The sequence below is a fragment of the Vibrio sp. Vb1337 genome (assembly GCF_033338715.1).
Lineage (GTDB): Bacteria > Pseudomonadota > Gammaproteobacteria > Enterobacterales > Vibrionaceae > Vibrio > Vibrio alginolyticus.
Map to the genome: position 1 here is coordinate 115,344 of NZ_JAWOTD010000009.1, position 57,348 is coordinate 172,691.

Below are 57,348 nucleotides of genomic sequence, written 5' to 3' on the forward strand. Positions count from 1 at the left end.
GTATTGAAGTCGAATTTTTAGATATCGACCGAACAGAGCAAGCGGGCATGATCGATGTAAACCGCCTTCAGTTTAAGCGAGGTTAAGGTGAAGCGAGCAGTACTTTACGTTGTTATCTTTATCGTCTTTTTTTCAGTCAGTCTTTTAATGGGATTACCAGTCTCTTGGGTGTTACAACAAGCACCAACAGTGAGAGGCCTGGACATTCAAGGAGCCAACGGTTCGGTATGGCAAGGTCAAGCTTCTAGTATTCGTTGGCAGCGCCAGAACCTTGGAGAAGTTAATTGGGATTTCCAATGGTCGAGTCTACTGACAGGTAAAGCGGAGTTTGCTGTGCGCTTTGGTCGTGGTAGTGAAATGGACGTTCGTGGGCGCGGTTTTGTCGGCTATAACTTAAGTGATGGCCCTTATGCCAAAAACTTAGTTGCCTCGATTCCGGCGGTAAAAGTTGTTGAGCAAGCGCGCCTCCCTGTGCCTGTTGGTGTTGATGGGCAGCTTGAGCTGAATATTCGTCATGCGACTTATGCTGCGCCTTGGTGTAAGAACGGTGAAGGCACTTTAGTATGGAATGCCAGTGGTATTCAAAGCCCCGTTGGCAGCTTAGATCTCGGCCCTGTGATTGCCGATATAAACTGTCAGGATAGTGTATTGACGGCAACTGGTGAGCAGAGCAGCAAACAAGTCTCTGCGGCGTTCTCAGCAGAGCTGATGCCTAATCAACGGTACTCAACCAAAGCGTGGTTCAAACCTGGTGCAGAGTTCCCATCCAGCATGGGGGAGCAACTGAAATGGTTGGGTAAGCCGAATGCTCAAGGTCAATATGAGTTTAATTACCAAGGGCGCTTCTAACCTATCGTGACAAAATCCAATATCTTAAAAGAGCTGCTATTGTGCAGCTCTTTTTGCTTTTGGATCATCGTAAGCTAAAACCTCTATTCGCTGTACATTCGATCTTGATTGGGAATGAGTGAAAGTTTAAAGCCATGATTTTTAATTGATTTGTTTCTTTTGTTCAGCTTTGCAAGTAATTGGAACATAGTAGGCTAAATACTCCAAGTGCTGTACAGAAGGTCAAAAAGAAAAGGCCACGAAGATATTCGTGGCCTTTCTATTGCTAGAATTTTGTGCTCTAAATTTTACCGATAGGGCGCTTAATCTTTGCGTTGTAAAATCTCATTCCAAGGTAAATCCGCATCACCAAGAACAATAAAATTCGGGTTTTCTAGTGTTTCCCGCTCGTTATATGACAGCGGTTCTAATTGCGTGCTGAGAATACGTCCGCCAGCTTCTTCAACAATGCATTGTGTCGCAGCGGTGTCCCACTCACCTGTTGGACCTAGTCGGAGATAGCAATCTACCGCCCCTTCCGCGACGAGGCATGCTTTCAATGCCGCAGAACCGAGCGGTATTAAGTCGTAATTCCAGGCGCTGCTCATACGGTTAGTAATACGATTGATGTCTTGGCGACGACTAATAGCAATTGCGATGCTTTGCTCTGGCTGTTCGTGTTTGTGTGTATGGATTTTGACGCTGTCCGACATGTCGGGAATTTTCCAGGCGCCTTTGCCATTATAAGCGTAGTAAGTCACGCCAGATACAGGACCGTAAACGACGCCCATGGTTGGTCGATTGTTGTCGACCAACGCGATAATAGTGGCAAAGTCACCACTGCGAGCGATGAATTCTTGAGTACCATCAAGAGGGTCGACTAACCAATAACGTTCCCACTGAGCGCGTTGCTCTAAGCTTATGTCTGCGTCTTCTTCTGACAACACGGGAATGTCAGGCGTCAGATCACTCAAGCGTTCTGTGATGAACTTGTGAGCTGCAATATCTGCACTTGTTACGGGAGTTTCGTCACTTTTGGTGTAGGCCTCGTATTGCTTCTTTTCATATATCTCGAGGATCATTTGCCCAGCACTGCGGGCAATCTCGATGACTTGAGGAAGTAGGTGAGATAGATCTTTTGTCATTGGCATAAGTGATAGTCCTTACTCACAGTGTTATTCGGTTCTAATGACCGTTATTGGTTATGCTTGTGAGTGGTGTTTGGTAAGTGTTTCAGTGCCAACATTAGCGCTGTGATGCTTCGTGCTTCACAGAAATCCATGTGAGTTAATAACTCTTCGGCTTGCGCAAGTGGCCAACGCACAATTTCCAGTGGTTCAGGCTCATCGCCTTCTTGCTTCTCTGGATAAAGCGCCTGTCCTAAAAATAGAGTCATTTTGCTCGAAAAGTAAGATGGCGCGAGGATAACTTGTTTCAACGGGGTTAACTGATTACAGCCAAAGCCGATTTCTTCTTTTAACTCACGATCCGCAGCTTGGTGTGGTGTTTCTCCTGGGTCAATCAGCCCTTTTGGGAAACCTAGCTCGTAACGTTCAGTTCCAGCGGCGTATTCACGCACCAGTAATAAATCGCCTTGTTCTGTTACAGGGACTACCATTACAGCATCTCGTCCACTTGGCTTCATACGCTCATAAGTACGGTGCTCACCATTGGAAAAACGAAGGTCGAGCGCTTCCACAGCAAACAGTTTGGATTTTGCAACCGTCTGGCATGAGAGTATCTCTGGTGGGGTTCGTTTCGGCATGACGCTGGCTCCTTGGTGTCGTTGGCGTTTACGAGATGCGTAAGATTCTTAATATATGAGAACTCCGCCTGAGTTTCTAGCGGATTTTACGAGTCGAGCTAAGCATCTCAGCATCACCTCAGTATCGATACAAAAATGGGAGACCGAAGCCTCCCATTTTCTGACAGTGTTTACTCTTAGTAGTAAGAGTGATCACCACGGTCATGTTCTGTAGCATCACGAACTGCGGTTAGTTCACCAATGAACTGGTTTAGCAGCTCTTTCTCGATGCCTTCTTTTAGTGTTACGTCAACCATAGAACAGCCATTACAACCGCCACCAAATGCAACAATCGCAACACCGTCTTCAGTGATCTCAACCAAGTTTACGTGACCACCGTGGCCAGCAAGTTGTGGGTTCACTTGAGTTTGGATAACGTACTCAACGCGCTCAACCAGTGGTGCGTCGTCCGCAACTTTACGCATTTTAGCGTTAGGTGCTTTTAGCGTTAGCTGAGAGCCCATTTTATCGGTAACAAAATCGATTTCAGCGTCTTCAAGGAATGGCAGGCTCAGCTCATCCACGTAAGCTGAAAAACCGCTGTAAGAGAGTTCAGTGTCGGTCGATTCTACTGCTTCTGGTGGGCAGTAAGACACGCCACACTCAGCGTTTTGTGTACCTGGGTTCACAACGAAAATACGAATGTTAGTACCTTCAGGTTGTTGACCTAAAAGGTTAGCGAAATGCGTTTGCGCAGTTTCTGTAATAGTAATATTTGACACGACGAATACCCGAGTAAATTTGTAGGTTACTGCTGCTATTCTACTCTTGTTGACGTATGGGTCTAGTCTTTTTGATGCTAAGGCATGGCGAAGCGATCTAGAGAGAACGAGGAGCAGGTGTTCTGCAGATGCAGTAAATATCGATGCTTTCTACGCCAACTTCAAGTAGTAAATGACATAATTGTCGGACGGTACTGCCTGTGGTGACTACATCATCGACGATGGCAACATGGGAAGAGTGAGGGCGCTTATTGAGAATAAACGCGCCTTTTAAGTTTTGTTCACGGCTTGTTTTGGTATTCCCACGCTGTGATTGGGCGAGCTTTACTCGACGAAAGACCTTCGCATCAAAATTAATCTGCAATTGCTTGGCGAGGTGTCGGGCTAAAACATCACTTTGATTAAAACCCCGGCGCAGGTAACGCTGCCAGTGCAATGGCACACTGGTCATGATTGGAGCTGGCGTGGTGATGCGCTGTGCCAGTTGCTCGGTTAATGCTTTTACATGCCAAGACTCTCCGTGATCTTTAAAGCGTTGTACTTCCCGTGAAAGGGGAAAGTCGTAATCGCCTAACGTGTATAGCCTTTGCCATGGCGGTGGCTTTGAAAGACATTCACCACAAATACTATCCGTACTCATTTCTTCTTTCTGTAATGATAAACCGCAGCGTTGACATCGTTTTACCGGAGTTAGGTATTTTAAACAGTGCTCGCACCAGCGCAGAGTATTTGTGTGGCTTGGTGTTTGAATAGGGAACCGACACAGGCCGCATTGACTGCTCAATACGCGATGCATGATGTTTTGCCAGTGATGAGATAACATAGCGTTTATTCATGGTGATATTTTACTCAGCCTAACGCTTGGCTGGAGCCGTAGGGAATAAAATAAGTGGGAGAGATTGAGAGCATGAGCACGAAATTACACTGGCAGTCATTTGGTCAGGGACCAGATTTGGTGTTACTTCATGGTTGGGGCATGAATGGTGCGGTATGGCAGCAGACAGTCGAGTCTCTTCAACCTTATTTCCGAGTTCATGTGGTTGACCTTCCGGGGTACGGACATAGCGCCGAATCTCATGCTGAAGATTTAGACCATATTGCTAACTTGGTGGTGCAAGGTGCGCCAGAGAAAGCGATTTGGCTTGGTTGGTCCCTCGGAGGTTTAGTGGCGACGCATGTGGCATTAAATATGCCCGAGCGCGTGGCTAAGTTGATTACGGTTGCCAGCTCACCTAAATTTGCCGCAGAAAAACCTTGGCGTGGCATTCAACCGAATGTACTGAGTGCGTTCACCTCTCAGTTGCTAGAAGATTTCTCACTGACCATTGAGCGCTTTATGGCGTTGCAAGCGATGGGCAGCCCATCAGCGCGTAAAGACGTTAAACAGCTCAAGCAAGCGGTACTATCGCGCCCTCAACCAAACCCTGAATCGCTGTTGGTTGGGCTAAACATCCTTGCTGATGTGGATCTGCGCGATGCGTTGACGTCTCTTTCTGTTCCAATGTTGCGTCTTTATGGCCGTTTAGATGGGTTGGTGCCAATTAAAGTAGCTAACGATTTAAGTGAACAGTTGCCTCATACCCAGCAGTTTGTTTTTAATCAGTCCTCTCATGCGCCTTTTATCACCGAACATGACGAATTTTGTGTTCAAATCCGAGAGTTTGCTCACGATTGAGCAAGTACGAGCGGAAATACCTCAAGTTGTTTAAAAAGTGGTCGATATAAAGGCTGGTGAGGTTTTATTAGCCAATAAAGCTAAGCCATATTGACGAGTTGGGCGACTCTGAGGAGGGTTCGCAATGATTGTGTCACCGACCAACGTAAGTGTGCCACTGATCGCCCCATCCGTGAATGTGCAGACGGAACAAGCAGCTCGCGACAATAAAGTCCGAGAGCCTGTAACGCCAACGGTCGCATTGGCCAAAACCAATGCAGAGCGAAAAGTAAAAGGTGACGACAAGCGCCGACGTCAGTCTTCTTGGGATCCTTCAGAGCATCCTGATTATGATATGGAAACGGAAGTCGACACGCGTTATCAAGAAGAGCCGGAAGATACACTAGAACGGCTTTTTAGTTTGCTTGCGCTCAAATCGTATAGTGAAGACCAGGGGAAAGGCTACGCGATCCGCTTTCGCTTACCAAAGCGCATTTTGGATGCTGCGATCAATGAAGGATTAATGGAAAAGCGCAGGAAGGTGATCAAGTTTCATTATGGTCATGCAGTCGCTCCCCATACCCCGTCAGAAGTGATAGCAGTATTATGACGACTCAATATCCTACTCAAACAAAAACGCTCCAAGCAGGTTGACTGATTGGAGCGTTTTCTTTTTAGTTATGAAAGCTCGTTAGCGGTGAAGCCTAGGTAAGGTTACTTTTTCGCTTTAGCAAACGCTGCAGCAAACGCACCGCCCATCGCGCTGTTCGATGACGAATCATCACGGCGAGGCTGACGACGCTGCGGTTGGTCATTACGACGCGGCGCTGCTGATGAGCGTTGGCTGCGGTTGTCTTGACCCGGTTCGTCGTTCATACGCATCGATAGACCAATACGCTTACGCTGCACGTCAACTTCCATCACTTTCACTTTGACGATGTCGCCAGCTTTCACCACTTCACGTGGGTCAGACACATAACGATCTGTCAGTGCAGAAATATGCACAAGACCATCTTGGTGAACGCCGATATCAACGAAGGCACCGAAGTTGGCTACGTTAGACACCACGCCTTCTAGAATCATGCCCGGTTCCAAGTCAGATACCGAGTTTACACCTTCTGCAAAGGTCGCCGTTTTGAATTCTGGACGTGGGTCACGACCCGGCTTATCCAGCTCTTTGATGATGTCTGTAATGGTTGGAACGCCGAAGTTATCGTCGGTGTAATCGACCGCATGCAGACCTTTTAGGAAGCTAGAATCACCAATTAGCGCTTTGATATCTTTGTTGTTCTTTTCAGAAATCGCTTTGACCACTGGGTACGCTTCTGGGTGAACCGCAGACGCATCAAGTGGGTTCTTACCATCCATAATACGCAGGAAGCCCGCACACTGCTCGAACGCCTTAGGACCTAAACGAGGTACTTTCTTCAAGGTTGTACGTGCTTCGAAGCGACCGTTTTCATCGCGGAAGTCGACAATGTTCTGCGCGATGGTGCTTGATAAGCCTGCTACGCGCGTCAGTAGCGCCGCAGAAGCAGTGTTCACATCAACACCAACCGCGTTTACACAGTCTTCCACAATCGCATCTAGGCGTTTTGCCAACATAGATTGGCTTACATCGTGCTGATATTGACCCACACCAATAGATTTCGGATCAATTTTCACGAGTTCAGCCAATGGATCTTGCAAACGACGTGCAATCGACACTGCACCACGCAGTGATACGTCCATATTCGGGAACTCTTTTGCTGCAAGCTCAGACGCTGAGTAAACCGAAGCCCCCGCTTCACTTACGATGATCTTCTGAACTTTCAGGTTGCCACGTTTGATGACGTCTGCGACAAAGCTGTCGGTTTCACGTGAAGCCGTACCGTTACCAATCGCAATCAAATCCACGTTGTACTTACGCACCAACTGATCAACGATTTGTGCTGACTTGTCGTATTGTTTTTGTGGTGGGTGAGGGTAGATGGTTTCAGTTGCAAGCACTTTACCTGTTGAGTCGACAACCGCGATTTTTGAACCTGTACGCAGACCCGGATCGAGGCCAAGTGTTGCACGAGGGCCAGCCGGTGCTGCCATCAACAAGTCTTTTAGGTTAGTGGCGAATACTTCAATCGCTTCGATTTCAGCGCGCTCTTTCATTGCGCCCATTAGCTCGGTTTCCATGTGCATCGATACTTTGATGCGCCATGCCCAGCTGATCACTTGCTTACGCCAGGTATCCGCAGGTGCGCTGCTAAGTGTCACGCCATAATGGTCGGCGATAATCGTTTCGCAGTAAGACTGACGAGCGCCTTCTTCCTGTTCTGGATCAGCATTCATTGCCAATGTCAGGAAGCCTTCGTTACGGCCACGCAACATCGCCAGTGCTCGGTGCGATGGCACTTTGCTTAGGGGCTCGTTGTGGTTGAAGTAATCTTTAAACTTCTCGCCTTCTTGCTCTTTACCTTCAACGACTCGTGAGACCAGTTCCGCATTGCGATTTAAGTGGTTGCGAATTTTTTCCAGTAAGTTTGCGTCTTCTGCGATGCGCTCCATGATGATCGCGCGAGCGCCATCTAATGCAGCTTTGGTGTCTGCGATGCCTTTGTCTGCATCAAGGTATTTGCTTGCTTCGCTTTCTGGCTCGGTTTGTGGATTATTCCAAAGCTGATCTGCGAGCGGCTCAAGACCAGCCTCAATCGCGATCTGACCTTTCGTACGACGCTTGGGTTTGTAAGGTAGGTATAAGTCTTCAAGACGAGTTTTGCTGTCTGCCTGCGCGATCTCTTGTTCTAGCTCTGGCGTCAGTTTGCCTTGCTCTTGGATTGATTTGAGGATGGTTTGACGGCGATCATCCATTTCACGAAGGTAAGACAGACGGCTGTCCAAAGTACGCAGCTGGGTATCATCAAGGCCCCCCGTCACCTCTTTGCGGTAACGTGCAATAAAAGGGACAGTGTTGCCATCATCAATTAGGGTGACAGCGGCGTTGACTTGCTCTGGGCGAACATTCAGTTCTTGAGCAATCATGCGACAGATAGCTTGGCTCATCCGTGTTTTCTCTTTTAATTCGGTTTTGGTTGTATAGAACATTGGGGTCATTCGAAGAATTTGCAATGTTTTAAATTAACGAGGCAAAAATTTACCGGGCGCTGGTGGACATCAGTCAGATTTATGTCAAAACTGTAATTAAATTGAGAACTTATATCCGCAGTTATCGACTAACCTAATTCCACGGTTGTTGATATCACTAAATGTACCTCGGCTTATACGGATAATCATGATGAAAAAAATGTCTTTGGCGTTAGCGCTTACGAGTGCCTTACTTGCCGCCCCGCTTAGTTGGGCGCAGTCTATCTCAGGAACCACACAAGCTCCCGTTTATCAGCTCGATAACAAATTGGTACTAGGGCGTGTGGAGAGCGTCTACTACAGTGACATTCCGGAACTAAAAGCGGTGCCATTTATTGGCAAGATTGATACTGGTGCAGATACGACATCGATGCATGCGGAGAATATCCATGTCAGTAGCTCACACCCAGATTACCGAGATTTGAAAGATAACGAGTTACTTTGGGCGATTGTCGATGACTTAGGTGGTACGAAGGCAAAGTGGGACGCCGACAGCTTTAAGCCATATCAAGTAAAGGTTAGCTTTACGGTTCCTCACCCTTATACAGGGAAGGAAATACAGATTACCGATGATCTGGAAAGAGTGAGCGCGATTCGCAGTCGAACAAGCAAAAAGCCCATCCTGCGCCCGACAATAAAAATGCCGATGACAATCGCTGGTCACACCGTTGATACGGAAGTGAACCTGACCAAGCGTACGCAATTCTCTTCTCCTATCTTGATTGGTAAAACTTATCTCGATGATAACGCATGGGTCTTCGCTGGTTACGATTATCTTCAAGAACAGCCAAGCGCAAAAATGATTGGCAAAAAAGAGACGGTTGAAGTCGAAGGTGTGCCATATAAGATCAGCATCTCAACTTCTAGCCGTTATACCAACGTCCATGCACTGGACATCAAGGTAGACAAAAAGCATAACGAAGTCTCTTTTATGTTAGAGGGCGAGAATGGCAAGCGTCATCCAATGACATTACCCTTGGTACGAATGCTGAAAACGACCAAAAGCGAGCGCCCTTTAGTCTATTTACCCGTAAAAGTCGGCGAAAATGAAACTCAGCGTTGGTTGGTGTATCTGCGTGATCGCAGTAAGTTCAGTTCGCAAATTCGCTTAGGTCGGGACGTCGCGAGTCAGCACTTTGTTATTGATACGGACAGAGAAAATCTATTGGGTGGCGTAGAAAAAACGTTCAAAAGCGCACTCAAATCAAAACCTCTTGTCGTTTCACCAGAAGAACAGGTCACCATTGATGGTTATACCGTCCCTGCTTACCCCACTTTTACTGTGAAAACGCCATTACTGCGTGTAAATGGGTTTGAAGTAACAGAAAAAGGTAAGGATGAATCCGTCACGTTTTATTTAATGAACGATGAGGGGAAAGAAGAAAAAATCACCAAACCAGTGTTGAAAAAGCTCAAGGTTGGCAGCGCGGTGCGCCCTGTTGTTGAAGGAGACTTTCTTCTCGGTAGGAAAGACACATCAATGAAGTTTGCGCTCGATGTGCTTGATGAGGGTGACACTCAACCCTTTTTCGTGTTTGGTCATGACATAGCCAAGGGTGGTGTGTTGCTGAACACTCGCGCAGACCATCTACTAGATGCAAGGCCACTTTTCAAAGCTGGCCACATCGAAGTGGCTGAAGTTGAGGGGATGTCTTTCCCTGTGAAGTTAGACACGGGTGCAGATGTAAGCTCAATCAATGCTAAGAACATCAAGCAGTTTAAGAAAGACGGCAAAGACATGGTGAGCTTTACCTATGAGAACGATCTTGGCATGAAACAGGCGTTCACTAAGCCTGTTGTTGATGTCATGCGTATTAAAGCGAAGAAAGGTGAGAAAGCGAACGTACGCCCTGTGGTTGAAATGCATGTTAAGCTTGGCGAATTAGAGAAGAAGATCCGAGTCAACTTACAGGACCGAGGTCGCTTCCATTACAGCATGATTTTAGGTAAAAACTTCCTAAAACATGGCGCGGTTGTTTCGAGTGATACGAATTACATCGTGACGCAAAAACCGGATTACGAAAAGTAACACTCTGGCCGCCTTATCACCTTGATACCCAAAGCCTGAACAACATTGGATCTTTGGGTATATCATCTCCTTAATGCTGCCAAAGAGCAGCATTTTTTAGTTGAGATAGGAGTTAATTTGAAAACTAAGCTGATTACACGAGAAGGTTACAACAAACTCAAACAAGAGCATGATTACCTTTGGAATGAAAAGCGCCCGGAAATCACCAAGATCGTTACTTGGGCGGCGAGCCTGGGCGATCGCTCAGAAAATGCGGATTACACCTTCAATAAACGTTTACTCCGTCAGATCGACCGTCGTGTCCGCTTCCTTCGTAAATTCCTGCCAGAAGTCACGATCGTTGACTATTCTCCGCAACAAGAAGGCAAAGTCTTTTTTGGTGCATGGGTGGAAATAGAAAATGAGGCAGGAGAAGTGAAAAAGTTTCGTATTGTCGGGCCTGAAGAGATTTATGGCGATGCGAAAGACTACATCTCTATCGATTCACCTATGGCGCGAGCGATGTTAAAAAAACAAGTGGATGAAGAGTTCACGGTACGCACCCCAGAAGGTGAAAAAGAGTGGTTCATCAACTCAATTGAATACACTCAACCGGCCTCGGAAGACTGAGGCTTTATCACCGATTCAAGTCTTATGAAGTTCACTAGAAGTGACTTGGGTCTCAACGTCAGAATATTTGGTATAAAGGCATAGTGCCTTTCTCGGAGAAGTAAAATGAACAAGGCAGTCATGTGTAGTGCTGCACTAACAATAGGATTCTCACTTTCAGTTTTTGCTCAAGATGAAGTGAAAGGCTGTGACGCTAAAGAGTTAGCGGTAGAGCAGCAGCTTGAGTATGCAAAAGCGCAAGGTAATGAGCATCGCATTAAAGGCTTGGAGCAAGCACTTTCCGCTATCCAGAATGAATGCTCGGAAGGTGAGCTGCGCCAAGAGCTGCAAGCAGAAGTGGAAGAAAAGACTAAAGAAGTTGAGGAGCGAGAGGAAGAATTAGTCGAAGCTCAGCATTCAGGGAAAGCAGACAAAATTGAGAAAAAACGTCACAAGCTGGCTGAGGCACAGCAAGAGCTGCTTGAGGCCAAACGTGAACTGGAATGGAATTATGGTCAATAGTAGGTGCTGAAAATACCTGCTAGAGAGAGAATAAAGCGCTTAAGATAAAAAGAGTAACAATTTGCTTGAGCACGTTAGGAAAAACAGTGATACATTTTCGACAATAGACGCTTCTGAAAGGATGTTTCAATGCAAGAAAATCATAAAATTTTAGTGGTTGATGACGATGCTCGTTTACGTGCTCTATTGGAGCGTTACCTTTCTGAGCAAGGTTTTCAGGTACGAAGTGTCGCCAATGGCGAACAGATGGATCGCCTACTAACGCGCGAAAACTTTCACTTAATGGTGCTAGACCTAATGTTGCCTGGTGAAGATGGATTGTCAATTTGTCGTCGTCTACGCCACGCGAACAACATGTTGCCAATTTTAATGCTCACCGCGAAAGGTGATGAAGTGGATCGCATCGTGGGTCTTGAGGTAGGGGCGGATGATTATTTGCCAAAACCGTTTAACCCACGCGAATTGTTGGCTCGCATCAAGGCCGTATTACGCCGCCAAACTGTAGAGTTGCCGGGTGCACCAAGCACTGAAGAAAAAGTGGTGGAGTTCGGGGAGTTCCGACTCAATCTAGGCACTCGCGAGATGTTCCGCGGTGACGAGGCAATGCCACTCACCTCTGGAGAGTTTGCTGTTCTAAAGGCGCTCGTGATGAATGCACGTGAGCCAATGTCACGAGACAAATTGATGAACATGGCGCGTGGCCGTGAATATTCTGCAATGGAACGTTCTATTGACGTACAAATCTCACGTTTACGTCGCATGTTAGAAGACGATCCGAGCAAGCCGCGCTACATTCAAACCGTATGGGGCCTAGGTTATGTTTTCGTCCCAGACGGCAAAGAGGTGTAACCTCTTCACTCCATAGCCAGCACTTGGCTATAGCAACTTCAGCCTTCATTACCTTCCCTTTGAAGGCTGAAATTTCGCGATTAGGACCACTAGGAACGTTCCATGCGCATCCGAAGTTCACTGACACAATCTATTCTGCTGTTCATCTCTTTGCTTCTCGCGAGCCAAGTTTTCTCTTACTACGCCGTTTTTAACTACGCGTTGATGCCGAGTTTGCAGCAGTTCAATAAAATTCTCGCCCATGAGCTCAATTTGGTGCTTGATGATGAAGGACCTTTAAAGTCTGATGCACCGTTAAGGCGTCAATTATTAGAAAGATTAGGGGTGACGGTTCACAGCCTTGACAGCGATAAGGCGATTGAATTTCATCACGCAATGTCGATTGATTTGATGTCTGAAGAAATGAGCCAAGAGCTGGGTTCGCCTACAGAAGTACGCTTATTGCTTGGCGATGAAAGTTACATTTTGTGGATGCACATCGAAAAGTTGCCGAACTCCATCATTCGTATTCCGTTATCTGAGCTGCAAGAAGAAGATTTTGCACCGCTGTTTCGTAACAGCTTGATTATGGCGCTGCTGATCATTGCTGGTGGTTGGTTGTTTATTCGTTTGCAAAACCGTCCACTTTTGGCTTTAGAGAGAGCCGCGAAAGATGTCGGTCGAGGTGAGATCCCGCCCCCCTTAGCAGAGAAAGGCGCATCGGAGATTCGCTCTGTAACTCGAGCCTTTAATCAAATGTCGAAAGGTATTCAAGAGCTAGAAGAGGACCGAGCCTTATTAATGGCGGGGATTAGCCATGACTTACGAACACCTCTGACGCGTATTCGCCTAGCGACAGAAATGATGTCTCCTGAGGACAGCTATCTTGCGGAGGGGATCATTAGCGATACGGAAGAATGTAATGAGATCATCAGTCAGTTTATGGATTACCTCAAACCGGTGAACCAAGAATCGTTTGAAGCGGTTGATATCAGTACGATTGCCAGTGACGTCGCCAGTTCTGAAGGTGGTTATGAGGTTGAAATTGAAACAGATCTTAATCTTAACTTGCCGCCAGCCAAAGGAAGCGCGATTGCGATTAAGCGGGCGATCAGTAACTTAGTTGTGAATGCGCTACGTTATGGCAATGGCTGGGTCAAAATCAGCACTGGTGTGACAGCAGATAAGCAGCTAGTGTGGATTTCAGTAGAGGACAACGGACCGGGTATTGAGCATTCTCAAATCGCGAGGTTATTTGAACCCTTTACGCGTGGTGACACCGCTCGCGGTAGTGAAGGCACTGGGCTAGGGTTGGCGATTGTGAAGCGTATAATCAGCCAGCATTCAGGTTCTGTGGTGATGCGTAATCGCAGTGAAGGCGGTTTAATCGCTCAAATCAGCTTTCCTACCAAGTAAGTCGATGGCCTGCACCCTTTAAACAAAAAGCCCAACCTAAATAGGTTGGGCTTTTCTTATTCTCAATAATCTTAAGACTCTTTCACTTCCTGAGGAAGTTCATCTTCGTCTTCCAGTTTCTCTGGCAGAAGTAGATTTAAAATGATCGCTGTGATGCCACCTGCTGCAACACCAGTTGAGAAAATACTCTTAATAAATTCTGGCATAAATTGCAGGATCTCTGGTTTTTGTGCTACACCAAGTCCCATTGAGAAGGATAAGGCCATGATCAGAATTGCGCGGCGATCGAGCTCAACACGAGAGATAATACGCACACCAGCGGCAGCAATCGTACCAAACATGACAATCGTTGCGCCGCCAAGTACTGGCTCAGGAATCAGCTGAACAAAGCTAGCGACGCCAGGAAACAAGCCAAGAATCACTAACATGCCAGAAATAAAGTAACCAACGTAGCGGCTCGCGACTCCTGTTAGCATGATGATGCCGTTATTCTGGCTAAACGTTGAGTTCGGGAAGCTGTTGAAAACGGCTGCGATTGCAGAGTTTAAGCCGTCTGCTAACACACCGCCCTTAATGCGTTTCATGTACACTGGGCCTTTTACTGGCTCACCAGACACTTCAGATGTTGCGGTAATATCACCGATGGCTTCTAGTGCGGTAATAAAGAAAATCAGTACCAGCGGAATGAACAGAGACCAGTCAAACGATAAGCCATATTGCATTGGTACGGGCAGTGCTACGATCTCGGTTGCGCCTAGCTGAGAAGTATCTACCATCCCCATAAAATACGCCATGATGTAGCCCACTAGCATCGCAATCACGATTGAAGCCACACGGATGTATGGGTTTTTCGAGCGGTTTAAAATCACAATTAATCCAAGTACCGTCCCAGCCAGAGCAAGTTTGTCTAAGCTGCCGAAGGTTCCTTCATTTAATGCTGCGTAGCCACCGCCCATTGATACTAAGCCGACTTGAATCAGTGTGAGACCGATAAGAGTGACGACGATGCCTGAAACAAGCGGAGTGATGATTCGGCGGGCATGCTCCAACACGCGAGATAGAAAAATTTCTGCAAATGATGCGACTAAAATCGTACCAAAAATGGCAGCCATCATGGTACTGATGTCTGCTCCACCGGCTTTCAGCGATAGGCCTGCACCAATAATAGGACCTAAAAAGTTAAAGCTGGTGCCTTGAACAGAGAGCAAACCAGAGCCAATTGGGCCAACGGTGCGAATTTGAATAAACGAAGACACGCCTGACGCAAACAAAGACATGCTGATGATGGTGTTCGTTTGGTCTGCAGGTACACCCAAAGACTGACAGATGATCAGTGACGGAGTGATAACCGCGACGAACATCGCCAATAAGTGCTGAAGTGCGGCAAAAATGGTTTGAGGCAAAGGTGGTCGATCGTTGAGTTGATAGACCAGTTCCGAAGATCGGTTTGAAGTTGTCATTGTTTGTCTCGCTAGTCGCAATATTTCCCTAGTTCTCGCTGAATGGGAGAGCAGGGTGGAGTTGACGTCGTTACCTGTGATTGCTGTTAATCAGAGTCAACTCAGGTTGGTGGAGTGTGATCTAACACACTTAAAAATTTGTGCGCGATTATAGAGAGATTTACTCAAAAAGCAAACGTTTGCTTTGTTTTTGGCGTATTAAAAAACGAGCCATTTGGCTCGCTTTCAATCATTACGCTTTGGAGTAAATATCCCGCTCACCCAACCAGCGATCGATAATTGCTGTTGCGTTAGTCGGGTAATTGTCATGAATATGACGCGCAATACGCTGAACTTCGGGAATCAGGCGTTGATCTCGAACTAAGTCTGCGATTTTGAAATCAGCAAGACCTGTCTGCTTTGTACCCAATAGTTCTCCAGGGCCACGAATTTCTAGGTCTTTCTGCGCAATGACGAAGCCATCGTTACTTTCACGTAGTACTCCGAGACGTTTTTGCGCGGTTTTTGACAGCGGAGAGTGGTACAGCAGCACACAATGGCTAGCAACGGAACCTCGGCCCACGCGACCTCTTAACTGGTGTAATTGTGCCAAACCAAGACGTTCAGGGTTTTCTATGATCATCAAGCTAGAGTTTGGCACATCCACACCAACTTCAATCACTGTCGTTGCGACCAGCAAATGCAGTTTATTGTCTTTGAAATCTTGCATCACCGCTTGTTTCTCTGCCGGCTTCATTCGTCCGTGTACTAGACCAATTTTTACGTCCGGTAGCTTACGTTGAAGCTCTTCTGCGGTATCTGCCGCGGCTTGCGCTTCTAATACTTCCGACTCATCAATCAGGGTACACACCCAATATGCCTGCTTGCCTTCGTTTAAGCAGGCATTTCGGACACGTTCGACGATATCATTGCGTTTGGTGTCTGGAATCGCGACAGTCTGGATTGGTGTTCGACCTGGCGGTAACTCGTCAATCACCGACGTTTCTAAGTCAGCATAAGCAGTCATGGCTAACGTTCGCGGAATCGGCGTTGCTGTCATGATGAGCTGGTGTGGATAAGCGCCTTGTTTTGCACCTTTTTCACGCAATTCTAATCGCTGATGGACACCGAAGCGGTGCTGTTCATCAATGATGACCAAAGCAAGGTGATGAAATTCAACGTGCTCTTGGAATAGCGCGTGAGTACCCACTACCATTTGCGCTTCACCACTGGCAATACGAGCCAGCTCGGCTTCCTTTGCCTTACCTTTGAGTTTGCCCGCTAACCAACCGACTTGAATGCCCATTCTCTCAAACCAGTTTGCGAAGTTGATAGCGTGTTGCTCGGCCAATAGTTCGGTTGGCGCCATGAGTGCCACCTGATGGCCATGCTCAATGGCTCTAACAGCGGCCAAGGCGGCAACCAATGTTTTCCCCGAACCAACATCGCCTTGCACTAATCGCATCATTGGGTGCGGTTTTTCTAGATCGGCTTCAATCTCTTGTACGACTCGGGTTTGAGCATTTGTAGGAGAGAAAGGCAGTTGGGCTAAAAGCTGCGTTTTTAGTTTATTACAAGGACCGAGAGGTAGCGCTGAATCCTTCTGACCTTTGCTACGCACCGCCAGCATCGATAAGTTTTGTGCGAGCAATTCTTCCATGATCAAGCGGATTTGGGCAGGATGTTTGCCTTCGTCAAACTCATCTAAATTAATGGTTGGTGGTGGGCGATGAATGGTGTGCAGTGCTTGCGACATCGTGATTTGATGGTCATACAACCCCGCTGGAAGTAATTCCTGCACTGCGGTTTTATCAAGCAGGGCTAAAGCTTGTTCGGTAAGGTTGCGCAATGTGATTTGACGCAATCCATCGGTGGTGGGATAAACAGGGGTTAAGCTCTGTTCTACATCGGGCTTTTGCTCGCTGACGTAAAACTTGTAGTCAGGATGAACAATTTCCAAACCCATGCCACCGCGCTTAATTTCACCGTAAGCATGTACTAACTTACCTTGCGTGAAATTGTTCTTCATGGCTGCGGTAAAGTTGAAAAAGCGCAGCGTGATAGTGCCATTACCGTCGCTGATTTTTACCGTTAGCATTTTGCGCTTACCGAAGATGGTGTCGACTGCCATGACCTTACCTTGCACGGCCGCCCAAAGGCCAGCATGCAGTTTGGCAATAGGGTAAATACGAGTACGATCTTCGTAGCGTAACGGAAGGTGAAACAGCAAATCTTGAACGCTATGTAAGCCAACTTTGGCGAGTTTTTCTGCGACTTTCGCGCCAACTCCAGAAAGGGAGGTTAATGGGACGCCAGATAACATTTGGGCGGACATAGAGGGCTCAAGAAAATGGTTAACATAGCAGTATGTTAACCATGGAGCTGTGTTTTTGTACAGGAAAAAATAGTCATGCTTTAGTTAGTGTCATGATTTGACTGATAACCTATCATTCCGAGGAGCTTTAGCGACATCACGATTCTATTTCCAACAAGTATGTCGCTGAAGTTAACACTATCAGCATCTGTATATTTGAGAATTAGATCCTGAACCACGCTCCTTCGCCGCCGTTCAGGATGACGAAAGTCTGTTACTTGCTTTGCATCTCTTGCCACCACGCGTCATCGGCGATGATTTGACCTTCTTCATCGAGTGGTGGGTAAACGAGCCCTTTTCGTTTCGCGACCTTTGCCAGCACTGGGTGACCACGTTCAAAGAGAATACGGTTGATTGTCTCTTTAGGCAGAGCGCTTTCTTCTCGGTCGTACATGCCTGCGGCTTCACGTTGACGTTGCGCTTCATACAAAATTACGGCACTGGCAACCGATACGTTTAGTGACTGCACCATGCCCACCATTGGGATAATAATGTCTTGATCGGCAAGCTGTTTGGCTTGCTCCGAAGCGCCAACTTTTTCACTGCCTAAAATGATTGCCGTTGGTCTGGTGTAGTCGATCTCGCGAAAATCGACGGCGGTGTCCGAAAGATTGGTCACCAAAACCTGCATACCTTGCGCTTTGAGTTCGGTAATCGCAGTTTCAATCGAATCGTGAGTATCCACTTCAACCCAGTTACGCGCGCCAGCTGAGGTATGGCTCAGCGTACGCATTTTGTCTGGCCAAATTGCGTGAACTTTGTGTAAGCCTGTCGCGTCAGCGGTGCGGATCACAGCAGAGACGTTGTTTGGCTTATGTACTTCTTCGAGACAAAGTGTCAGATCAGTTTGGCGAGTTTTTAGGACTTGGTGAATACGGTTGTAACGTTCTAGGTTCATATTTATTGAGGTATAAAAAATCGCCACCTAACAGAGTAGGTGGCGATAGAGGTTAGTTCTTTCTGCGTCTGACTCGGGTTGCTTGAGGCATTGCCTTAATCTTACGCATGATACCAGCAAGGTGGACACGATCTTTCGTCGTCAACAGCACAGTCACAGTGTATAGACGACCATCACGTTCTTCCGTTGAAAGGCCATGAATGTTTGATCCTGTTTTCGAGATCACGTTGGTCAGTTCTGCAAGAGCACCTTGGTTGTTAAGCATGTCGACTTTAAGTTCAGCAATGAACTCTTTATCGTAGTCTTCAGACCAAGCGACAGCCATATAACGGTCTGGCTCTTTCTGATAACCACGAACGTTCGGACATGTTTCTCGGTGAACAACCAAACCACGACCAGGCGATACGTGAGCAATAATGTGATCATCTGGGATAGGATGACAACAATTTGCAAACGTCAGCAATAAGCCTTCTGCGCCACGAATCGGAAGCTTCTTCTTCGAGTCCGTTGGGATTGAACTTGTTGTCGTGAGCTCTTCGGTGTCACCAAGGAGACGACGTGCGATCACAATGCTCATCAACTCACCCAATCCAATAGCAGCCAATAAATCATCGATGCTTTCTAGGCGAAGATCATTCAAGACTTCTTGGATATTTTCTGGATAAATTGAATCAATCGAGTGACGGCCAAGTGCGTGATTAAGTAGGCGACGACCTAAAGTAATCGACTCTTCACGACGCATCGTTTTCAGTACTTGTCGAATCTTAGTGCGGGCACGAGAAGTCACGACATAGTTCAGCCATGCCGCATTCGGACGCGCACCAGGGGCACTGATAATTTCCACTGTCTGACCGTTTTTCAATGCCTTACTCAATGGGTAAGGGTTACGATCAACACGAGCACCAACACAAGAGTTGCCTACATCGGTATGTACGGCATAGGCAAAGTCGACAGCCGTTGCGCCTAAAGGTAGTTCAACGATACGACCTTTTGGTGTGAAGACGTAAATCTCATCTGGGAAAAGATCGGATTTTACGTTTTCAATGAATTCGAATGAGTTACCCGCGCTTTGTTGTAGCTCTAACAGGCTTTGCATCCAACGCTGAGCTTTCACTTGCGCAGTGGTACCAGACTTGTCGCCTTTGTCTTTGTAAGACCAGTGTGCCGCGACACCTTTGTCCGCCATTTGATCCATATCTTCAGTGCGGATCTGAACTTCAACAGGTACGCCGTGTGGGCCAACCATGGAAGTGTGTAGCGATTGATAGCCGTTCGCCTTTGGTACCGCGATGTAATCTTTCATGCGACCAGGACGTGGCTTATACAAGCTGTGTACTTGGCCTAAAACGCGATAACAAGTATCAGCGGTATCAACAACGACTCGGAACGCATAGATATCCATGATGGTGTGAAAGCGCTGTTCTTTGGTTTTCATCTTGTTGTAGATAGAGAACAGGTTTTTCTCACGACCAACGACGCGAGCATTCAAGCCAAAATCTTGCAGACGGCCTTCTATTTCGCTGTGAATGCGTTGGATCATCTCTTTACGATTACCACGTGCGGCTTTAACCACTTCTTTTAGTACGCGGTAGCGGTTGGGATATAGCGCCTCAAAGCCCAACTCTTCGAGTTCGGTTTTGATATTGTGAATACCAAGACGATGAGCGAGGGGCGCGTAAATTTCTAACGTTTCACGAGCAATACGACGCTTTTTATCTGGTCGAAGCGCGCCAAGCGTACGCATGTTGTGCGTGCGGTCAGCCAGTTTGATCAGAATGACGCGGATATCTTGCACCATGGCCAGAACCATCTTACGAAAGTTCTCAGCCTGAGCCTCTTTCCTATCGCGGAATTTGAGTTTGTCCAGTTTAGATACACCATCAACCAATTCTGCGACAGTGTTGCCGAATTTCTCTTCGAGATCTTCTTTAGTTACATCACAGTCTTCAATGACGTCATGCAGCAAAGCAGCTTGGAGGGTTTCGATATCAAGGCGCATTTCGGCCAAGATACGAGACACAGCGACAGGGTGGATGATGTATGGTTCACCGCTAGAGCGGGTTTGCCCTTCATGGGCATCTCTCGCTACCACATAAGATTGACGCAGAGCCTCAATCTGAGGCTCTGTTAGGTATTCTTGGGCAACGTCTTTGAGGCTATCGAATAGATACAAATTATAGGCCCGGGAGGTTGTTGAATTCTAAAGTCAGAATTAACGGTTGTGAGCGATGCTGCTTACTGCCGCTAGCTCTGCCGCTTCTTGCTCTTGCTGTTCTTGACGTTCACGAGCGTCTAGAACTTCTTTAGTAATTAAACCTTCTTCGATTTCGCGTAGAGCGATAACCGTTGGCTTATCGTTCTCTTCTGGCACTAGTGCATCTTTACCGCCAGTTTGCATTTGACGAGCGCGGCGAGCCGCAATCAGTACTAGGTCGAAACGGTTGCCAACTTTTTCAACAGCGTCTTGAACAGTTACGCGTGCCATGAGGACTCCAAATAGTTAACTAAAATTTTAGAATGACGAGAAAGTATACAACCTAACTACTTTATTTACTAGCAATTAGACAAGCCACCGTTTGTGGACTTTCTCAGGTACTTTATTGTGTTTTTAGCACTGGGCAAAAAACGGGAAATTCTTTATGTTTTACAGCGTGACTTTTTTGAAGTTACTCTGCTAACAACGCGTCAAGCATACCTTTATATTTAGCAGCTTGCTTTTCTTCCTTCAATCTTTCAGCACGCAAGATAGCTTTAAAATCCATCAAAGCGGTATCAAAATCGTCGTTTACGATCACGTAGTCGTACTCGTTGTAATGAGAGATTTCCGACTTGGCTTCAGCCATACGCTTTGCGATCACTTCATCGCTATCTTGACCACGAGTGTTCAAGCGACGCTCTAACTCACCGTTTGATGGTGGCAGGATGAAGATGCTTTTGGCTTCTGGCATTTGTTCACGGATTTGGCGTGCGCCTTGCCAGTCGATATCTAGAAAAACGTCGATACCTTTATTTAGTGTTTCTTCAATCCATACACGAGATGTGCCGTAATAATTACCAAACACTTCTGCGTATTCTAGGAAGTCACCTTTAGCGATCAGGGCTTCAAACTCATCTTTCGCTACAAAATGGTAGTGGACACCATTTTCTTCACCAGGTCGCATGTTGCGCGTGGTGTGAGACACAGACACTTTCATTGCGTAGGTTGGGTTGCGTTCCAACATCGCTGAGATCAAGCTAGATTTACCTGCGCCGCTAGGTGCAGATACGATATAGAGAGTACCTTTGCCCATTGTACTGTTCCACTTTTGATTGGATTGATTGAGTGCCGAAGGAAAGTTCGACATTCTTATAACGATAGCACTGGCATTGAGAAATCAACCACCAAAGGGATGGATATTGGTGATAATCCCGCCAGAAAAATGGAGGCGAAGAGTATCATGATCTCTATTTTGTTACCAGTTGATCTTTCTGTCTGTGATCGTCTCAGATGAAATAGTTACTTACGCCAGAGTGTTCCTAAACAGCGAAGAAGGAGCGTGATACAGGACTTACCATCCGCGCACTCTGTTATTAAAACCATTTCTACAACCGTTTAGTGTGCTGATTTTAGGTTTAGAGTCCCGATTTGGCTTGCGTGAGTGACTCTGGTTAAAAATAGGGGTTAATAAAGATAAAACGGAAAAAAGGGGAAGCTTTCACTTCCCCAGGCGTGCGACTGACTCACACTTAATCTTCGAATTATCCTTGAGACTCTAGGAAATTTATCCAAGGGCTAACGGTTGACCTGAATTTTGGCGATTGAGCAGCGCCTTTCATCGCCTGCAAGGCCTTTTGTGGCTGCTTAAGCTCGAAATAGGCCATCCCGCGAATGTATTCAAGTTCTGCCTTTTGCTCTTTAGAGGCACTGGATGCCGCGCTTTCTACAAAACGAGTTGCTTCAGAATACTGCTTGTCTTGTATCATTAAGCGAGCAATCTGAATTTGCGTTTTAGCAGAAGGAGCGAGGTTATATGACTTTTTATAAGCGAGAATTGATTTATCTAGCTCTTTAGCTTGCTGCCAGAAGCTGGCTAGGCGGTCATAGTTTTCCTTCGTCTTTTCAATGTTTCCAGCTGCCATTTCCTTTTCAAGAGTTTTGGCTGCTTTATATGGAATACCTTGATAAGCCAAGAAGTTTACAAAGCGTAAATATTCCTTCTCTCCTTCTAGTTTCCCCATTTTGTAAACCATTTCTAGGGTGGCTAGAGAGTTGCGCTCTTGACCTAGCTCCATGTAGACACCAGAAAGTTGCATCCAGTAACGCTTTTTCTGAGGGTACTTTGAAGTCAGAGTTTTGAGTACACTGGCAACGCTTTTCAGCTGGCCTAACTCGTAGTGAGATGCAACGAGAATTAAGTACCAAGACTCACTTGGGCTCTTGCTCATCGCGATGGCTTTTTTGGTTGGTGGGATTGCATTTCTGTAATCTTCCAACTGAACATAGGCGCTCGCTAACGTGATATAAGCATGAGCTTGAGGCTTCTCTTTGGTTGTTTCTGCAACCTTGAACCATTCCTTCATCGTTTTTACAGACAACGTATACTTTTCTTCAGCTAGGTAAAGCTGAGCCAAGCTGTAGCGAACTTGTTGAGCAACAGGAACGGGAAGTGCGTCGAGCTGTAATGCTTCGGCAAAGTATTTTGCTGCTTGCACATAATTGTCTTGTAGCGAATACAAAAAGCCAGTCTGCTGAAGTAAAACTGCTCGGTCGTATTTTTTCGAACTTGTGCTTTCTAAAGCGCTTGCTAGTTTTTCTTTCGCTGCTGAATATTTTTCAGTTGCGATCAACTCTTGCACTTTGTTAACGGTTCGAAATGTCCGATCTGATAACTGAGGAGCTTCTTTTGCCATCGTAGGAGCGGCCATTGCCACTCCTGCGAAGAGAATTAAAGAAGCCACTTTGCTTTTCCATAAACTTTTCATCGTGACTCCTTAATTGGTTGAGAACTCTATTTCTTGCGATAGGCGCGAGCTAACAGGTTTCCCGTCAACCAATTTTGGTTTAAATGTCCATTTAGAGACTGTTTTTCTTGCCGCTCGACCGAGGCCTAAGCGTCGTGGTTGCTCTTTAAGAACTTTGATGTCCTCTACGGCACCACGTGCGTTGACAGTAAACTCTAATAAGACGACCCCTTTTTCTATTCCTGCTTTCGCAGCCTTCCTAGGCATTTGAGGTTGGAATGTCGCTAGAGGTGTTGGACCTCCGCTACCCGCGAGTTGCGCACCTCCACCCTGGCTATAATGTCCAAGCACCGAACCACCTGTAACATTTACGGGTAGGTCAAGCTTTGGCATATCCATTGGGGTCTGCTCCATCACCGGTTTTACTGTCGCTGTCACTTTCATTTCTGGCGGCGGCGGCGGACGCTTAGGCGGTGGTGGCTTTGGAAGTTCGCGTTTTTTCTCCTGTATTTTTTCGTCTGGTTTAATGCGAATAAACTCGACCATACGCAGGTCATCATTCGACACTAACTCGTGGCGCTCTTTGTTTACTAGCTTGTCCATCCCCCAGAACAACCCGAGGGAGACAATGAGCGCCAGTGCAATTGAGGCCAGATACCGCATAAGCTTAATCCTTATTGGTTGCGGCAATGGAGATGCTTTCTACACCTGCCATTTTGATCTGGTCCATAACCTTCACGACTACGCCAGCATTTGCTTCTGTGTCGGCTTGGATAACAACTGCGCCATCAGGGCTTTCTGCACGAAGACGTTCAATATTCGCGCGAACCGCGTCCACTTCGATGCGGCGTTTATCAACCCAAACATCACCCGCCGCACCAACTGCGACCATGATGTTACCTTTTTTCACGGTTTGCGCAGAGCTTGCCGTCGGGCGGTTTACTTCTAGACCAGCTTCTTTTACGAACGATGTTGTTACGATAAAGAAGATCAACATGATGAATACGATGTCGAGCATCGGTGTCATATCGATAGCGGTTTCATCACTGCTATCACTGCTATAGCGTCTTTTCATGACCTATACCTCTAATTCCATTTACTCAGGCAATATGCTTTAGCTTATCTTCCAGCTTTTGCGTTGTGACTTTGGCTAAATGATCAAGACGTGAACTAAAGAACAGTCCTGATAGAGAAGCCACCATCCCGGCTAAAGTTGGGATTGTTGCCTTTGAGATCCCCGAGGCCATTGCTCGAGGGCTTCCTGTTCCTGTTACCGCTAAGATGTCGAATACTTGGATCATGCCAACAACGGTGCCGAGCAAACCCAGTAAGGGACAAAGCGCAATCAATACTTTCACGATTGGCAGGCCCTTTTTATTCTCAATGTCCTGACGAGAAACAATTTCTTGTCGGATCATCTTAGCGTTCCAGCTCTGGTGCTCTGAGCGCCCCTGCCATGAGCCAACGGCTTTTTTCATGGCTTTTGGAGCGACGGCAGCAAAATAGAACCAACGTTCTAACAATACTGCCCACAGCATAAAGCTGAGGATGAAGATGGCGACGAGTACATCGCCACCCATTCCCAAGAAGCGCCTAATTGATTCAAGTTCTCCAACTAACCACCACATAGCGCCTCCTTAGCTTTCGGCTTTATGTAGTTTTTCCTGATAGCGAGCGATGAAGCCTGCACTCTGTTCTTCAAGAGTTTGAACCAAACGACGACCTTTACTGTGTACGATGGTGTACAGGAACAGTAGAGGAATTGCGACGACCAGACCAAGCATGGTTGTAACAAGTGCTTCAGAGATACCGCCAGCCATTAGCTTAGGATCGCCGGTACCAAATAGTGTGATTGCTTGGAACGTACCGATCATACCCATAACCGTACCCAGTAGACCTAGAAGTGGTGCTACAGAAGCGAACAGTTTGATTGAGCTGATAAAGCGTTCAATGCTCGGTGCGTTACGTAGGATGATTTCGTCAAGCTTCGCTTCCAGATCTTCAAGGTTGTCACCTTTGTGCTCTTGGTAAGCTTGGATAACTTCACCCAGAGGGTTACCAGGAATCACGGTTTCTGATTTCGCTTGCTTACGCATTTTACCGCCAATCACTTGAAGGCGTAGGAAGCAAACTAGAGCAATGATAGCGCCAACTGCACCCATACCAAGGATGACGTAACCTACAATGCCACCTTGATCAATACGTTCTTGAACGGTAGGGCTTTGTACAAGTAGAGACAGAATTACACCACGGGATGGGTCAATAAACAGTGGCTCATAGCTGTTTGATGCTGACTCAAAGCCTGCAACATGACGCGTAATATTGGTGCGAGGCTGTCGAGAGAGTTCTTCGAACTTACCTGTTTGAGGTACATAAGTAACGTACTTACCATCGGCAATCGCGTTAAATTCACCGACAAGAGTAACATCGCGAACCGCTTCTTTACCTTCGCCATAAACAACCGTTGCTTGGGTTGTTGCTGTCTCGCCTGAGGCAACCACTTGTTGAAGAATGGTATGCCAGAATGCTTCTAGCTCTTGTGTTGATGGCAGTTCTTTGCTTTCAGCCAGTTTCGTTAGTAGAGCGTCACGCTCTGGGAACTGAACTGCGTTTTGAGAGGCTGCAAATAAGCCTTTAAACTCGCCCGCATATTGGCGGACCACACCAAACATTTCGCCCAAAGTACCAGAGCGAACACGTAAGGTTTCTGTTAGTTCAGTCAGCTGCTTATCGTTTTCATCAAATGTCGCTTTAAGTTGATCGCCCAGTGCTTGCTGTGAAGCTAGCTCTTCACGAGCCTGTTGCAATAATGCTGCTTGCTTATCTCGGTTGTTCTTGAACTCAGCTTCACGGGCTTTATTCTCTTTTGACTCAACGATGCTTTCTGATTTTACGTTTTTGAGTAGTTCAGATAGGTTTTTAGGCGTTTCTGCTTGTACGCCTGAAGCCATAAATAAGCTCGCTAGTAGACCAGCGGCTAGAGTTTTGAATCCTTTCATCTCTTATTCCTCCCCAGCATATACAGGCAATTTGATTAGCGCTGGTGGCGCTTGCTTCTTCGCGATACGAAGGCCTTGCTGTACCGCTATGCGGTAGCTTTCCGGTAATGTTTCCCATTGACGTGTTTGTTGGTTCCACATACCTGTCTCACCACCGTCTGGAGATTGGAATAAAAGCGCCGTGCGACCAATACGTAGGAAATCGTAAGTCACGGTTTCCCCATTTCTATCTAGGCTAGCTTTGTAAGATTCAATTGAGCGAGAGAAGCCTTCTTCAATTTGGTAGGCTTCCATCACTTTACGGAATTTCTCAGAAGTCGTTACGTCGGCGCGATCCATGAGACGACGCAGTTCTTGGACACGTTTATTACGTTCTTTTTTCTGGAAAGGCAGATCGAGAGTCACAAACTCATCGAGTGCATCGATCATTTTAAGTGTTAGTGGCACTACTTCTGTTGCCGTTTGATCGATCTGAGCAATTTGGTTATTTAATGAGTCCAATTCACCTTGCTGTGATTGAACCATACGATTAATTTGCTCGTTGTAGACTTTCATGCTGTCGATTTGACGTAGTAAGCCTTTGTATTCTGCCAACATGCCTTCAGTACTTTCGGCATAATTGTCGATTTTTTGTTGCGAAGCTTCTGAAGATTGATTTGCTTTTGCTTGTGTGGAAACGACAGCACCAGAGTTGGCCGCTATAGAGCTACTACTGATAGTAAGCAATGCTGCAGCTATGGCACTGAGACCAAATTCCTTGAATTTCATGGTTGCATCCTTGTCAGTGTTTTAGTCAGTCGAAAAGGGCGCGGAAAACCCGCGCCAAATATTTTTTAGAAGTCGTATGATGCCTCGACGTATAGCTGACGTCCGATTGGATCGTCATACCCAGTTGCATAGAATGGAGAGGTATCGCTTAGAGGATCTGCAGGCGGTACTTTGTCAAACATGTTGATAGCACCAAGAGTTACACGACCACTCTCGTTGAATTGGTAAGAAGCCGTTAGGTTCCACGTTGTCATACTAGCGATTTCTGCTTTGTAACCCGCTTTTTTAGCAGAATCACAGTCATCAAAGTAGTAACGGTTAGCGTAGCTTGAACACATACGGTCGCGGTATTTACCAAATAGGTTGATAGCGACATCTTCATATGCCCAGCCAAGATTTAACGTTGCGGTGTATTCAGGCATGAAATCTCTTTCATCCGTTACAGGCTCGCTGTCGTTTTCTTGATATTCAGCAATCAAGATCTTCGTTACAGCAACACGCGTGTTAAATGAGCCGAACTCATTAGTGTCGTATGCGTATTTGATCGCTAGGTCAATACCAGAACGCTCTTCATACGACTGGTTCACTGGACCATAGGATACCGACTTGATGGTGCCATCTGGGTTACGAACGACTTCAGTACCTGGGTATTTACCTGGATCGTTAATTACGTCTTGGTAAGTTGGTGCTGTTACGACGTCTTCCATCTTGATGTGGTACCAGTCAACAGTTACACCAAGATCATCCACAGGCTCCCACGCTAGGCCCAAGTTAATGTTTGTACTTGTTTCTTCTTTCAGCTCAGAGTTAGGGCCATTAAGCGTATCGAAGTACTGAGTATCACACTCTGGGTACTTGTCTTTATCTTGTGGGCCGCTACCACCAGCGTTGGCACAAAGCTCTGGGTCAAAGCCAGAACCAAAGCCTCGAGTTTGATCACCAAATAGTCGCTTCAAGTCTGGAGCTCGGAAGCCTAGACCGTAGCTACCACGTAGCAATAGGGTGTCAGTAGGACGGTATGCTAGGGCTACTTTAGGAGTGAATGCGCCGCCAGTTGCCGAGTCGTCGAAGTAGTGGTCGTAACGACCAGCGACAGTCATTTCTAAATCTTCAATGATAGGAATAAGAGCTTCAACACCAAGACCAATCTGATCGCGGTCACCGCCGCCTGATGTTCCACCTAGACCAGAGAAACCACCCGCTGCTGTTGTAGCATCAATCGTCTCATTGTAGTCAGTACGGTTCCATTCACCATAAACAGCAAAGCCAGACATACCTGCAGGAAGTTCAACCAAATCACCAGCCAGTGAGCCGTTAACAGAGTAAAGCTTTGAGTAAGCTTCTTTGCTTGAAGTGCCGCTGTATTTGTCTACAACGTCTTGAGAGATAGGCCCTAGAAGATCGACATCACCATTTTGTACAGCTTGGTCGAGAGTTAGGAAGATTGCTGGGTTGCTTGTTTCAACGCTTTGCTCAGAGTAACCAGCTGATAGGTCCCAATCATACGTATCAGCAAGCAGGCCGTTCAAGCCTAAGGTTAAGCCAAAAGAATCGGCTTCAGTGTTACTTTCGCGTGGTCCAAATTCGACCATACGGCGAGTGTATTCGCCTTCGCCGCGGAAGTGAGTGGCATCAACTTCTACGCTGTAAGGGTTAGGTTCGAATTCAGATTCTGTAGACTTGTAGCCAAAACGGGCTTCTGCCATGGCAGTGACATTGTCGTTAATGTCCATTTCACCACGTAAAAGTAGGTCTACTTGTTTGTTTTCTGGTTTTAATGTTCGGTACGCAGAGCGGTTAACACCACACTTTCCATCCGCTCGTTCAATCGCGGCATCACCAACGACTTCTTTACATGAAGAACCTGCATCAGCTGGTGTTAGAAGTGTTCCGTTGGCGCCTTCAAAGTTTGCACCGTAGCTAGAGTAGCCACTTAGCTGAGAACGGCTAGAACCGTCATCGCCAGCCCAATCATCTCGGTCAGATTGCTTTAGCATTTCGTTGCCCGCAAATTGGCCAACGAAGAGAATACGTTTGTCGTCAAAGTTTTTGCCAGCTACAACGTCTAAACGACCATTTTGGTAACCACCATCCGTCGCGTCACCCGCGCGTACTTTTACAGAAACGCCATCAAAGTCTTTCTTTAAAATGAAGTTTACGACACCACCGATTGCGTCGGAGCCGTAGATAGCAGAACCTGAGTCGGTCATTACTTCAACACGCTCAATGGCGGCGACAGGGATTTGGCCGATATCTTGGAAGTTAGATGTACCATCTTGTGCTAGCGGGTATTGAGGAAGACGACGGCCATCAATAAGAATCAATGTGCGTGACGCGCCAAGGCCACGTAAGTTGACTGACTGCGCTGCTGGTGTAAACGAGAAAGAGTCTGTTTGAGCCATTACACCACCTGTGTTTTGGGTCAAACTGTTCAATACGTCTTGCGCGCTGTTAAAGCCTTTAGACTCAATGTCTTTACTATTAATAACAGTAACTGGTGAAGGACCTTCCATATCCGTCGTGGAGATACGCGAACCAGTAACTTTCATCTTTTGAAGTTTTTCAACTTGCTGCTCTTCTGCCAGTGCTGTTGCTGGGGCTGCAACTGCTGCTGTCCCCAAAGCAAGGCTTATCGCAACAGATAAAGCGGTTGTGTTTTTATACATCCTTGTTGCTCCGATTATTATTATTTCCTATGTCTGGCCGCATAGCGGCCAAATGTGACGTTAATATTTCGTTAACGTTCGGCCAATGTATAACCGAGATGAAAAAAGGAAGTCAAACCAGTGGTAAACGGGGATGCTTAAATGTAAAAAAGATGTAAATAACCAGGCTTTATTTAAAAAGCGGAATAAAAAACCGAATAATGTTTATGAATCGATATTAAATTTCAATAAAACACCGTATTTTGTGTTTCTTATAAACTTTAATGACTTATCTTGCCTATGGTTTTTTAGTGGGTAATTGAATCTGGAAAAAGATATTTTTCCAGTGAATTGTTCTGAGATGAGTTTTATATCGAATCCATACTTTGTTAGCTCGAACTTATTAGGTGGTATCAAAATATGATACCCATTGCGGTTAAAGGGCTCACTCGTATTTTTAGGTCAAATATAACCTTGGATTATGTGTCTATTTATGTGTGTAGGGTGCATTTTTATGTAGGGTTTTGGCTCTAAACAGCCTAGATTGATATTCTGTATGAATTATTTTTGTGGTTTTTTATAATTTTTTACAAAAACATTTCTGTTTTTCGACATCGAAGGAAGTTTGTCATGTTTTGGTTTCAAACACTTGAAGCTGATGTGGATTCAAGATAAATATGACGCTGAAATTATTGCAGTAGTAGAAAAGTCTAGCTCTTGAGGCGCAGGGAGTGTGCTTCAACAGTTTTAGTTACTACGAGATAAATATGCACCATTTTGGGCGGAAAATATCCTCTTTCACTCCGTTTGAACTGGACAGTAGACAAGGAGCAAGTTGTATATGCTGTCGTACTTTTTACGCCGTTTGGCGTTGGTTATCCCAACGTTTCTCGGGATAACTATTCTCATCTTTGCTATCACTCGTTTCGTGCCTGGCGGACCTGTTGAACGCATGTTGTCACAAATGCAGTCCCAGGGGGACGGCGCCGCATCAATGACGTCTGCGGGTGGTAATACGGCCCTTTCTGACGATCAAATCGCGGAGCTGAATGCGTTTTATGGCCTGGATAAACCTGTAACGGAAGCGTACGTCGAGTGGTTAAGTCGTTTGGTAATGCTAGATCTTGGCGAGTCGACGCGTTACTACGAGCCTGTCTCGGACATGATCGCAGAGCGTTTGCCAGTGTCGTTGTTTTATGGCGGCATGACCTTCTTTATTAGTTATTTTATCTCGATTCCTCTTGGTTACTATAAGGCGCTCAAGCACGGTTCTGTGTTTGATTCCGCTTCTTCAGTACTCATTTTCGTAGGCTACGCGCTACCAGGTTATGTGGTGGGTGTATTGCTGATCACGTTATTTAGTTATCACTTGGAATGGTTTCCGATGGGAGGCTTTGTCGGCGATGACTTCGACGATTACGAAACCTTCTTTGAACGCGCTAAAGACATTATGTGGCATGCGGTGTTGCCTTTGATCTGTTACCTCATTGGTGATTTTGCCACGCTGACGATGACAATGAAAAATAACCTGATGGAAAACCTTTCCTCAGATTACATCCGCACCGCAATTGCGAAAGGATTACCTTTCAAAAAAGCAGTTCGTAAGCACGCGTTGCGTAACAGCTTAATTCCAATCGCGAGTCACTTTGGTAACTCTTTGTTGTTCTTCATGACCGGTGCCTTCCTGATTGAAGTTATCTTCAATATTGATGGCATTGGCTTATTGGGTTACGAATCAATCATGGAGCGTGATTACCCTGTTGTTATGGGTATTGTCGCCATTAATGCGTTGTTACTGCTCATTGGTAACATCATTTCAGATATTTGTGTTGCTTTAGTCGACCCACGTGTGAAGTTTGGAGCGTAACATGATTAAAGTTAGTCCATTAACTCAAAAGAAAATTCGTCACTTTAAAGAGATCAAACGAGGCTATTGGTCGTTTGTTGCTCTTTCTATCATGTTGATCCTTTCTCTATTCGCCGAACTTTTGATTAACAGTAAAGCGCTAGTCGTCAAGTACGATGGTAGCTACTATTTTCCTGTTGTCAGTGACGTACGTTTAGGTAGCGAATTCGGCCAAGAGTCATCCAGCGAAGCGGATTATCGCGTACTGCAAAAAGCGTTTGAGGCCGAAGGGGGCGACAACTTTGTTATTTTGCCGCTTGTGCCATGGAACCCATATGAACAAGATTTTAGTGGTGATTTCCCGCCAACAGCACCTAGCGCCGAAAATAAGCATTATTTAGGTACAGATGTGATAGGTCGCGATATTTTGGCGCGACTTGTCTACGGATTCAGAACGGCGATGGGATTTGCGTTGCTTACGATGGCCATTTCCTACGCGATCGGTACTGCAGTCGGTTGTGCTATGGGTTTTTGGGGCGGTAAATTTGACTTGTTTGTACAGCGACTTATCGAAATCTGGTCAATGGTCCCGTTTTTGTACGTCATTATGATTCTTGTTTCAATCGTTCAACCGACGTTTGCTCTCTTTGTCGCTATTAACGTGCTTTTCACTTGGATGGGGATGACATGGTACATGCGGACCATGACCTATAAAGAAGCGGCACGAGAATACGTAATGGCGGCTCGTGCTTTAGGGGCATCGACTGGACGTATCTTGTTTAATCACATCTTGCCAAATACGATGGTGATGATTGTAACCCTAGCGCCTTTCACTATTGCAGCTAACATCACAGCACTGACTGCTCTCGATTATCTAGGCTTAGGCTTGATGCCACCAACGCCAAGTTGGGGTGAACTACTGCAACAAGGTAAGTCAAACTTAGATTCGCCATGGATTGTTGCGTCAGTAGTGACTTCTATTGTTCTGGTTCTGGTGATGGTGACCTTTATTGGTGAAGCCATTCGAGCGGCTTTCGACCCGAAAAAATTCACACGCTATGTTTAAGCGAGCATTGTGAGCAAAACATAAAAAAGGGAAGTTTTATGAAGAAATTATTTTTAGCGTCCACGCTGAGCGCCCTGAGTTTTGGTGCAATGTCAGCAACGCTTCCGACTGACTTAAACTGGCAAACAAACTGGGATGAGCCTCAATATGGTTCGCCAGAAGCGAAACGTGGAGGGACTTATCGCACCTTTATGTCAAGTTTCCCGCAGACGTTACGTAGTGTTGGCCCAGACGCTAATGCAGGGCTACGTTCTTTTATCTTAGATGAAACACCAGGCTTGGTGGTCCGCCACCCAGATACTTTAGAGTTCATCCCTGAGCTTGCTAACGAGTGGGCGTTAGCAGGTGACAACAAAACGGTCTATTTCAAACTCAACCCTGAAGCCAAATGGTCGGACGGCAAACCTGTGACTGCCGACGATTTCGTGTTCATGCTGAAGTTTTATCGTTCCAAGGACATCTTGGAGCCTTGGTACAACGATTACTACAACAAAACGATTGCGGATGTTATCAAGTACGACACTCACACGTTTGCTGTTAAGGCGGCGAAAGAGTTTAATCCGGAAGAGTTGCTGTTACGAATGGGGGCCCTGCGCCCACGTCCCGCACATTTTTATGCTAACCCTTCAAAAGATGAAAATGGTGACGGTATACATGACAACTTTGTCCGCTACTACAATTTTAAAAGTGAACCAACGACCAGTGCATACTACCTAGATGACATTAAAAAAGGTAAAAGTGTGACCTTCAAACATGTCGGTGAAGACTGGTGGGGTTACAGCAATAAGTATTATCAACATCGTTATAATGTCGACAAAATCCGCATCACAGTGATTCGCGACAGTGATATCGCGATGAAGCACTTTGAGAAAGGGAAGCTGGACGCATTTGGTCTTGTTTTACCAAGCTTATGGCATGATAAATCGAATACGGAACCTTACCAAAAGGGATACATTCAAAAGTTCTGGGGTTACAACCAATTCCCAGTTGGGGCTGGTGGTGTATGGATGAACACCGCGATGCCTTTGCTGGATGATTTAAACATTCGCAAGGGCATTACTTACGCGATTGACTTTGATGGCATGATAGAGAATGTCATGCGTGGCGACTACTCCCGTAAACCGAACCCGACCGGTTATGGTCATGGTAAATACACCCTACCAGATGCTAAGGCACCGAAGTTTGATCCCGCAAAAGCGGCCGAGGCATTCGAAGCCGCAGGCTTTAACAAAATTGGTTCTGATGGTATTCGTGTTAATGATAAAGGTGAGCGCTTAAGCTTCGAGCTGACCTACGGAACACCTGTTCATACTCCTCGTATTGCATTTTTGCGTGAGCAAGCCAAGCTAGCAGGGCTGGATATTGAGCTCAAGTTAGTTGATGGCTCATCCATGTTCAAATACGTACGTGAGAAAAAGCACGATTTGGCTTTCTTAGATATGGGTACGTCTGAGATCCCAACGTATTGGGAGTACTTCCATTCAGTCAATGCGAACAAGCCGCAAACTAACTCTTTCACAAACTACAGCACGCCAGAACTGGATGAAAAGATCATCGAGTATCGTTTTGGCATGGATATGGATAAAAAGATCCAGCTAGGTCATGAGATTCAGCGTGACATCATTGATGCTCACGTTATCGTCCCAGGCTACATGGTTCCTTATGTCCGCTATGGTCACTGGCGCTGGTTAAAGTTTCCAGATAAGCCAATGAATCGCATGACAGAGGCGCTGTTCAGTGGTTCAATCATAGGCGATGGCACTTACTGGATTGATAGTGATATCAAAAAAGAAACGAAACAAGCGATGAAGTCAGGCAAAGCTTTTGAACCTGTTGTTGTCGTAGATGACACTTATAAGCTGTAAGGATTGGTTATGGAAAACGATGTAATCCTAAGTGTTAAAGATCTCGAAGTTGAATTTACCACCGATGATGGGCCAGTGAAGGTTCTGCATGGTGTGAACTTTGATGTGAGAGCTGGACGTACACTCGGTCTGGTAGGAGAGTCAGGTAGTGGTAAGAGCGTAACCTCAATGTCGATCATGGGGCTATTACCTAAGCCATATGGCAACATCATTAAAGGTGAAGTGAATTATCGCGGCACCAACCTAGTTGATTTGCCTGCGGAAGAGATGTACGCCATGCGTGGCGATCGCATTTCGATCATCTTCCAAGACCCGATGACTGCGCTCAACCCAGTACACACCATTGGTCGTCAAATATGTGAAGTGCTTGAGCTCCATCGACCTGAGCTCGACAAAAAGGAGCGGGAGGCGTACTCGATTGAGATGCTGGCAAAAGTAAAAATTCCAATGCCAGAGAAGCGATTGAATGAGTATCCCCATAACCTATCTGGTGGTATGCGCCAGCGTGTCATGATCGCGATGGCATTGGCCTGTAAGCCGGATATTCTGATTTGTGATGAACCGACTACAGCGTTGGATGTTACGGTTCAGGCGTCTATCCTTGAACTGATGAATGAGCTTCAGGAAGAAACAGGCATGGCAATGATCTTCATCACTCACGACCTCGGGGTTGTGGCAGAAGTGTGTGATGATGTTGCCGTGATGTATGGTGGGCGTATTGTCGAAAAAGCAGAAATTTTTGAGTTGTTTGATAACCCGCAGCACCCATACACAGAGCGCTTAATGGGATTGATGCCGAGCTTAGATAATGAGCCGAAGCAGATGATCGATATCAAGCCTATTGATGCCAGTATGTTTGCCAGTTAACTGGGCAAAGTGAACCAGTCATAAAAGAGGATGTTATGGCAAAAGAAGTATTAAGAATTGAAAATCTTAAGCAGCACTTTGTTTCTGGTAAAGGGCTGTTCAAGAAAGGCTACACCATCAAAGCGGTAGACGGGGTTTCACTGTCTGTTTCTGAAGGTCAAACACTGGGGCTAGTTGGTGAGTCAGGTTGTGGTAAAAGCACCCTTGGTCGCACGATCTTAAAGTTATACGAGCCAACGGAAGGTAAGATTTTCTTTGAAGGTAAAGACATCACTAAACTGTCTGTCAAAGAGATGCGATCGCTGCGTAAAGACATGCAAATCGTCTTTCAAGACCCAATGGAATCACTCAATCAGCGTCATACCATCGGTATGATTCTGGAAGAACCGTTTGTTATTCATAAAATTGGCACGCCAACAGAGCGTAAACAATGGGTAAAAGAGCTTTTAATCAAAGTGGGATTACCAGAAACGGCAGTAAACCGTTATCCACATGAATTTTCAGGCGGACAACGGCAGCGTATCGGTATCGCTCGCGCGATTGCATTGAAGCCTAAACTGCTGATTTGTGATGAATCGGTATCTGCGTTAGATGTGTCGGTACAGGCGCAAATCTTGAACCTATTGCTACAACTGCAACAAGAAATGAACTTGGCGATCATATTTATCTCTCACGATCTCTCTGTGGTGAAACATGTCTCTGACAAAGTTGCCGTGATGTATTTTGGTAAAGTGGTAGAAGCAGGCAGCGCTAAAGAAATTTATGCAAACCCGCAAAACGAATACACCAAAAAACTCCTATCTGCGATTCCGATCACTCACCCTAAATATCGGAAGAAAAAGCGCGTAGCTGAAAAAAAGCAGCAAGTGGCGTAAGTGATGCCACAGGTCCTATAACACAAAAACGCTCCGCCAAATAAGCGGAGCGTTTTTATGAGTAAATACCAGAACTTGGAGTCGATTCGCACTGATGTTTATTCTGATTGATTGAAGATCGTTGCATGCTAAACTCAAGACCTATTTTCTTTGTTTGGATAATGGACCATGCCGTCGAATTTACCGAAATCCTTTAGTCGACCTTTCCTGAGAATCTTCCATATTTTGGAGGCGGTGTTATTAGTCTCTATTACCTTGGCGACGTTGTACGCCATGATGCAAGAGTTTGTGCACGTATTTGTAGAGAAGCGTGTCTTACTCACGGATATTCTGTTGATGTTTATCTATCTGGAAGTGCTCGCCATGGTGCAGCAGTTCGTGATGAACGGTAAAATTCCGGTACGCTATCCTATCTATATCGCGATGATGGCAATCGCCCGCTATATCACACTCGGAATGAAAGAGCTGGATGCAGTTTTGGTTGTGTGGTTATCTCTGGCTGCGTTTATTTTGGCTGCGGCTACTTTGCTGATCAGAATTGGGCACCATTATTGGCCCTACGTTGATAACAGTACCTTGGAAAAAGACGAATAAAAGAAAACCCCGTATTAGCGGGGCTTTTTTGTTTCAATACTCGATGACTTTTAGATCATTCAATGTTTTGGATCTGCTCACGCATCTGTTCAATTAGAACTTTCAGTTCAACGCCCGATGCGGTGATGTCGGTGCTGATGGATTTTGACGCTAGCGTGTTCGATTCACGGTTGAACTCTTGCATCATGAAGTCCAGACGACGACCGACTGCGCCACCTTTTTTCAGAATGTTTGTGGTTTCTTTTACGTGAGAATCAAGACGGTCTAGCTCTTCTGCTACGTCTGATTTCTGTGCCAGAAGGATAAGCTCTTGCTCAACGCGAGATGGGTCTAGCTCTACTTTCGCATCTTCAAATTTAGAGAACAGACGCTCACGTTGCCATTCTAAAATTTCTGGCATGCGCGCACGCACTTTTACGACTTCTGCAGAAATGGAGTTCAAACGCTGTTCAATCAGCGCCTTCATGTTCTCGCCTTCACGAGCGCGCGCTTCAATAAATTCATCCATTGCGCCATCAAACGCTTCTAGTAGCACTTTATTTACCGCATCCATGTCTTGCTCTGGCGTTTCCATTACCCCCGGCCATTGCATGACTTGAAATGGATTGATTCGGCTCAGTTCACCAGTCATGTGCATGACTTGTTCAGCGGCTTTAATTACCTGGCTAGCAAGCGCTTCATTGATGCTAAGCTCACCTTTTGCGGCAGGGTTTGCTTCAAAACGTAGATTACATTCTACTTTGCCTCGCGCTAAGCGCTTACGAAAACGCTCACGTAAAACGGGCTCTAACCCGCGAAATTGCTCTGGCATGCGGAAGTATGTTTCTAAATAACGCTGGTTCACGCTGCGGATTTCCCATACCGCAGAACCCCAATCGCCTTTTACTTCTTTGCGTGCATACGCTGTCATACTGTAAATCATCGAATTTTCCTGTCTTCATTTTTTGAAAATTACTTCAAGAGTGTATCACGCTGCGTCGATAGGTGCGCGGCATGTATGGATTGTTTATGTTGTGCCAGATGCGTAACCTATGAATCCGGAATCGATTCCGTTATAATCTTCGCCCAACCAAATCGTCTTCTCCTCATATTTAAGGTAGATGCCCATGCGTCCAAACGATCGCAAGGCGGATCAAGTTCGCCCTATCAAAATTACTCGTAACTACACAGCTTACGCTGAAGGGTCAGTGCTAGTTGAGTTCGGTAACACCAAAGTGTTGTGTAATGCGACCGTCGAAGAATCTGTGCCACGTTGGCTAAAAGGTCAAGGTAAAGGCTGGGTTACAGCTGAATACGGCATGCTACCTCGAGCAACACATTCTCGTACTCGTCGTGAAGCGGCAAGTGGCAAACAAGGCGGCCGTACGATGGAAATTCAGCGTCTTATCGCGCGAAGCCTACGTGCTGTTGTCGATCTAAAAGCCATGGGTGAGTTCATGATCACCGTTGACTGTGACGTTATCCAAGCAGACGGTGGTACGCGTACTGCATCCATTAGCGGCGCAAGTGTTGCAATGGCCGATGCGTTCCAACACCTAGTAGATAGCGGCAAGCTAAAAGCAAACCCAATGAAAGGCCACGTAGCGGCAGTTTCTGTCGGCTTACTAGGCGACGAAGTATTGTGTGATCTTGAATACGTTGAAGATTCAGCGGCAGACACAGACATGAACGTAGTAATGACCGAAGAAGGCAAGATGATTGAAATTCAGGGCACCGCAGAAGGTGAACCGTTCAGTCACGAACAGCTGATGGCATTGCTCGAGTCGGCGAAAGTCGGCATTACGGAAATTGTCGCAGCGCAGAAGGCGGCGTTAGCCAATTGATTTAGATAGCTCCCATTATGGGGGCTATTTTTTTATCTCGACAATAGAGAAATGATTGATTGTCGAGAAGAGACACAAGAAACCAAGGACATAGAGAGAAAATAATGAAAGCATACCAGCGTGAATTTATTGAGTTTGCACTTGAGAAAGAAGTTCTTAAGTTTGGTGAGTTTACTTTGAAATCTGGCCGTAAAAGCCCGTACTTCTTTAACGCTGGTCTTTTCAATACTGGTCGTGACCTAGCGCGTCTTGGTCGTTTTTACGCAGCCGCGCTCGCTGACTCTGGCATTGAGTTTGATGTACTGTTTGGCCCGGCGTACAAAGGTATCCCAATCGCGACGACAACAGCAGTCGCGCTGGCGGATCACCACGATATCGACACGCCTTACTGCTTCAACCGTAAAGAAGCGAAAGATCACGGCGAAGGCGGTAACCTTGTGGGTTCAGCGCTTGAAGGTCGAATAATGCTAGTGGATGACGTAATCACAGCAGGTACTGCGATTCGTGAATCGATGGAAATCATTCAAGCAAATGGCGCAGACCTTGCTGGTGTGTTGGTTGCGATTGACCGCCAAGAAAAAGGCAAAGGTGAGTTGTCTGCGATCCAAGAAGTGGAGCGTGACTTTGGTTGTGCAATCATCTCAATCGTTAGCCTGACTGACCTTGTGACTTTCCTTGAAGAGAAAGGCACAGACAAAGAGCATCTAGAAGCAGTTAAAGCGTACCGCGCAGAATACGGCATTTAATTGGTTACTTTTTCTGAAAAAGTAAAAAGGGCAGATGGATATTCATCTGCCCTTTTTTGTTTTTGGATTTATCGCCTTGACCACTTACTTATAGCGAATGCCTTTCTCGACATGCTCATCTTGCATGGTTTTATAGCGTTTATGGAGCCACATCCATTGCTCTGGAGCGCGTAGAATGACTTCTTCCACATACTTGTTCATATAAGCGGCAGCGGCGACTTCGTCTTTTTGTGGATAGTCGGCTTCAATGCACTTATCGGCGATGATGTCGTATTTTCCTTCGTCATTGCGAAACCCTGAGCCTGGGATGATCGCACATTTTGAGGTATACGCCAGAATGCTCGTGCCTGTTGTCGTACACGCATCGTCTACGGCAAAGAAGGGCACAAATACTGATTTTTTGCGACCGTAATCGTGATCCGGTAAATAGAACAGACGCTCACCGCTGCGTAAAACACGAATCATCTTTTTTACATCTTTACGATCAATCAGTTTATTGCCGTTATGTGTTCGTCCCCAATACTGGATAAAGTTATAAGCAGGATTATTATGCGGACGAAACGCGCCGTACCCGGCCACGCCTAACACGGCGAAAGCACGCGCAGTGATCTCTAGATTAAGAGCATGGACACAACAAAGTAGGACGCCTTTACCTTCTTTGGCTTTTTCACGCAGTGCGCCGAGATCTTTCTCGACGATCAGGTTTTTAAAGCGCCAAGTCGGCCAGAACCAAGTGATTCCGGTTTCTATCAGTGCCATACCGGTATTTTTGAAGTTCTCTTCAACAATATGTTGAATCTCTTCAGGTGTTTTGTCTGGAAAGGCCAATTCTAAGTTACGCTGAGCAACGTGGACACGCTTTTTACCGTAGCGCATGCCAAGTTTACCGAGTGAACGACCTAATGAAAGCAGCAGCCGATAAGGAAGAATATTGACGAGGATGGCCAACAGACCAAAACCAAGCCATACGCCCCAGTTACGAGGGTGAAGAAGTGAAAGAGAAAACTCGGGCTGCGTGTATTTGTCTTTACTCATAGTCTTTTACTTTATTTGTGCACTTAAAAGCGCCCAGTACTCGTCAAAGTTTGCAGTCGGCTGGTATTTAAAGTCGCTACGCACAAAGCGGTTTAGGCTCCCCTCAACTTGTCCCAGAATTTGCGCAGCTAGGATGCGCTCTTCGACAGGGAAAGACTTCCCTTCACGAATCTTACGTTCACGCAGGATTTGGCGCAATTGTGTTTCTATACGCTCAAAGAGTTGATTGATGCGTTCACGTAGACGTTCATTTTCAAACATTAGAGCATGACCCGACAAAATGCGTGTCAGACCTGGGTTACGTTCAGAGAACGCCAAAATAAGGTGCATCACCATACGAATACGCTCTAGTGTATCTTTTTCGTCGTCTAGAATACGGTTGATGCGTGTCATCAAGGCTTCTTCAATGAACTCAATCAACCCTTCGAACATGCGCGCTTTACTTGGGAAATGACGATACAGCGCGGCTTCTGAAACGCCGACTTGCTTGGCCAGTTTTGCCGTAGTAATGCGTGAAGCGCCATCTGTTGATTCAAGCATTTCTGCCAATGCTTGTAAGATCTCTTCACGACGGTTGGATTTTTTACTGCCGGCCATTAGTTACTTCCTTTCAAAATACAAAGTTGAGCGGAGGGGATTATAAGACGCTATTTCGCCTCAAACTAGACCACTAAGGGTGGAATGGGAGATTTAACACCCTTAGTTGTCATTTTTGTACCAAATTTATGCCAGCTTTTGTAAAAAATTGGCAGGGTTTTCAAACGTTAGTTACATCAATTGATGCATTTTTTCGAGAATTTTAAAGCTCAATGCTTCTTTTGATTCTAAAGCGAGCGCAAGTTCACCTTCAGGCCAGTAAAGGGTAATCGCGTTGTCGTTGCTGTTAAATCCTTGCCCTGCAACCGAAACGTCGTTTGCACAGATCATATCGAGGTTTTTCTTTGTTAACTTGCCTCGAGCATAGGTCTCTACATCATTGGTTTCAGCCGCAAAACCGACGGTAAACGGACGCTTCTCCGTCATTGCTGCCACAGATGCAACAATATCAGGATTTTTAACCATATTAATGACCATTTCGTCGTTGTCTTCTGTCTTTTTCAACTTTTGAGACGCGATCGTTTGTGGGCGGTAGTCGGCAACGGCAGCGCAGCTAATAAACGCATCATGCCTGTTTGCATGTGTCATAACGGCTTCGTGCATCTCTTGTGCACTGGAAACATTTATGCGCTCAACACCTACGGGCGTATTTAAACTGACAGGACCGCTCACGAGGGTGACTTTTGCTCCCATCTGCGCTGCGGCGCTCGCCAATGCATAGCCCATTTTCCCGGAGCTATGGTTCGTAATGTAACGCACTGGATCAATCGCTTCGCGAGTTGGTCCGGCGGTAATGAGTATCGACCTACCTTCTAGCAATTTTGGTTGAAAGAACTGTTCACATAGCTGTACTAGCTGCATTGGTTCCAGCATTCGACCTGGTCCTACATCACCACAGGCTTGCTCTCCTGCCGCAGGGCCCCAGATGTGCATACCACGACGCGCTAACGTAGCGATGTTCTCTTGGGTTGCGATATTGCGATACATCTGTTGATTCATCGCCGGAGAAACAGCAACAGGGGAATCCGTCGCGAGCACGAGCGTAGTAAGTAAATCGTTCCCCATGCCTGCGGACATGCGCGCGATTAAGTCCGCGGTCGCGGGCGCTAATAGCACTAAATCTGCCCATTTGGCCAATTCAATATGGCCCATAGAGGCTTCCGCTGCTGGGTCTAGTAAACTGTCCGAGACAGGACGGCCCGAAACGGCTTGCATGGTTAAAGGGGTAATGAACTCTTTTGCGGCTTTCGTCATTACAACTTGAACTTGCGCTCCTCTCTCTATGAGGCGACGGGTTAGCTCCGCACATTTATACGCGGCAATACCGCCACTGATGCCGAGTAGAATTTTCTTTCCTGCTAGTGTTTGCATGTGAGATCTCCAATTTGATGACCGGATTTTAACACAATTCAAAGTCTGACCGCCCGAGCATATATAACGAGAAGATAATTCACATCAAACTCCAGAGTATTAATCTGACCGAGGAAGGGAAAATTCTCGCCTACCTCACAGACAAGTTGCGCGGAGTTTGCAAGTCTGAAAAGAAAAAGAGGTAGTGGAAACCATGGTGTTGAAAAGTCGAAACAAATTGCTGCTGATAACCCTAATTCCCCTGCTGTTGATCACTACGTTGATCTCAGTGGTGTATTACATCAACAGCAGTAAAAGTTTGGAAGCGGAGTTAGCAAGAGACAGGCAAGAGCTCATCGAAACGAAAAAGAAAGAGTTACAAGCCTATATGATGATGGGCGTGACGGCGATAAAACCGTTATACGACGCGGATGTAAATGGAAGTAATAAAGAGGCAGCAAAAGAAATTCTGAAAGCCATGCGCTTTGAAAGCGATGGTTACTTTTTTGCCTACGACTCTCAAGGTGTGAATACGTTGCACGCCATCAAACCTGCATTAGAGGGTAAAAACCTTTACGACTTAAAAGATGAAAATGGGGTCGCAGTTATTGCGGGCTTGATTGACGCTTCTCAAAAAGGGGATGGGTTCCTCTATTTCTCGTGGCACAAACCGACCATTGACGCACAAGCGCCTAAGTTGGGCTATGCAGAATATCTATCGAAATGGGACTGGGTTTTAGGTACTGGCGTTTATATTGATGACATCGACCAGCAAGTTGCGATGCACAGAGAGTTAAAGACTCAAGAGCTAAAAGAGCATACGTTATCTGCCGTGTTGATTTCCGCTATTGGATTGATCATTACCAGTGTTCTCACCAGTATCGTGGTGTCTAAAGGTATTCAGCCATTACAACATGTCGCGGCTTCATTAAAAGATGTTGCCGCAGGCGGCGGTGACTTAACGGCTCGTTTAAAAGTCGAAAGTCAGGATGAAGTCGGTGAAGTGGCGGCCGCGTTTAATGATTTTATGGATAAGCTGCACCCACTGATGCAGGACATTCATCGCTCTGCGACGACAGTACAGACCGTTTCCCAAAGCCTGAACACTCAGACCAGCCAAGCGAGCGGTCAAATGCAGGATCACTGTTTAGAGACGGACAAAGTCGTGACGGCAGTGACGCAAATGAGCATGACTGCCAAAGAAGTAGCCAGCAATACTAATGCGACCGCGCAGGCAATTGACGATGCCAACAGTCAAGTCACCGCTGCTCAGCATGAGGTCGAGCAAGCAATAGAAGGCATTACCGAACTCGTGACGGAGATAGACAGCACGTCAGATGCAATTTCTGAGTTGAGTTTACAGACTGAAAAAATAACCAAAGTGCTGGATGTGATTGGCGAGATAGCCGAGCAAACGAATTTGTTGGCCCTAAATGCGGCGATTGAAGCGGCTAGAGCCGGTGAGCAAGGTCGAGGGTTTGCCGTCGTTGCGGATGAAGTGCGCTCGTTAGCCAGTCGTACACAAAATAGTACTCATGAAATTGGTGACATGCTTAAGCAGCTACAAAATGGTGTATCAAGAGCGGTCAGTACGATGTCGGTGAGCCAAAAAAGAGGTGTCAAAACGGCGGAAGAATCGGCGCTCATTCAGCAATCTCTTTCTGGTGTTCATAATTCTATCGGTACGATTCGAGATATGGGGATTCAAACCGCGTCTGCCGCCGAAGAACAAAGTGCGGTTGCAGAAGACATCAACCAAAACTTAGTGGCTATTCAACAGATCGTGAACAAAATTAATGAGACGTTGCAGCATGCCGAGTCAATCAGCACGCAGCTATCACAGTCTGGAACGGAAATTCACGGCTTGGTTGGCAACTTTAAACTCTGATGAACTGTTAAGTTGCATGGAAAGCACTGATGGTACGAAGAAAGCGAAAGTCATACTCGACTTTCGCTTTTTGTTTTGTGGAATAGGGACACTTTCCATATAAAGAGACATCAGATGATACTGAAAGCTTTGCCAAATGAGTCCATGCCCAGAGAGAAGCTACTGCAACGAGGGCCGCAAGCTTTGACCGATGCTGAGCTACTGGCCATCTTCTTGCGCACAGGCACCCGCGGAATGAACGTGATTGAGCTTGCAGACTTCCTTATTCAAGACTTTGGTTCGCTCAGACAACTATTTTCAGCATCAGAAGAAGAGTTTTGTCGTCACAAAGGATTGGGGCAAGCCAAGTATGTTCAGTTGCAAGCGGTACTAGAAATGACACAACGTTACTTGGCGGAGACGCTAAAGCGTGGTGATGCCTTAACCAGCCCCGACCAAACTAAGTTATATCTGTCTTCTATTTTAAGGGATCGGCAAAGAGAGGCTTTTTATATTCTTTTTCTCGATAACCAGCACCGAGTGATAAAAGATGAAATTTTATTTGAAGGAACGTTGGATGCCGCGTCGGTGTATCCGAGAGAAGTTGTTAAGCGTGCTCTGCATCATAACGCGGCGGCTTTGATTTTGGCGCACAATCATCCTTCAGGCGTTGCTGAGCCGAGCCAAGCTGACAGAAGGATTACAAGGCGTCTCACCGACGCATTAGCATTGGTGGATATTCGTATTTTGGACCATTTCGTCATCGGAGATGGGGAAAGTGTCTCTTTTGCTGAAAGAGGCTGGATGTAACTGTGCGTTTTTTAGGTTGTTAGTTGCTAAAAATCTGCTATCATCCACGCCACTAAATTTTTAACTGAATTCAGCTTGGACTGCTAAAAAAATCTGCTGTCTAAAAAAAGATCACGAAAACCTGTAAAAAGGATCTGTTCGGGTCTTGAGCAATGCATATCAAGTTAGTATAATGCGCGACCTTTGATAGCCTTGTATGGATTTTCCATAGCGGTTCTTAACCTCTAACTTCTTTTCGAGAGATAGAGAGGTTCGGCCACCAAGGTTGATATCGAGCTGAAACGATTTTGGAGAAGACATTCATGTCACGAGTATGCCAAGTAACTGGTAAGCGTCCAGTAACGGGTAACAACCGTTCACACGCACGAAATGCTACTAAGCGTCGTTTTCTGCCGAACCTACAAACTCATCGTTTCTGGGTAGAGAGCGAAAAACGTTTTGTTAAACTACGTCTATCTGCTAAAGGTATGCGCATCATCGACAAGAAAGGTATTGATACTGTTCTTGCAGACATGCGTGCACGTGGCGAAAACGTTTAAGAGGAAATAAGCAATGGCAAAGAAAGGCGTTCGTGAGAAAATCCGTCTAGTATCTTCTGCAGGTACAGGCCACTTCTACACAACTGATAAGAACAAGCGTAACATGCCAGGCAAATTTGAGATCAAAAAGTTTGATCCAGTAGTTCGCCAGCACGTTATGTACAAAGAAGCAAAAATCAAATAATTGGTTTCAGTCTCTTTGATGAATTGAAAAACCCAACTTTCGAGTTGGGTTTTTTATTACCTGAATAAAAATGCTGAAGAAAAGTGTTCAGTACGTCATCGGATTATAAAGTACTGCTAACGTCATTTTATTGGTCCGACTCTATACTCGAATTTTTAATTTATCGTCCTATACCGCTTGGTCACCGCTTCTCTACACACTTGCACACCGTTGTTCTAGTCAAGCTCAATACTCTTTGGTAATTTACTCATAACGATAAGAGAGTAGAGATGGTTATGCGTGTGAGTCCGGCTCGTCGCCGCCGATGGAACAATATTCTTATTTTGGGCATTATCGCGTTTATAGTGATCCTAAATGCGCCGATGTGGATCAAAACTTACCTATTAACAGACCAAGCAGACCCTTACCCAAATGTACTTCGCTCCGACTATACGGTGGAGTCTTTGTACTATAGTGGCTGGGAGTTCGAGCTGCATGATGGACGGTGGCAATCCAACATCAAAGTCGATGCACCGATCAGTGAGCTTGTATCACGCTGGCAGTCATTGGAAGGGACCGAGCTCACCTCGGAACAGTTCGATCACTTAAAACCTAACCTGACGGTACCTGAAACGGTAGAAGTCTGGTATCAGGATATCGAAGAGCCGCAGCGGGTGACTTTCTTTCGTTTATCTGATTTTTGGCTATTTAAAACCTGGCAAGACAAATGGGTCGCTATCTCCGTCGATGAAAACTACCTTATGCCAGAGTAGAGTCTTTTTGCGCCTATACCCCTAATAAGCTTCCCTATTTATCGTTTTTCTTTTCGATTATGCTAGCAGCGAGAACTATTAGCCGGTGAATTGGAGAATCTAATGCCTGAGTTGCCAGAAGTTGAAGTCAGCCGTATGGGGATTAGCCCCCACATGGTTGGACAAACGATCCAGTCGTTTACTTTTCGAACGCCTAAATTGCGCTGGGATATTCCTACAGAGCTTAAAAAATTGGAAGGGCAGGTGATCCGTGCGATTAGCCGTCGTGCGAAATACTTACTGATCGAGACAAACACAGGTACAGCCATTGTTCACTTGGGCATGTCTGGGTCTTTACGTGTCCTAGATGCTGACTTTCCGCCAGCAAAGCACGATCATGTGGATCTCAAACTAAGCAGTGGAAAAATACTGCGTTATAACGATCCGCGTCGTTTTGGGGCATGGCTGTGGTGTGCTCCTGGCGAGTCACATGCTGTGCTAGCAAACATGGGGCCTGAGCCTTTAACTGAAGAGTTCAATGCGGAATATGTAGCGGAGAAAGCTAAAAATAAGCGTGTCGCCGTCAAGCAGTTCATCATGGACAACAAAGTCGTGGTTGGTGTCGGAAATATCTACGCGAATGAGTCGTTGTTTAAATCTCGAATTCACCCTTCAAGGCCCGCAGGTAAGTTGACTTCTCAAGAGTGGGGGTTACTTGTTGAAAATATCAAAATGACACTTGAGATTGCCATTACGCAAGGTGGGACTACGCTGAAAGATTTTGCGCAAGCCGATGGAAAGCCGGGTTACTTTGCACAAGAGTTATTGGTTTACGGAAAAGCCGGAGAGCCATGCCCAGAGTGCGGCGAACGACTTCAAGAGCTAAAGATTGGCCAACGTAATACCTTCTTTTGTAGTGAGTGTCAGAAGTAAGTCGAGCTATTATCGAGCTTAAGTTGTTGTAATCTTGCGTTCGAGCCTCAATAATTCAATCAGTTTCGAATAACTTAGTAAATTATATGAAAGTCATTTATCCGGGCACTTTTGATCCAGTGACTAATGGTCACCTCAATCTAATAGAACGTACTCACGAAATGTTTGATGAGGTTGTGATTGGCGTAGCCGCAAGCCCATCGAAGAACACTATGTTTTCATTGGAAGAGCGCGTTGCACTGATGCAGGACGTTGTAGCGCATTTACCTGGTGTGACGGTAAAGGGGTTCTCCGGGTTATTAGTGGATTTCGCGAGAAATGAGAAAGCTAAGGTTCTTATTCGTGGTTTACGAACAACGGTAGACTTTGAATACGAGTTTGGACTGACCAACATGTACCGAAAGCTATTACCAGGAATCGAGAGCGTATTTTTAACTCCTGAAGAAGAGTTTGCGTTTTTATCGTCGACTATCGTGAGAGAAGTAGCGATTCATGGCGGAAGTATCGAACAATTCGTTCCCAAGCCAGTAGCCATCGCGATTGGGGAAAAACTCAATGAAAGACAGTAAGTTCCCTTATTATTTCTCAAACGCTCTCTCGATACTTATCCCTCGCTTTGTATATCGAGCACAAGCCAAGCGTTTACTTTCGAATCTGACCGAAGCAGAGCAGCAACGCTGTATTGAGCGGGTGAACTATTACAATAAGTGTGAAACGCCGTTTTCAGTTGATAGCCGAGAACAAAGTTACTCGACCATCGATACATTCAAAAAAACGAAAGGCTGGACGTATTTTTTCGATCTTCGCCAAGTTGTACGCTATTTCCCTTCCAGTTTTGCGTTTAACTACATCAACGGCGATGTTACACACATCCCCAATGTACCGAGCTTTATAAAAAGCCGCCCTATTTTTGGTAACAACCAAAATTCAGTGGTGTTGAAACTTAATCAAGTTCGTCATTTTAAATTTATTGATGATCCTGTTCGCTATCAAGATAAAAAGGACATGGTAGCGTGGCGCGGTGTGGGTTTTCAGCCGCATCGTAAAAAGGTGATTCATGCGTTTTACAACCATCCGCAATGCAATATTGGCCAGACCCGCCCGGTAGAAGGGAAACCATGGGAAAAGGGCTTTATGAGTATTGAAGAGCAACTGCAGTATAAGTTTTTGCTCTGTATAGAAGGCAATGATGTGGCCACCAACCTTAAGTGGGCTATGTCGTCTAACTCCTTGGTTATTATGTCAAAGCCAAAATATGAGACTTGGTTTATGGAAGGTAAGTTAGAGGCAGGCGTCCACTATGTTGAAGTGAAGGATGACTATTCGGATTTACCCGAAAAGATGGATTATTACCTAGCGAATGAGCAAGAAGCATTAGCGATCATTGAAAATGCGCACCAGTGGGTTGAGCAGTTCAAAGATAAACGTAAAGAGCGTTTGATCTCATTGATGGTTGCCGATAAGTACTTCGCTTTATCTCAGCAACAATAAAAAAGGGGCGAAACGCCCCTTTTTATAATCTTAAGCTTCTAGAAATTGATCAACACCATTCTTACAGCGTTTAAGCTTGTTTTTAATGGTGTTTTCTAAAATCTCGTCATTTTGTCCGAGTGACGCACGAGAGTTTTCTACGTGGTACAAGTGGTAGCCTACACCTGCGAATTTTAGGTAAAGACGTGACTTACCCGCATTCAACATGCGATGAACAAACTCGCTGTCTTCGCGTCCCCATCCAACAAAATCTTGGTTGAAGCCATTCACCTCGATGACATCTTGTCGCCAAAACGCCATGTTGCAGCCGCGAGTGGCTTTATCGTTATTACGCTCGTAAGAGAACCATTTCGATAGCAAGGCGTTGGTGATGCAGTTTTTACGATTGCGAATGCCTTTGCTGAAAATGGAAGGCACTAAGCCGTTTTCCATGATGGCCTTGCTGCAGCTTTCATCCGTTAACACACGTCCACCCTGCACAAACCAATTTGGTTTTGCGACTTGCTTATGTGATTCAATAAACGTTTGGGACAGCACCATGTCGCCATCAATCATGATGAGGTAGTCACCTGATGCTTTGGCGATCGCACGGTTGCGGCTCATTGAAAGCTGAAAGCCATTATCCTCGTGCCAACTATGAATCAGTGGAACCGGAAAACCTTCACGCATTTGGTCAACCATTGCTTTGGTGTCTTCTCGAGAGCCATCATCTGCAACAATGACTTCGTCAGGCAAAACGGTTTGACGTTTCACGCTTTCTAACACCGCTTTTAATGCTTCTTTCCAGTTGTAAGTGGTGATAATTAAAGTCGTTTTCATGATTTTCTTGCCTGTTCACGTAAGTAGAGATCGATGTATTTTACAAAAGTAGAGTGCATGCTTAGCCAAGCTAGAATGAAGCCATGTTTGCCATCAAGGAAACCTCGTTTGAGCACATACATCTTCAAAAAGCTCGCAAGAGCGTGAACGATAGCGGTCGTTAACCCCGCTTTCTTTTTACCTTCCCGTTCATCTGTCCAGGCCTTGAGGTAGCCAGTGGTTTTATTGATGTAATGATGCAGGTGCTCGTAAGTGTAGTGATGCAGTCGACCATCCAGTTTTTCAGTTTGATAGTTTTTCTCATCAACTTTTTCATGAACGAGCGAATCATTATATTGTGTATATTCGGTGCGATATAAGCGCACAATCCAGTCTGGAGACCAACCAGAATGGTAGATGAACTTACCAAACGCTGAGCTTAGTCGATTAAGTTTGTATAAAACGTTCGGCTTATTGGCTGATACCGCGTGTAAGATACTTTCTTTTAGCTCTGGAGTGACTTGTTCGTCCGCATCAAGCCACAAAACGTAGTCTGCCGTAACGTATTGCTGCGCCAGTTGGCGCTGTTTACCGAATCCTGGCCAATCTAGATTGGTGTAAAACTTATCTGTGTATTGTCGGGCGATTTCTTCGGTGCGATCGGTGCTGCCCGAGTCTAGAAGGACAATCTCATCGACCCAATCTTTTACTGTGTCTAGACAAGCTTGTAAGTGCTTCTCTTCATTTTTTACAATTAAGGCAACGGCTAAGGTTGGTTTGGACAAGGTCATTTCCTTCTTAACAAATCAAGACAGTAAGTTTACTGGTATTGAGGATACAAATCTTCTAAGACTTGATCGAACATGCTCATTACTTGAGTGCTGGTAATGCGGTTCATTGCCGTTTCATCTTTAGCGCGAGTTCGCCAGCTTAACTCGTGACTGTTTTTACCTGTTTCCGCAAAGATCGTTTCTTCATACACTGAGACAACGTATTTTAGGTAGCGGTAAGGTCCCACTCGCAGCGGATTATGGTGTGCATAGAGCCCGATGATTGGCGTTTTCATGGCATTCGCCATGTGTGCTGGTCCGGTATCGGGGGCGATGACCATTTCAACCTTATCTATTAACGCAAGCATTTGCAGAATTGAACTTTGTCCAACTAAATTTAGACACGGTTCTTCCAAGCGAGATTGAATGGCTTCTGCCAGATCCAATTCTACCTGAGCAGGGCTGCCTGCCAGAATCACGTTCCAGCCTTTTGCTCTGGCGTGATGAATCACATCCACATAACCTTCCGCGTTCCAGTTTTTATAAGCTTTGCTCGCACCAGGCACAATCAGCAGGTTAGGTTTACTACGAGAAATATGAGACTCTGCCCAAGCTTGGTCGTGGTCTGAATAAGAAAGTACCCAGTCTAGTCCTGCCTTTGGTACCCCAATTTGATGGGCAAAGGCCATTAAGCCATCTGCGACATGCAGAGATTGCGGGGAAGGCACTTTGACATTGGTAAATAGTGTTTGAAAGTCCTGGCTTCTATCAGAAGAGAAACCAAGTTTGTATTTTGCTTTAATGCCCAACGTTGCGACACTCGCTCGAATCGCGTACTGCATATGCAATAGCGCATCAAACTCTCTGCCTTTCAGCTGTCGCCAAAGTGATTTGTAGCCATCAAGTCCCGCTTTTTTATCAAAAACAATCACTTCTACACCATCGATGGCGGCTAATAACTGGGCTTCAAGTTTACCCGTTATCCAGGTAATCTGGGTCGAAGGCCAGTGTTTCTGAATAGCTTGAATGGTGGCGATAGTATTGCAAACGTCTCCGATAGCGGACAAGCGCAAGACGCATAGTGACGATGGGGCAGAAGTGAACATAATTATTGTCTGATTCGATGAATAGAGGCAGGTAAATTATGCAGACATCCCCAATAAATGTAAAATACACGGCTCGAATATAGCTAAGTACTGATAAGTGTTCTGCAATGTCAAAGACAACACCACATCAATCGCAAGAATCTGGCAAGCCGGGTAACACCGGGCTAAAGCGTATCGTTAAAGCGACGGGTTATTCGATCCAAGGATTAAAAGCGGCTTTTAAGCATGAAGCTGCCATTCGACAAGAGTTGGCTCTGTTGAGTATCGCCGTGATTTTGGCTTGGCTAGTGGATGTCGGCATGGTTGAGCGTATCTTAATGATCGGGGTCGTGGTATTAGTCTTGATTGTAGAGCTTGTAAACTCAGCGATTGAGGCAGTGGTTGATCGTATCGGTATTGAACGGCATGAACTCAGTGGTCGAGCTAAAGATATAGGCTCTGCTGCCGTTATGGTTGCTTTGGCGTTTGCTGCATTTACTTGGTTGTATATATTAGCCAGCCGGTATTTAGGCTAGAGGGTGAGCGTATGATTCAACAGTATAAAAACAACAACCAAGTGATCTGGTTTGATGACGAGATCATTACAGACCCTAGCCAACCGATATTTTATGAGGAATACTGGCAGTCCTCCGACAAGGTGGTTGGCAGTGCGACGGGGCGAGGCACGACATGGTTTATCCAACTAGAGAACATGCAAGCGGCACTACGTCATTACCGTCGTGGCGGTTTGTTTGGGAAGTTAGTTAACGATCATTATTGGTTCTCTGGCTGGGATAACACCCGTTGTGCGCAAGAGTTTCAGCTTTTGTTGGCGCTAATTGAGGCTGGGGTGCACGTTCCTCGTCCTATTGCAGCAAGAGCCGTAAAGTCAGGACTCTTCTATCAAGCTGATTTATTAAGTGAGCGAATCCCAAACGCCAGAGATCTGGTTAGTATCTTGCAAGAACAGTCTTTATCGGTAGAAATGTATCAGAAAATAGGGCAAGAAATTGCCAAGATGCATCAGGTTGGCGTTAACCATACCGATTTGAATATCCACAATATCTTGATCGACGACAAAGATAAGGTATGGATTATCGATTTTGATAAGTGTCGTTTTGAAACTTCTGGTGACTGGAAGCAACAAAACTTAGATAGATTAAAGCGCTCTTTTGAGAAAGAATTAAAAAGTAAGAATATTATTTGGTCTAAAACGGACTTTGATGAACTCGTAAGTGCCGTTGTGAATTTTTAGGATATGTAAAGTGAGGACATTGCTAAGAGTTTATACCTAGTGCAACACATTTGTCTAAGTGCTAAAATATCGCAATTAGCATTCTAAATTATTTGAGGTACAGGTTTCGAACCTGAACAAGAAAGAGCATATTATGTTGAATTCAAAAACAGTCTTAATTACAGGTGGCACCGGTTCGTTCGGTAAACAGTTCATTAAAACCATTCTTGGACGCTATCCAGAAGTTAAAAAAATCATCATTTTCTCTCGTGATGAACTAAAACAGTTTGAGCTGAAACAAAAGTATCCTGCAAAAGACTTTCCTCAACTTCGCTTCTTCATTGGCGATGTGCGTGACCAAAATCGTATGATTCAAGCTTGTGAAGGCGTTGATGTCATCATCCATGCCGCGGCGATAAAGCAAGTTGATACTGCAGAATATAACCCAACTGAGTGTATACGAACTAATATTACGGGCGCAGAGAACGTTATTAATGCGGCGTTACATTGCGGTGTAAAAGATGTTGTAGCTCTTTCCACAGACAAAGCGTGCGCTCCCATAAACCTTTATGGTGCAACGAAACTGGCGTCTGATAAGTTGTTCACTGCTGCCAATAACATCAAAGGCTCTAAAGATATCCGTTTCAGCGTTGTACGTTATGGTAATGTCATGGGCTCTCGTGGTTCAGTGATCCCATTCTTTTTGAGCAAACGCGAAGAAGGTATTCTACCAATCACTCATGAAGATATGACGCGTTTCAATATCTCATTGCAAGATGGTGTGAACATGGTGATGTACGCTCTGGAAAATCACTTAGGTGGTGAGATTTTTGTACCGAAAATCCCATCTTACAAAATCTTAGATATCGCTGAAGCTATTGCTCCTGAGTGTGAAACTAAAGTTGTAGGTATTCGCCCAGGTGAAAAGCTCCATGAAGAGATGATCACCGATACTGATTCGCTAAATACGATCGACCTTGGCAAATACTACGCAATTCTTCCTTCTGTTTCGTTCACCTATACAGAACAAGAATACCTCGAACACCACAAAGCGAAAAAAGTACCGTTTGGTTTCAAATACAATTCAGGTACGAATACAGAGTGGGAAAGTATTGAAGGCCTACGTGAGCTAATCAAAGAGCACGTTGATCCAAACTTTACAGTGTGAGAATAGTAGTGATTCCTTACGGTAAGCAAGATATTAACCAGCAAGACATTGACAGTGTTATTGACGTTTTGAAGTCGGATTTTCTGACGCAGGGCCCCCAAGTTCCTGCATTTGAGCAAGCACTTATCGATCATACAGGTGCAAGCTATGCCCTGGCTGTAAATAGCGCTACATCAGCATTACACATTGCTTGTCTTGCGCTGGGACTAGGTGAGGGGGATTGGCTTTGGACGTCGCCTATTACCTTCGTCGCGTCAGCAAACTGCGGTTTATACTGTGGTGCACAAGTCGACTTCGTAGATATTGACCCTGATACTTACAATATGTGTCCAAAACGCCTTGAGGAAAAGTTAATCAAAGCGAAAGCAGAAGGTCAGCTTCCGAAAGTTGTTGTGCCGGTGCACTTATGTGGTCAACCATGCGATATGGTGGCGATCGCCAAACTGGCGAAAGAGTACGACTTCAAAGTCATTGAAGATGCTTCACATGCAATTGGCGGCAAATATCAAGGCTTGCCGATAGGGAATTGCGAATACTCGGATATCACTGTCTTTAGCTTCCATCCCGTTAAAATTGTTACGACGGCTGAAGGTGGCGCAGCAGTGACCAACCAAAAGGCGTTGTCTGACAAGATGACTTTGCTTCGAAGTCACGGTATTACTCGTGACCCTGAGCAAATGGAGGGTGAAAGCCATGGTGGTTGGTATTATCAACAGGTTGATTTAGGTTTTAACTACCGTATGACCGAGCTTCAGGCGGCACTGGGTGTATCTCAGATGCATCGTTTAGACGCTTTTATTACCGCTCGTCATCACCTTGCATATCGTTACAATCAGCTATTGAAGTCTTTACCAGTGGTATTGCCATATCAATTGGAGAATACCTACTCGGGCCTTCACCTTTATGTAATTCGTTTGCGGTTGGACAAGATCTCTTTGACACACAAAGAGGTATTTGACGCACTGAGAGGCAAAGGTATCGGAGTCAACCTGCACTACATTCCAGTCCATACTCAACCTTACTATGAAAAAATGGGCTTCAGTGAAGGTGATTTCCCAGAATCTGAACGCTATTACCGTGAAGCTATTTCTCTTCCTATGTTCCACGCGATGAGTGAAGAGCAGCAGGATACTGTCGTTCAAGTTCTCACTGAAATATTGCAGGGGCGCTAATGAAAGTCGCGATTATTCCAGCTCGTGGTGGTAGTAAGCGCATACCAAGAAAAAATATCAAAGCATTTCATGGTAAACCTATGATTGCCTACTCTATTGAAGCAGCCATTGCCTCTGGCTGCTTTGATAAAGTGATAGTTTCGACCGACGATACAGAAATTGCAGCCGTTGCCGAGGCTCATGGTGCGCATGTTCCATTTCTCCGTCCAGCAGATATCTCCGATGACTATGCTACAACAATGGATGTCATGGCTCATGCTATCCATTGGTGTCAAGATGAAGGTTGGGATATTGACGCTGTATGTTGTTTATATGCAACGGCTCCATTTGTATTGCCGAAGGATTTACAACAAGGCTATGCACTTTTGCAAGGCGAAGGTGTGCAATTTGCTTTTAGTGCTACTTCATTTCCATTCCCAATTCAACGCGCGATTAAACTTGATTCAGACGGCTCTGTTTCGATGTTTTCCCCTGAAAATGAACAGGTAAGGTCTCAAGACCTCGAAGAGGCTTATCACGATGCAGGACAGTTTTATTGGGGGAAAACCAGAGCATTTTTAGAAAAGTACTCTATTTTTTCTCCTCATTCGAAAGCGGTACTTTTACCTCGTAATCGAGTTCAAGATATTGATACCCCCGAAGATTGGGAGCTTGCTGAATCTTTATTTTCTGTGCTAAAGCTCACCAATTAACATTTAGGATGAAGTATGAAGGTTGTTTTTCGAGTCGATGCATCTTTGTTGGTTGGTAGTGGGCATGTTATGCGTTGTCTCGTCTTGGCTGAAGAGTTTGCGCACAAAGGACATGACGTCGAATTTGCTTGTTCTCCATTAGAAGGAGACATGCGTGCGTTTATTCGTGAACGTGGATTTCAGGTGACAACTCTTGCCAAACCAAGGGAAGTTATAGAACCGCTTCACGATGCCGATTATGCAGCTTGGCTTCAAAAGAGTATATCTGAAGATGTGCAAGATTTCCTAACAGAAATCACTTATGCAGACCTTGTTGTCACTGATCACTATGCAATCGGGATTGAATGGCAAGAGCAAGTTATCGCTTCATTAGATTGTCGAATACTTGCTATTGATGATCTCGGGCGATGCCATAAAGCTGACTTGATCTTGGATCAAACGTTAGGGCGTGATGAAGCTGCTTACTCTGCATCCCAATCTAAGGTCTTAGCGGGCAGTGAGTTTGCTTTATTGAGATCAGATTTCGCGAGCAAGCGAGAATCAGCGCTTTCTAGAGATATTTCTAACAAGCCTCTGAAAGTGCTGGTATCGATGGGCGGGATTGATGCACCTAACGCAACTTTCAAAGTATTAGAATCTTTATGTGGCAAAGTAGAGGCCAAGTTTACTGTATTGTTGTCGCCTAGAGCGCCTCACTTTGACCAAGTTAAAGAGTGGTGTGCATCTAGAGCTGACGTTTCGCATCTCGACTTTGTCTCTGATATGGCAAGTTTAATGCTAGAGCATGGCATCGCTATAGGGGCTCCAGGTACCACAAGTTGGGAAAGAGCTTGTCTTGGGCTACCCAACGTAATCGTTCCTTTAGCAGAGAACCAGCAACTAATCTGTAAGCAGTTAGTAAAGCATTCAGCATCATTAAAAGTTGATATCGAGGATATTCCTAGTCGATTGCTAAGTGAGTTCTTGACAGTTCTGAAGCAGTGGCCCCAATTCAAAGATGCTAATCTTTCCCTTTGCGACGGGCGGGGGGCGCGACGAGTCTCTTATGAGGTTGAGTTGTTACTTGATGAGACGACTGATGGATTATCTCTCAAGCCTGCTTCGCAAGAAGATATCGCATTGATTTATGAATGGCAGTGTCACCCAGAGACGAGAAAGTACGCATTGACTCCTGAGGTCCCTACATGGGTTGAGCACCAAGCTTGGATGTTTAAAAAACTGAAATCAGCCTCTGACTACTTTTACATGATTGTTAGTAGGGATGACGGCAATAAAGTTGGAGCAGTACGCTTAGATAGAACAGAACCTGGACATTATTTGGTATCAATATTTCTTGACCCTAAAAGCTATGGAAAAGGGATTGCGTTTAAAGCTCTAAGTATTGTGGATGCAATTCATCCTGATGTCACTCTACATGCTACGGTATTGAAAGCAAATAGTGCATCTCAACGACTCTTCCAAAAATGTTGCTACCAACAAGTCGACGAAGAAACTTACATTCGACGACCAATCGATTGAGGCAAAAATGAAACCATTTATTACCATTGACGGCCGTAAAGTTGGGCCAGACTTCCCTCCTTATATCATCGCAGAATTATCCGCTAACCATAATGGGGATATTAATCGTGCTTTCCAAAT

General features: G+C 45.6%; 57 protein-coding genes (2 of these 57 running past the window's edge). 32 read left to right on the top strand and 25 right to left on the bottom strand.

All coding sequences use genetic code 11. From position 1 onward, the window contains the following. Positions 1-86, top strand: partial view of a type II secretion system protein M gene (locus tag R7E42_RS12230; protein ID WP_005383002.1) — the end only. It extends 406 nt beyond the left edge of the window; the window shows 86 of its 492 coding nt (coding positions 407-492); the start codon falls outside the window, past its left edge; the stop codon is at positions 84-86. A gap of 1 nt (position 87) precedes the next feature. Further along, a complete protein-coding gene (locus R7E42_RS12235; protein ID WP_213969809.1) occupies positions 88-849 on the top strand; it encodes a type II secretion system protein N in 762 nt (253 codons plus the stop codon). 302 nt (positions 850-1,151) lie between these two features. On the opposite strand, the gene cysQ is transcribed toward R7E42_RS12235, so the two are convergent. From cysQ to R7E42_RS12255, 4 genes are all read right to left on the bottom strand, one after another. Then, the gene (gene cysQ, locus R7E42_RS12240; RefSeq protein WP_005379308.1) at positions 1,152-1,979 is read right to left on the bottom strand and encodes a 3'(2'),5'-bisphosphate nucleotidase CysQ; all 828 of its coding nucleotides are present in this window, start codon (positions 1,977-1,979) and stop codon (positions 1,152-1,154) included. 44 nt (positions 1,980-2,023) lie between these two features. Beyond that, complete coding sequence (gene nudE, locus R7E42_RS12245) at positions 2,024-2,593, bottom strand: ADP compounds hydrolase NudE (RefSeq protein WP_005379309.1); 570 nt, start codon at positions 2,591-2,593, stop codon at positions 2,024-2,026. A 176-nt stretch (positions 2,594-2,769) separates the two neighbouring features. Next, entirely contained in the window at positions 2,770-3,354 is a 585-nt protein-coding gene (nfuA, locus tag R7E42_RS12250) for a Fe-S biogenesis protein NfuA (protein WP_005379313.1), read from the bottom strand. A 97-nt stretch (positions 3,355-3,451) separates the two neighbouring features. Next, positions 3,452-4,177, bottom strand: coding sequence for a ComF family protein (locus tag R7E42_RS12255; RefSeq protein ID WP_318072706.1), 726 nt, complete (start codon positions 4,175-4,177; stop codon positions 3,452-3,454). Between the two features lie 84 nt (positions 4,178-4,261). Here R7E42_RS12255 and bioH point away from each other — a divergent pair, with 84 nt between their 5' ends. Both bioH and R7E42_RS12265 read left to right on the top strand, forming a co-directional pair. Continuing rightward, a complete protein-coding gene (gene bioH, locus R7E42_RS12260) occupies positions 4,262-5,029 on the top strand; it encodes a pimeloyl-ACP methyl ester esterase BioH (protein WP_005384724.1) in 768 nt (255 codons plus the stop codon). Positions 5,030-5,153: 124 nt separating this feature from the next. After that, positions 5,154-5,618 (top strand): hypothetical protein, encoded by a 465-nt coding sequence (locus R7E42_RS12265; RefSeq protein ID WP_005379316.1) that lies wholly within the window; start codon positions 5,154-5,156, stop codon positions 5,616-5,618. A 104-nt stretch (positions 5,619-5,722) separates the two neighbouring features. Here R7E42_RS12265 and R7E42_RS12270 read toward each other — a convergent pair whose 3' ends face one another. After that, the gene (locus tag R7E42_RS12270) at positions 5,723-8,044 is read right to left on the bottom strand and encodes a Tex family protein (protein WP_262582540.1); all 2,322 of its coding nucleotides are present in this window, start codon (positions 8,042-8,044) and stop codon (positions 5,723-5,725) included. Positions 8,045-8,273: 229 nt separating this feature from the next. On the opposite strand from R7E42_RS12270, the gene R7E42_RS12275 reads away from it, so the two are divergent. The 5 genes from R7E42_RS12275 (at position 8,274) to envZ (ending at position 13,508) form a co-directional block, all read left to right on the top strand. Next, positions 8,274-10,154 carry an ATP-dependent zinc protease gene (locus tag R7E42_RS12275; protein WP_318072707.1) on the top strand — a complete coding sequence of 627 codons (1,881 nt, stop codon included), beginning with the start codon at positions 8,274-8,276 and terminating at the stop codon, positions 10,152-10,154. Between the two features lie 117 nt (positions 10,155-10,271). Continuing rightward, positions 10,272-10,763, top strand: coding sequence for a transcription elongation factor GreB (gene greB, locus R7E42_RS12280; protein ID WP_005379321.1), 492 nt, complete (start codon positions 10,272-10,274; stop codon positions 10,761-10,763). 105 nt (positions 10,764-10,868) lie between these two features. Continuing rightward, the gene (locus R7E42_RS12285; protein ID WP_017635004.1) at positions 10,869-11,264 is read left to right on the top strand and encodes a DUF1090 domain-containing protein; all 396 of its coding nucleotides are present in this window, start codon (positions 10,869-10,871) and stop codon (positions 11,262-11,264) included. Between the two features lie 129 nt (positions 11,265-11,393). Next, positions 11,394-12,113, top strand: a complete 720-nt coding sequence (gene ompR, locus R7E42_RS12290) for a two-component system response regulator OmpR (protein ID WP_005379333.1) — start codon at positions 11,394-11,396, stop codon at positions 12,111-12,113. A 102-nt stretch (positions 12,114-12,215) separates the two neighbouring features. Next, a complete protein-coding gene (gene envZ / locus R7E42_RS12295; RefSeq protein ID WP_017820700.1) occupies positions 12,216-13,508 on the top strand; it encodes a two-component system sensor histidine kinase EnvZ in 1,293 nt (430 codons plus the stop codon). A gap of 71 nt (positions 13,509-13,579) precedes the next feature. Here envZ and R7E42_RS12300 read toward each other — a convergent pair whose 3' ends face one another. The 13 genes from R7E42_RS12300 to R7E42_RS12360 form a co-directional block, all read right to left on the bottom strand. Then, complete coding sequence (locus R7E42_RS12300; RefSeq protein ID WP_318072708.1) at positions 13,580-14,968, bottom strand: uracil-xanthine permease family protein; 1,389 nt, start codon at positions 14,966-14,968, stop codon at positions 13,580-13,582. Positions 14,969-15,200: 232 nt separating this feature from the next. Further along, complete coding sequence (gene recG, locus R7E42_RS12305) at positions 15,201-17,282, bottom strand: ATP-dependent DNA helicase RecG (RefSeq protein ID WP_033905919.1); 2,082 nt, start codon at positions 17,280-17,282, stop codon at positions 15,201-15,203. Between the two features lie 253 nt (positions 17,283-17,535). Next, positions 17,536-18,219 (bottom strand): tRNA (guanosine(18)-2'-O)-methyltransferase TrmH, encoded by a 684-nt coding sequence (gene trmH / locus R7E42_RS12310; protein WP_017635001.1) that lies wholly within the window; start codon positions 18,217-18,219, stop codon positions 17,536-17,538. Between the two features lie 52 nt (positions 18,220-18,271). Further along, a complete protein-coding gene (gene spoT / locus R7E42_RS12315; protein WP_318072709.1) occupies positions 18,272-20,392 on the bottom strand; it encodes a bifunctional GTP diphosphokinase/guanosine-3',5'-bis pyrophosphate 3'-pyrophosphohydrolase in 2,121 nt (706 codons plus the stop codon). A 39-nt stretch (positions 20,393-20,431) separates the two neighbouring features. After that, positions 20,432-20,704: a DNA-directed RNA polymerase subunit omega gene (rpoZ, locus tag R7E42_RS12320; RefSeq protein ID WP_005379346.1), complete on the bottom strand. Its 273-nt coding sequence runs from the start codon at positions 20,702-20,704 to the stop codon at positions 20,432-20,434. A 181-nt stretch (positions 20,705-20,885) separates the two neighbouring features. Next, positions 20,886-21,509 carry a guanylate kinase gene (gene gmk / locus R7E42_RS12325; protein WP_005379347.1) on the bottom strand — a complete coding sequence of 208 codons (624 nt, stop codon included), beginning with the start codon at positions 21,507-21,509 and terminating at the stop codon, positions 20,886-20,888. Between the two features lie 448 nt (positions 21,510-21,957). Continuing rightward, positions 21,958-23,181 carry a tetratricopeptide repeat protein gene (locus R7E42_RS12330; protein WP_047103757.1) on the bottom strand — a complete coding sequence of 408 codons (1,224 nt, stop codon included), beginning with the start codon at positions 23,179-23,181 and terminating at the stop codon, positions 21,958-21,960. Positions 23,182-23,190: 9 nt separating this feature from the next. Beyond that, positions 23,191-23,823 carry an energy transducer TonB gene (locus tag R7E42_RS12335; RefSeq protein ID WP_005379353.1) on the bottom strand — a complete coding sequence of 211 codons (633 nt, stop codon included), beginning with the start codon at positions 23,821-23,823 and terminating at the stop codon, positions 23,191-23,193. Between the two features lie 4 nt (positions 23,824-23,827). After that, on the bottom strand, positions 23,828-24,235 hold the full coding sequence (locus R7E42_RS12340) for an ExbD/TolR family protein (protein ID WP_005379359.1): 408 nt from the start codon (positions 24,233-24,235) through the stop codon (positions 23,828-23,830). A 25-nt stretch (positions 24,236-24,260) separates the two neighbouring features. Continuing rightward, positions 24,261-24,788 (bottom strand): MotA/TolQ/ExbB proton channel family protein, encoded by a 528-nt coding sequence (locus R7E42_RS12345; protein ID WP_005379363.1) that lies wholly within the window; start codon positions 24,786-24,788, stop codon positions 24,261-24,263. A 9-nt stretch (positions 24,789-24,797) separates the two neighbouring features. After that, complete coding sequence (locus tag R7E42_RS12350) at positions 24,798-26,159, bottom strand: MotA/TolQ/ExbB proton channel family protein (protein WP_017634999.1); 1,362 nt, start codon at positions 26,157-26,159, stop codon at positions 24,798-24,800. A gap of 3 nt (positions 26,160-26,162) precedes the next feature. Next, positions 26,163-26,927 carry a DUF3450 domain-containing protein gene (locus R7E42_RS12355; protein WP_005379365.1) on the bottom strand — a complete coding sequence of 255 codons (765 nt, stop codon included), beginning with the start codon at positions 26,925-26,927 and terminating at the stop codon, positions 26,163-26,165. Between the two features lie 65 nt (positions 26,928-26,992). After that, a complete protein-coding gene (locus R7E42_RS12360; protein ID WP_033905922.1) occupies positions 26,993-29,593 on the bottom strand; it encodes a TonB-dependent receptor plug domain-containing protein in 2,601 nt (866 codons plus the stop codon). Positions 29,594-30,413: 820 nt separating this feature from the next. On the opposite strand from R7E42_RS12360, the gene R7E42_RS12365 reads away from it, so the two are divergent. The 6 genes from R7E42_RS12365 (at position 30,414) to R7E42_RS12390 (ending at position 36,685) form a co-directional block, all read left to right on the top strand. Next, a complete protein-coding gene (locus tag R7E42_RS12365) occupies positions 30,414-31,439 on the top strand; it encodes an ABC transporter permease subunit (protein WP_005384771.1) in 1,026 nt (341 codons plus the stop codon). Position 31,440: 1 nt separating this feature from the next. After that, on the top strand, positions 31,441-32,484 hold the full coding sequence (locus R7E42_RS12370) for an ABC transporter permease (RefSeq protein ID WP_005379369.1): 1,044 nt from the start codon (positions 31,441-31,443) through the stop codon (positions 32,482-32,484). Positions 32,485-32,522: 38 nt separating this feature from the next. Then, positions 32,523-34,349 carry an extracellular solute-binding protein gene (locus R7E42_RS12375; protein ID WP_005384774.1) on the top strand — a complete coding sequence of 609 codons (1,827 nt, stop codon included), beginning with the start codon at positions 32,523-32,525 and terminating at the stop codon, positions 34,347-34,349. 9 nt (positions 34,350-34,358) lie between these two features. Then, positions 34,359-35,216, top strand: a complete 858-nt coding sequence (locus tag R7E42_RS12380; protein WP_005379371.1) for an ABC transporter ATP-binding protein — start codon at positions 34,359-34,361, stop codon at positions 35,214-35,216. A gap of 35 nt (positions 35,217-35,251) precedes the next feature. Further along, positions 35,252-36,091 (top strand): ABC transporter ATP-binding protein, encoded by an 840-nt coding sequence (locus tag R7E42_RS12385; RefSeq protein WP_213880006.1) that lies wholly within the window; start codon positions 35,252-35,254, stop codon positions 36,089-36,091. 168 nt (positions 36,092-36,259) lie between these two features. Further along, positions 36,260-36,685 (top strand): phosphate-starvation-inducible protein PsiE, encoded by a 426-nt coding sequence (locus R7E42_RS12390; protein WP_136976541.1) that lies wholly within the window; start codon positions 36,260-36,262, stop codon positions 36,683-36,685. A gap of 55 nt (positions 36,686-36,740) precedes the next feature. Here the strand turns inward: R7E42_RS12390 and R7E42_RS12395 are convergent, their stop codons facing one another. Then, positions 36,741-37,607 carry a YicC/YloC family endoribonuclease gene (locus R7E42_RS12395; RefSeq protein WP_053303395.1) on the bottom strand — a complete coding sequence of 289 codons (867 nt, stop codon included), beginning with the start codon at positions 37,605-37,607 and terminating at the stop codon, positions 36,741-36,743. 184 nt (positions 37,608-37,791) lie between these two features. Here R7E42_RS12395 and rph point away from each other — a divergent pair, with 184 nt between their 5' ends. Both rph and pyrE read left to right on the top strand, forming a co-directional pair. Beyond that, positions 37,792-38,508, top strand: coding sequence for a ribonuclease PH (rph, locus tag R7E42_RS12400; protein ID WP_031780917.1), 717 nt, complete (start codon positions 37,792-37,794; stop codon positions 38,506-38,508). 104 nt (positions 38,509-38,612) lie between these two features. Then, entirely contained in the window at positions 38,613-39,254 is a 642-nt protein-coding gene (gene pyrE, locus R7E42_RS12405; RefSeq protein WP_005379384.1) for an orotate phosphoribosyltransferase, read from the top strand. Between the two features lie 84 nt (positions 39,255-39,338). Here pyrE and R7E42_RS12410 read toward each other — a convergent pair whose 3' ends face one another. The 3 genes from R7E42_RS12410 to coaBC form a co-directional block, all read right to left on the bottom strand. After that, positions 39,339-40,289 carry a Kdo(2)-lipid IV(A) acyltransferase gene (locus R7E42_RS12410; RefSeq protein WP_033905948.1) on the bottom strand — a complete coding sequence of 317 codons (951 nt, stop codon included), beginning with the start codon at positions 40,287-40,289 and terminating at the stop codon, positions 39,339-39,341. 6 nt (positions 40,290-40,295) lie between these two features. Continuing rightward, positions 40,296-40,886 (bottom strand): nucleoid occlusion factor SlmA, encoded by a 591-nt coding sequence (gene slmA / locus R7E42_RS12415; RefSeq protein ID WP_005379386.1) that lies wholly within the window; start codon positions 40,884-40,886, stop codon positions 40,296-40,298. 171 nt (positions 40,887-41,057) lie between these two features. Then, entirely contained in the window at positions 41,058-42,257 is a 1,200-nt protein-coding gene (coaBC, locus tag R7E42_RS12420) for a bifunctional phosphopantothenoylcysteine decarboxylase/phosphopantothenate--cysteine ligase CoaBC (protein ID WP_318072710.1), read from the bottom strand. A 193-nt stretch (positions 42,258-42,450) separates the two neighbouring features. On the opposite strand from coaBC, the gene R7E42_RS12425 reads away from it, so the two are divergent. From R7E42_RS12425 to R7E42_RS12460, 8 genes are all read left to right on the top strand, one after another. Further along, a complete protein-coding gene (locus tag R7E42_RS12425; protein ID WP_025768319.1) occupies positions 42,451-44,124 on the top strand; it encodes a methyl-accepting chemotaxis protein in 1,674 nt (557 codons plus the stop codon). A gap of 114 nt (positions 44,125-44,238) precedes the next feature. Beyond that, positions 44,239-44,913 carry a RadC family protein gene (gene radC, locus R7E42_RS12430; protein ID WP_031780918.1) on the top strand — a complete coding sequence of 225 codons (675 nt, stop codon included), beginning with the start codon at positions 44,239-44,241 and terminating at the stop codon, positions 44,911-44,913. 302 nt (positions 44,914-45,215) lie between these two features. After that, positions 45,216-45,452 carry a 50S ribosomal protein L28 gene (rpmB, locus tag R7E42_RS12435; RefSeq protein ID WP_005384783.1) on the top strand — a complete coding sequence of 79 codons (237 nt, stop codon included), beginning with the start codon at positions 45,216-45,218 and terminating at the stop codon, positions 45,450-45,452. A gap of 13 nt (positions 45,453-45,465) precedes the next feature. Next, on the top strand, positions 45,466-45,636 hold the full coding sequence (gene rpmG / locus R7E42_RS12440; protein WP_004410866.1) for a 50S ribosomal protein L33: 171 nt from the start codon (positions 45,466-45,468) through the stop codon (positions 45,634-45,636). Positions 45,637-45,911: 275 nt separating this feature from the next. Then, positions 45,912-46,388, top strand: a complete 477-nt coding sequence (locus R7E42_RS12445) for a hypothetical protein (protein WP_175413422.1) — start codon at positions 45,912-45,914, stop codon at positions 46,386-46,388. 102 nt (positions 46,389-46,490) lie between these two features. Further along, the gene (mutM, locus tag R7E42_RS12450) at positions 46,491-47,300 is read left to right on the top strand and encodes a bifunctional DNA-formamidopyrimidine glycosylase/DNA-(apurinic or apyrimidinic site) lyase (protein ID WP_053349744.1); all 810 of its coding nucleotides are present in this window, start codon (positions 46,491-46,493) and stop codon (positions 47,298-47,300) included. 86 nt (positions 47,301-47,386) lie between these two features. Beyond that, a complete protein-coding gene (gene coaD / locus R7E42_RS12455) occupies positions 47,387-47,869 on the top strand; it encodes a pantetheine-phosphate adenylyltransferase (RefSeq protein WP_017820709.1) in 483 nt (160 codons plus the stop codon). Beyond that, positions 47,856-48,791, top strand: coding sequence for a glycosyl transferase family 90 (locus tag R7E42_RS12460; RefSeq protein WP_053303391.1), 936 nt, complete (start codon positions 47,856-47,858; stop codon positions 48,789-48,791). The genes coaD and R7E42_RS12460 overlap by 14 nt, the downstream gene beginning before the upstream one ends. A gap of 30 nt (positions 48,792-48,821) precedes the next feature. Here the strand turns inward: R7E42_RS12460 and R7E42_RS12465 are convergent, their stop codons facing one another. Genes R7E42_RS12465 through R7E42_RS12475 form a run of 3 tightly spaced genes read right to left on the bottom strand, consistent with a single transcriptional unit; the run spans position 48,822 to position 51,465 of the window. Continuing rightward, on the bottom strand, positions 48,822-49,610 hold the full coding sequence (locus R7E42_RS12465) for a glycosyltransferase family 2 protein (protein WP_137281652.1): 789 nt from the start codon (positions 49,608-49,610) through the stop codon (positions 48,822-48,824). Next, positions 49,607-50,374 (bottom strand): glycosyltransferase family 2 protein, encoded by a 768-nt coding sequence (locus R7E42_RS12470; protein WP_047103887.1) that lies wholly within the window; start codon positions 50,372-50,374, stop codon positions 49,607-49,609. The genes R7E42_RS12465 and R7E42_RS12470 overlap by 4 nt, the downstream gene beginning before the upstream one ends. A gap of 35 nt (positions 50,375-50,409) precedes the next feature. Continuing rightward, positions 50,410-51,465 (bottom strand): glycosyltransferase family 9 protein, encoded by a 1,056-nt coding sequence (locus R7E42_RS12475; protein ID WP_005384789.1) that lies wholly within the window; start codon positions 51,463-51,465, stop codon positions 50,410-50,412. Positions 51,466-51,572: 107 nt separating this feature from the next. Between R7E42_RS12475 and R7E42_RS12480 the strand changes: the two genes are divergently transcribed. The 7 genes from R7E42_RS12480 to pseI form a co-directional block, all read left to right on the top strand. Next, entirely contained in the window at positions 51,573-51,980 is a 408-nt protein-coding gene (locus tag R7E42_RS12480; protein ID WP_005395798.1) for a diacylglycerol kinase, read from the top strand. Between the two features lie 11 nt (positions 51,981-51,991). After that, positions 51,992-52,699 (top strand): 3-deoxy-D-manno-octulosonic acid kinase, encoded by a 708-nt coding sequence (locus tag R7E42_RS12485; RefSeq protein ID WP_318072711.1) that lies wholly within the window; start codon positions 51,992-51,994, stop codon positions 52,697-52,699. Positions 52,700-52,832: 133 nt separating this feature from the next. Beyond that, on the top strand, positions 52,833-53,846 hold the full coding sequence (gene pseB, locus R7E42_RS12490; protein WP_065275027.1) for a UDP-N-acetylglucosamine 4,6-dehydratase (inverting): 1,014 nt from the start codon (positions 52,833-52,835) through the stop codon (positions 53,844-53,846). Further along, the gene (pseC, locus tag R7E42_RS12495) at positions 53,843-55,018 is read left to right on the top strand and encodes a UDP-4-amino-4,6-dideoxy-N-acetyl-beta-L-altrosamine transaminase (protein ID WP_318072712.1); all 1,176 of its coding nucleotides are present in this window, start codon (positions 53,843-53,845) and stop codon (positions 55,016-55,018) included. The genes pseB and pseC overlap by 4 nt, the downstream gene beginning before the upstream one ends. Beyond that, positions 55,018-55,710 (top strand): pseudaminic acid cytidylyltransferase, encoded by a 693-nt coding sequence (gene pseF / locus R7E42_RS12500; protein WP_065275029.1) that lies wholly within the window; start codon positions 55,018-55,020, stop codon positions 55,708-55,710. Before pseC ends, pseF begins: the two co-directional genes overlap by 1 nt. A gap of 15 nt (positions 55,711-55,725) precedes the next feature. After that, positions 55,726-57,228: a UDP-2,4-diacetamido-2,4,6-trideoxy-beta-L-altropyranose hydrolase gene (gene pseG, locus R7E42_RS12505; RefSeq protein ID WP_318072713.1), complete on the top strand. Its 1,503-nt coding sequence runs from the start codon at positions 55,726-55,728 to the stop codon at positions 57,226-57,228. 7 nt (positions 57,229-57,235) lie between these two features. After that, positions 57,236-57,348 carry the beginning of a pseudaminic acid synthase gene (gene pseI, locus R7E42_RS12510; protein WP_065275031.1) on the top strand. It continues 934 nt past the right edge of the window, so 113 of the gene's 1,047 nt are visible here — the first part of the coding sequence; the start codon lies at positions 57,236-57,238; its stop codon lies off the right edge, out of view.

Excerpts from the sequence above, each read along its gene's own strand:
- cysQ (WP_005379308.1), bottom strand. The coding sequence starts at position 1,979 with ATGCCAATGACAAAAGATCTATCTCACCTACTTCCTCAAGTCATCGAG.
- nudE (WP_005379309.1), bottom strand. The coding sequence starts at position 2,593 with ATGCCGAAACGAACCCCACCAGAGATACTCTCATGCCAGACGGTTGCA.
- R7E42_RS12255 (WP_318072706.1), bottom strand. The coding sequence starts at position 4,177 with ATGTTATCTCATCACTGGCAAAACATCATGCATCGCGTATTGAGCAGT.
- bioH (WP_005384724.1), top strand. The coding sequence starts at position 4,262 with ATGAGCACGAAATTACACTGGCAGTCATTTGGTCAGGGACCAGATTTG.
- R7E42_RS12265 (WP_005379316.1), top strand. The coding sequence starts at position 5,154 with ATGATTGTGTCACCGACCAACGTAAGTGTGCCACTGATCGCCCCATCC.
- R7E42_RS12270 (WP_262582540.1), bottom strand. The coding sequence starts at position 8,044 with ATGAGCCAAGCTATCTGTCGCATGATTGCTCAAGAACTGAATGTTCGC.
- R7E42_RS12275 (WP_318072707.1), top strand. The coding sequence starts at position 8,274 with ATGATGAAAAAAATGTCTTTGGCGTTAGCGCTTACGAGTGCCTTACTT.
- R7E42_RS12285 (WP_017635004.1), top strand. The coding sequence starts at position 10,869 with ATGAACAAGGCAGTCATGTGTAGTGCTGCACTAACAATAGGATTCTCA.
- ompR (WP_005379333.1), top strand. The coding sequence starts at position 11,394 with ATGCAAGAAAATCATAAAATTTTAGTGGTTGATGACGATGCTCGTTTA.
- envZ (WP_017820700.1), top strand. The coding sequence starts at position 12,216 with ATGCGCATCCGAAGTTCACTGACACAATCTATTCTGCTGTTCATCTCT.
- R7E42_RS12300 (WP_318072708.1), bottom strand. The coding sequence starts at position 14,968 with ATGACAACTTCAAACCGATCTTCGGAACTGGTCTATCAACTCAACGAT.
- recG (WP_033905919.1), bottom strand. The coding sequence starts at position 17,282 with ATGTCCGCCCAAATGTTATCTGGCGTCCCATTAACCTCCCTTTCTGGA.
- trmH (WP_017635001.1), bottom strand. The coding sequence starts at position 18,219 with ATGAACCTAGAACGTTACAACCGTATTCACCAAGTCCTAAAAACTCGC.
- rpoZ (WP_005379346.1), bottom strand. The coding sequence starts at position 20,704 with ATGGCACGCGTAACTGTTCAAGACGCTGTTGAAAAAGTTGGCAACCGT.
- gmk (WP_005379347.1), bottom strand. The coding sequence starts at position 21,509 with ATGGGCAAAGGTACTCTCTATATCGTATCTGCACCTAGCGGCGCAGGT.
- R7E42_RS12330 (WP_047103757.1), bottom strand. The coding sequence starts at position 23,181 with ATGAAAAGTTTATGGAAAAGCAAAGTGGCTTCTTTAATTCTCTTCGCA.
- R7E42_RS12335 (WP_005379353.1), bottom strand. The coding sequence starts at position 23,823 with ATGCGGTATCTGGCCTCAATTGCACTGGCGCTCATTGTCTCCCTCGGG.
- R7E42_RS12340 (WP_005379359.1), bottom strand. The coding sequence starts at position 24,235 with ATGAAAAGACGCTATAGCAGTGATAGCAGTGATGAAACCGCTATCGAT.
- R7E42_RS12345 (WP_005379363.1), bottom strand. The coding sequence starts at position 24,788 with ATGTGGTGGTTAGTTGGAGAACTTGAATCAATTAGGCGCTTCTTGGGA.
- R7E42_RS12350 (WP_017634999.1), bottom strand. The coding sequence starts at position 26,159 with ATGAAAGGATTCAAAACTCTAGCCGCTGGTCTACTAGCGAGCTTATTT.
- R7E42_RS12355 (WP_005379365.1), bottom strand. The coding sequence starts at position 26,927 with ATGAAATTCAAGGAATTTGGTCTCAGTGCCATAGCTGCAGCATTGCTT.
- R7E42_RS12360 (WP_033905922.1), bottom strand. The coding sequence starts at position 29,593 with ATGTATAAAAACACAACCGCTTTATCTGTTGCGATAAGCCTTGCTTTG.
- R7E42_RS12365 (WP_005384771.1), top strand. The coding sequence starts at position 30,414 with ATGCTGTCGTACTTTTTACGCCGTTTGGCGTTGGTTATCCCAACGTTT.
- R7E42_RS12370 (WP_005379369.1), top strand. The coding sequence starts at position 31,441 with ATGATTAAAGTTAGTCCATTAACTCAAAAGAAAATTCGTCACTTTAAA.
- R7E42_RS12375 (WP_005384774.1), top strand. The coding sequence starts at position 32,523 with ATGAAGAAATTATTTTTAGCGTCCACGCTGAGCGCCCTGAGTTTTGGT.
- R7E42_RS12380 (WP_005379371.1), top strand. The coding sequence starts at position 34,359 with ATGGAAAACGATGTAATCCTAAGTGTTAAAGATCTCGAAGTTGAATTT.
- R7E42_RS12385 (WP_213880006.1), top strand. The coding sequence starts at position 35,252 with ATGGCAAAAGAAGTATTAAGAATTGAAAATCTTAAGCAGCACTTTGTT.
- R7E42_RS12390 (WP_136976541.1), top strand. The coding sequence starts at position 36,260 with ATGCCGTCGAATTTACCGAAATCCTTTAGTCGACCTTTCCTGAGAATC.
- R7E42_RS12395 (WP_053303395.1), bottom strand. The coding sequence starts at position 37,607 with ATGATTTACAGTATGACAGCGTATGCACGCAAAGAAGTAAAAGGCGAT.
- rph (WP_031780917.1), top strand. The coding sequence starts at position 37,792 with ATGCGTCCAAACGATCGCAAGGCGGATCAAGTTCGCCCTATCAAAATT.
- pyrE (WP_005379384.1), top strand. The coding sequence starts at position 38,613 with ATGAAAGCATACCAGCGTGAATTTATTGAGTTTGCACTTGAGAAAGAA.
- R7E42_RS12410 (WP_033905948.1), bottom strand. The coding sequence starts at position 40,289 with ATGAGTAAAGACAAATACACGCAGCCCGAGTTTTCTCTTTCACTTCTT.
- slmA (WP_005379386.1), bottom strand. The coding sequence starts at position 40,886 with ATGGCCGGCAGTAAAAAATCCAACCGTCGTGAAGAGATCTTACAAGCA.
- coaBC (WP_318072710.1), bottom strand. The coding sequence starts at position 42,257 with ATGCAAACACTAGCAGGAAAGAAAATTCTACTCGGCATCAGTGGCGGT.
- R7E42_RS12425 (WP_025768319.1), top strand. The coding sequence starts at position 42,451 with ATGGTGTTGAAAAGTCGAAACAAATTGCTGCTGATAACCCTAATTCCC.
- radC (WP_031780918.1), top strand. The coding sequence starts at position 44,239 with ATGATACTGAAAGCTTTGCCAAATGAGTCCATGCCCAGAGAGAAGCTA.
- rpmB (WP_005384783.1), top strand. The coding sequence starts at position 45,216 with ATGTCACGAGTATGCCAAGTAACTGGTAAGCGTCCAGTAACGGGTAAC.
- rpmG (WP_004410866.1), top strand. The coding sequence starts at position 45,466 with ATGGCAAAGAAAGGCGTTCGTGAGAAAATCCGTCTAGTATCTTCTGCA.
- R7E42_RS12445 (WP_175413422.1), top strand. The coding sequence starts at position 45,912 with ATGCGTGTGAGTCCGGCTCGTCGCCGCCGATGGAACAATATTCTTATT.
- mutM (WP_053349744.1), top strand. The coding sequence starts at position 46,491 with ATGCCTGAGTTGCCAGAAGTTGAAGTCAGCCGTATGGGGATTAGCCCC.
- coaD (WP_017820709.1), top strand. The coding sequence starts at position 47,387 with ATGAAAGTCATTTATCCGGGCACTTTTGATCCAGTGACTAATGGTCAC.
- R7E42_RS12460 (WP_053303391.1), top strand. The coding sequence starts at position 47,856 with ATGAAAGACAGTAAGTTCCCTTATTATTTCTCAAACGCTCTCTCGATA.
- R7E42_RS12465 (WP_137281652.1), bottom strand. The coding sequence starts at position 49,610 with ATGAAAACGACTTTAATTATCACCACTTACAACTGGAAAGAAGCATTA.
- R7E42_RS12475 (WP_005384789.1), bottom strand. The coding sequence starts at position 51,465 with ATGTTCACTTCTGCCCCATCGTCACTATGCGTCTTGCGCTTGTCCGCT.
- R7E42_RS12480 (WP_005395798.1), top strand. The coding sequence starts at position 51,573 with ATGTCAAAGACAACACCACATCAATCGCAAGAATCTGGCAAGCCGGGT.
- R7E42_RS12485 (WP_318072711.1), top strand. The coding sequence starts at position 51,992 with ATGATTCAACAGTATAAAAACAACAACCAAGTGATCTGGTTTGATGAC.
- pseB (WP_065275027.1), top strand. The coding sequence starts at position 52,833 with ATGTTGAATTCAAAAACAGTCTTAATTACAGGTGGCACCGGTTCGTTC.
- pseF (WP_065275029.1), top strand. The coding sequence starts at position 55,018 with ATGAAAGTCGCGATTATTCCAGCTCGTGGTGGTAGTAAGCGCATACCA.
- pseG (WP_318072713.1), top strand. The coding sequence starts at position 55,726 with ATGAAGGTTGTTTTTCGAGTCGATGCATCTTTGTTGGTTGGTAGTGGG.